48 protein-coding genes (2 of these 48 running past the window's edge) are annotated in these 57671 nt (G+C 70.3%); 24 read left to right on the top strand and 24 right to left on the bottom strand.

Annotation, left to right across the window (positions count from 1 at the left end; all coding sequences use genetic code 11):
* Both ACFXK0_RS09645 and ACFXK0_RS09650 read left to right on the top strand, forming a co-directional pair.
* Nucleotides 1–285, top strand: partial view of a methyltransferase gene (locus tag ACFXK0_RS09645; protein ID WP_379409578.1) — the 3' portion only. 834 nt of this gene lie to the left of the window's left edge; only the last 285 of its 1119 coding nucleotides appear in the window; its start codon lies beyond the left edge, outside the window; the stop codon is at nucleotides 283–285.
* Nucleotides 286–375: 90 nt separating this feature from the next.
* Nucleotides 376–1056 carry a peptidylprolyl isomerase gene (locus tag ACFXK0_RS09650; protein ID WP_379409579.1) on the top strand — a complete coding sequence of 227 codons (681 nt, stop codon included), beginning with the start codon at nucleotides 376–378 and terminating at the stop codon, nucleotides 1054–1056.
* Nucleotides 1057–1117: 61 nt separating this feature from the next.
* Here the strand turns inward: ACFXK0_RS09650 and ACFXK0_RS09655 are convergent, their stop codons facing one another.
* A complete protein-coding gene (locus ACFXK0_RS09655) occupies nucleotides 1118–1255 on the bottom strand; it encodes a hypothetical protein (protein WP_379409580.1) in 138 nt (45 codons plus the stop codon).
* Between the two features lie 104 nt (nucleotides 1256–1359).
* Nucleotides 1360–3120, bottom strand: a complete 1761-nt coding sequence (gene arc / locus ACFXK0_RS09660; RefSeq protein ID WP_379409581.1) for a proteasome ATPase — start codon at nucleotides 3118–3120, stop codon at nucleotides 1360–1362.
* 192 nt (nucleotides 3121–3312) lie between these two features.
* On the opposite strand from arc, the gene ACFXK0_RS09665 reads away from it, so the two are divergent.
* Complete coding sequence (locus ACFXK0_RS09665; protein ID WP_379409582.1) at nucleotides 3313–3843, top strand: hypothetical protein; 531 nt, start codon at nucleotides 3313–3315, stop codon at nucleotides 3841–3843.
* A 139-nt stretch (nucleotides 3844–3982) separates the two neighbouring features.
* On the top strand, nucleotides 3983–5317 hold the full coding sequence (locus ACFXK0_RS09670) for an acyltransferase family protein (RefSeq protein WP_379409583.1): 1335 nt from the start codon (nucleotides 3983–3985) through the stop codon (nucleotides 5315–5317).
* Here ACFXK0_RS09670 and ACFXK0_RS09675 read toward each other — a convergent pair.
* Entirely contained in the window at nucleotides 5280–6113 is an 834-nt protein-coding gene (locus ACFXK0_RS09675) for a tRNA (adenine-N1)-methyltransferase (RefSeq protein ID WP_379409584.1), read from the bottom strand. The two genes, ACFXK0_RS09670 and ACFXK0_RS09675, sit on opposite strands and share 38 nt — an antisense overlap.
* Before the next feature lie 133 nt (nucleotides 6114–6246).
* On the opposite strand from ACFXK0_RS09675, the gene ACFXK0_RS09680 reads away from it, so the two are divergent.
* Complete coding sequence (locus ACFXK0_RS09680) at nucleotides 6247–7164, top strand: RecB family exonuclease (RefSeq protein ID WP_379409585.1); 918 nt, start codon at nucleotides 6247–6249, stop codon at nucleotides 7162–7164.
* A gap of 17 nt (nucleotides 7165–7181) precedes the next feature.
* Here the strand turns inward: ACFXK0_RS09680 and hisG are convergent, their stop codons facing one another.
* The 8 genes from hisG to metH all read right to left on the bottom strand — a co-directional run bounded on the left by hisG (nucleotide 7182) and on the right by metH (nucleotide 18422).
* Complete coding sequence (gene hisG, locus ACFXK0_RS09685; protein WP_379409586.1) at nucleotides 7182–8033, bottom strand: ATP phosphoribosyltransferase; 852 nt, start codon at nucleotides 8031–8033, stop codon at nucleotides 7182–7184.
* 56 nt (nucleotides 8034–8089) lie between these two features.
* Nucleotides 8090–8353 (bottom strand): phosphoribosyl-ATP diphosphatase, encoded by a 264-nt coding sequence (locus ACFXK0_RS09690; RefSeq protein WP_278264520.1) that lies wholly within the window; start codon nucleotides 8351–8353, stop codon nucleotides 8090–8092.
* 80 nt (nucleotides 8354–8433) lie between these two features.
* Nucleotides 8434–10254, bottom strand: coding sequence for a choline/carnitine O-acyltransferase (locus ACFXK0_RS09695; RefSeq protein ID WP_379409587.1), 1821 nt, complete (start codon nucleotides 10252–10254; stop codon nucleotides 8434–8436).
* 9 nt (nucleotides 10255–10263) lie between these two features.
* Nucleotides 10264–11079: a class I SAM-dependent methyltransferase gene (locus ACFXK0_RS09700; protein ID WP_379409588.1), complete on the bottom strand. Its 816-nt coding sequence runs from the start codon at nucleotides 11077–11079 to the stop codon at nucleotides 10264–10266.
* Between the two features lie 12 nt (nucleotides 11080–11091).
* Nucleotides 11092–11955 (bottom strand): arpA protein, encoded by an 864-nt coding sequence (locus ACFXK0_RS09705; RefSeq protein WP_379409589.1) that lies wholly within the window; start codon nucleotides 11953–11955, stop codon nucleotides 11092–11094.
* 177 nt (nucleotides 11956–12132) lie between these two features.
* A complete protein-coding gene (locus ACFXK0_RS09710; RefSeq protein ID WP_379409590.1) occupies nucleotides 12133–12804 on the bottom strand; it encodes an HAD family hydrolase in 672 nt (223 codons plus the stop codon).
* Between the two features lie 80 nt (nucleotides 12805–12884).
* Complete coding sequence (locus ACFXK0_RS09715) at nucleotides 12885–14675, bottom strand: protein kinase (RefSeq protein ID WP_379409591.1); 1791 nt, start codon at nucleotides 14673–14675, stop codon at nucleotides 12885–12887.
* 150 nt (nucleotides 14676–14825) lie between these two features.
* A complete protein-coding gene (gene metH / locus ACFXK0_RS09720) occupies nucleotides 14826–18422 on the bottom strand; it encodes a methionine synthase (protein ID WP_379409592.1) in 3597 nt (1198 codons plus the stop codon).
* A 140-nt stretch (nucleotides 18423–18562) separates the two neighbouring features.
* On the opposite strand from metH, the gene ACFXK0_RS09725 reads away from it, so the two are divergent.
* Nucleotides 18563–19447, top strand: a complete 885-nt coding sequence (locus ACFXK0_RS09725) for a PAC2 family protein (protein ID WP_379409593.1) — start codon at nucleotides 18563–18565, stop codon at nucleotides 19445–19447.
* 96 nt (nucleotides 19448–19543) lie between these two features.
* On the opposite strand, the gene ACFXK0_RS09730 is transcribed toward ACFXK0_RS09725, so the two are convergent.
* Nucleotides 19544–19849 carry a hypothetical protein gene (locus ACFXK0_RS09730; protein ID WP_379409594.1) on the bottom strand — a complete coding sequence of 102 codons (306 nt, stop codon included), beginning with the start codon at nucleotides 19847–19849 and terminating at the stop codon, nucleotides 19544–19546.
* Between the two features lie 333 nt (nucleotides 19850–20182).
* On the opposite strand from ACFXK0_RS09730, the gene ACFXK0_RS09735 reads away from it, so the two are divergent.
* The 5 genes from ACFXK0_RS09735 (at nucleotide 20183) to ACFXK0_RS09755 (ending at nucleotide 29707) form a co-directional block, all read left to right on the top strand.
* Nucleotides 20183–21322, top strand: coding sequence for an XRE family transcriptional regulator (locus ACFXK0_RS09735; protein ID WP_379409595.1), 1140 nt, complete (start codon nucleotides 20183–20185; stop codon nucleotides 21320–21322).
* 131 nt (nucleotides 21323–21453) lie between these two features.
* Complete coding sequence (locus tag ACFXK0_RS09740; RefSeq protein WP_379409820.1) at nucleotides 21454–22959, top strand: TIGR02677 family protein; 1506 nt, start codon at nucleotides 21454–21456, stop codon at nucleotides 22957–22959.
* Nucleotides 22960–23041: 82 nt separating this feature from the next.
* Entirely contained in the window at nucleotides 23042–24415 is a 1374-nt protein-coding gene (locus ACFXK0_RS09745; RefSeq protein ID WP_379409596.1) for a TIGR02678 family protein, read from the top strand.
* A 4-nt stretch (nucleotides 24416–24419) separates the two neighbouring features.
* Complete coding sequence (locus ACFXK0_RS09750) at nucleotides 24420–28802, top strand: SbcC/MukB-like Walker B domain-containing protein (RefSeq protein WP_379409597.1); 4383 nt, start codon at nucleotides 24420–24422, stop codon at nucleotides 28800–28802.
* Between the two features lie 155 nt (nucleotides 28803–28957).
* The gene (locus ACFXK0_RS09755; protein ID WP_379409598.1) at nucleotides 28958–29707 is read left to right on the top strand and encodes a hypothetical protein; all 750 of its coding nucleotides are present in this window, start codon (nucleotides 28958–28960) and stop codon (nucleotides 29705–29707) included.
* Nucleotides 29708–29976: 269 nt separating this feature from the next.
* On the opposite strand, the gene ACFXK0_RS09760 is transcribed toward ACFXK0_RS09755, so the two are convergent.
* Nucleotides 29977–30939, bottom strand: coding sequence for a helix-turn-helix transcriptional regulator (locus ACFXK0_RS09760; RefSeq protein WP_379409599.1), 963 nt, complete (start codon nucleotides 30937–30939; stop codon nucleotides 29977–29979).
* 83 nt (nucleotides 30940–31022) lie between these two features.
* On the opposite strand from ACFXK0_RS09760, the gene ACFXK0_RS09765 reads away from it, so the two are divergent.
* The gene (locus ACFXK0_RS09765; protein ID WP_379409600.1) at nucleotides 31023–32159 is read left to right on the top strand and encodes an epoxide hydrolase family protein; all 1137 of its coding nucleotides are present in this window, start codon (nucleotides 31023–31025) and stop codon (nucleotides 32157–32159) included.
* 17 nt (nucleotides 32160–32176) lie between these two features.
* Here the strand turns inward: ACFXK0_RS09765 and ACFXK0_RS09770 are convergent, their stop codons facing one another.
* The 3 genes from ACFXK0_RS09770 to ACFXK0_RS09780 all read right to left on the bottom strand — a co-directional run bounded on the left by ACFXK0_RS09770 (nucleotide 32177) and on the right by ACFXK0_RS09780 (nucleotide 36009).
* Entirely contained in the window at nucleotides 32177–32692 is a 516-nt protein-coding gene (locus ACFXK0_RS09770; protein WP_379409602.1) for a M15 family metallopeptidase, read from the bottom strand.
* A gap of 122 nt (nucleotides 32693–32814) precedes the next feature.
* Nucleotides 32815–34200 carry an AarF/UbiB family protein gene (locus tag ACFXK0_RS09775; RefSeq protein ID WP_379409603.1) on the bottom strand — a complete coding sequence of 462 codons (1386 nt, stop codon included), beginning with the start codon at nucleotides 34198–34200 and terminating at the stop codon, nucleotides 32815–32817.
* A 132-nt stretch (nucleotides 34201–34332) separates the two neighbouring features.
* Complete coding sequence (locus ACFXK0_RS09780) at nucleotides 34333–36009, bottom strand: fumarate hydratase (RefSeq protein ID WP_379409604.1); 1677 nt, start codon at nucleotides 36007–36009, stop codon at nucleotides 34333–34335.
* 259 nt (nucleotides 36010–36268) lie between these two features.
* Here ACFXK0_RS09780 and ACFXK0_RS09785 point away from each other — a divergent pair, with 259 nt between their 5' ends.
* Nucleotides 36269–36787 carry a MarR family winged helix-turn-helix transcriptional regulator gene (locus ACFXK0_RS09785; RefSeq protein WP_379409605.1) on the top strand — a complete coding sequence of 173 codons (519 nt, stop codon included), beginning with the start codon at nucleotides 36269–36271 and terminating at the stop codon, nucleotides 36785–36787.
* Here the strand turns inward: ACFXK0_RS09785 and ACFXK0_RS09790 are convergent.
* From ACFXK0_RS09790 to mftE, 3 genes are all read right to left on the bottom strand, one after another.
* On the bottom strand, nucleotides 36784–37248 hold the full coding sequence (locus tag ACFXK0_RS09790) for a hypothetical protein (protein ID WP_379409606.1): 465 nt from the start codon (nucleotides 37246–37248) through the stop codon (nucleotides 36784–36786). The genes ACFXK0_RS09785 and ACFXK0_RS09790 overlap by 4 nt on opposite strands.
* Before the next feature lie 197 nt (nucleotides 37249–37445).
* Nucleotides 37446–38633 carry a pre-mycofactocin synthase MftD gene (mftD, locus tag ACFXK0_RS09795; RefSeq protein WP_379409607.1) on the bottom strand — a complete coding sequence of 396 codons (1188 nt, stop codon included), beginning with the start codon at nucleotides 38631–38633 and terminating at the stop codon, nucleotides 37446–37448.
* Complete coding sequence (mftE, locus tag ACFXK0_RS09800; RefSeq protein ID WP_379409608.1) at nucleotides 38630–39334, bottom strand: mycofactocin biosynthesis peptidyl-dipeptidase MftE; 705 nt, start codon at nucleotides 39332–39334, stop codon at nucleotides 38630–38632. Before mftE ends, mftD begins: the two co-directional genes overlap by 4 nt.
* A gap of 74 nt (nucleotides 39335–39408) precedes the next feature.
* Here mftE and mftR point away from each other — a divergent pair, with 74 nt between their 5' ends.
* The 6 genes from mftR (at nucleotide 39409) to ACFXK0_RS09830 (ending at nucleotide 44806) form a co-directional block, all read left to right on the top strand.
* Nucleotides 39409–40062, top strand: coding sequence for a mycofactocin system transcriptional regulator (gene mftR / locus ACFXK0_RS09805; RefSeq protein ID WP_379409610.1), 654 nt, complete (start codon nucleotides 39409–39411; stop codon nucleotides 40060–40062).
* Between the two features lie 63 nt (nucleotides 40063–40125).
* On the top strand, nucleotides 40126–41031 hold the full coding sequence (locus ACFXK0_RS09810; protein ID WP_379409611.1) for an STAS domain-containing protein: 906 nt from the start codon (nucleotides 40126–40128) through the stop codon (nucleotides 41029–41031).
* Between the two features lie 10 nt (nucleotides 41032–41041).
* A complete protein-coding gene (locus tag ACFXK0_RS09815) occupies nucleotides 41042–41425 on the top strand; it encodes an STAS domain-containing protein (protein ID WP_378554457.1) in 384 nt (127 codons plus the stop codon).
* On the top strand, nucleotides 41415–41828 hold the full coding sequence (locus tag ACFXK0_RS09820) for an ATP-binding protein (RefSeq protein WP_379409821.1): 414 nt from the start codon (nucleotides 41415–41417) through the stop codon (nucleotides 41826–41828). Before ACFXK0_RS09815 ends, ACFXK0_RS09820 begins: the two co-directional genes overlap by 11 nt.
* Nucleotides 41821–42444 (top strand): SpoIIE family protein phosphatase, encoded by a 624-nt coding sequence (locus tag ACFXK0_RS09825; protein ID WP_379409612.1) that lies wholly within the window; start codon nucleotides 41821–41823, stop codon nucleotides 42442–42444. The genes ACFXK0_RS09820 and ACFXK0_RS09825 overlap by 8 nt, the downstream gene beginning before the upstream one ends.
* A 10-nt stretch (nucleotides 42445–42454) precedes the next feature.
* A complete protein-coding gene (locus ACFXK0_RS09830) occupies nucleotides 42455–44806 on the top strand; it encodes a SpoIIE family protein phosphatase (protein WP_379409614.1) in 2352 nt (783 codons plus the stop codon).
* On the opposite strand, the gene ACFXK0_RS09835 is transcribed toward ACFXK0_RS09830, so the two are convergent.
* The gene (locus ACFXK0_RS09835) at nucleotides 44788–46710 is read right to left on the bottom strand and encodes an acyl-CoA dehydrogenase family protein (RefSeq protein ID WP_379409616.1); all 1923 of its coding nucleotides are present in this window, start codon (nucleotides 46708–46710) and stop codon (nucleotides 44788–44790) included. The two genes, ACFXK0_RS09830 and ACFXK0_RS09835, sit on opposite strands and share 19 nt — an antisense overlap.
* A gap of 131 nt (nucleotides 46711–46841) precedes the next feature.
* Between ACFXK0_RS09835 and ACFXK0_RS09840 the strand changes: the two genes are divergently transcribed.
* Nucleotides 46842–47468 (top strand): TetR/AcrR family transcriptional regulator, encoded by a 627-nt coding sequence (locus ACFXK0_RS09840; RefSeq protein WP_379409617.1) that lies wholly within the window; start codon nucleotides 46842–46844, stop codon nucleotides 47466–47468.
* A gap of 14 nt (nucleotides 47469–47482) precedes the next feature.
* Here the strand turns inward: ACFXK0_RS09840 and ACFXK0_RS09845 are convergent, their stop codons facing one another.
* Both ACFXK0_RS09845 and ACFXK0_RS09850 read right to left on the bottom strand, forming a co-directional pair.
* Complete coding sequence (locus ACFXK0_RS09845) at nucleotides 47483–48088, bottom strand: hypothetical protein (RefSeq protein WP_379409618.1); 606 nt, start codon at nucleotides 48086–48088, stop codon at nucleotides 47483–47485.
* 10 nt (nucleotides 48089–48098) lie between these two features.
* Nucleotides 48099–48389 carry a hypothetical protein gene (locus ACFXK0_RS09850; RefSeq protein ID WP_379409620.1) on the bottom strand — a complete coding sequence of 97 codons (291 nt, stop codon included), beginning with the start codon at nucleotides 48387–48389 and terminating at the stop codon, nucleotides 48099–48101.
* Between the two features lie 366 nt (nucleotides 48390–48755).
* Here ACFXK0_RS09850 and hutU point away from each other — a divergent pair, with 366 nt between their 5' ends.
* Nucleotides 48756–50432: a urocanate hydratase gene (hutU, locus tag ACFXK0_RS09855; RefSeq protein WP_379409621.1), complete on the top strand. Its 1677-nt coding sequence runs from the start codon at nucleotides 48756–48758 to the stop codon at nucleotides 50430–50432.
* A gap of 9 nt (nucleotides 50433–50441) precedes the next feature.
* On the opposite strand, the gene ACFXK0_RS09860 is transcribed toward hutU, so the two are convergent.
* Nucleotides 50442–51989, bottom strand: a complete 1548-nt coding sequence (locus ACFXK0_RS09860) for an acyl-CoA carboxylase subunit beta (RefSeq protein ID WP_379409622.1) — start codon at nucleotides 51987–51989, stop codon at nucleotides 50442–50444.
* A 257-nt stretch (nucleotides 51990–52246) separates the two neighbouring features.
* Between ACFXK0_RS09860 and ACFXK0_RS09865 the strand changes: the two genes are divergently transcribed.
* The gene (locus ACFXK0_RS09865; RefSeq protein WP_379409623.1) at nucleotides 52247–53452 is read left to right on the top strand and encodes a glycosyltransferase; all 1206 of its coding nucleotides are present in this window, start codon (nucleotides 52247–52249) and stop codon (nucleotides 53450–53452) included.
* A gap of 24 nt (nucleotides 53453–53476) precedes the next feature.
* Nucleotides 53477–55681: an RNA polymerase recycling motor ATPase HelR gene (gene helR / locus ACFXK0_RS09870; protein ID WP_379409822.1), complete on the top strand. Its 2205-nt coding sequence runs from the start codon at nucleotides 53477–53479 to the stop codon at nucleotides 55679–55681.
* A gap of 25 nt (nucleotides 55682–55706) precedes the next feature.
* On the opposite strand, the gene hutH is transcribed toward helR, so the two are convergent.
* Complete coding sequence (gene hutH, locus ACFXK0_RS09875; RefSeq protein ID WP_379409625.1) at nucleotides 55707–57272, bottom strand: histidine ammonia-lyase; 1566 nt, start codon at nucleotides 57270–57272, stop codon at nucleotides 55707–55709.
* A 176-nt stretch (nucleotides 57273–57448) separates the two neighbouring features.
* Between hutH and hutI the strand changes: the two genes are divergently transcribed.
* A protein-coding gene (gene hutI / locus ACFXK0_RS09880; protein WP_379409627.1) for an imidazolonepropionase crosses the window boundary here: on the top strand, nucleotides 57449–57671 show its 5' portion. The gene runs 953 nt beyond the window's last position; the window shows 223 of its 1176 coding nt (coding positions 1–223); it begins with the start codon at nucleotides 57449–57451; its stop codon lies beyond the right edge, outside the window.

Raw genomic sequence — 57671 nt, forward strand, 5'->3', positions numbered from 1 at the left:
GTCTACGACCGGGATCAGTCGATGCTGACCGAGTTCGCGCACGGCCTGCGCGCACACCTGACACCGAGCGGCGAAGGCTGGCTGGTGCTGTCGGATCTGGCCGAACTGCTCGGTCTGCGCCCGGCCGGCGCACTGCCCGCGCTGTTCGGCGAGGCCGGGCTCGAGGTGCTGGCCCGGCTCACCACCCGCCCCCGGCATCCCCGCGCGGGCGACCGCGACGACCCGCTCGCCGCGGCCCGCACCGCCGAGACGACATCGCTGTGGCGGCTGCGCGCGCGGGCGTGATCCGGCCGTCCCCACCCGTGTGACGCGCGCTACTGGCAGGATGCGCGGTACATCGTCCGGCACCACCGCATTCGAGGAGACACCATCCAGGTGAGCAGTCATCCGCAGCACCGATCCCTCCGCCGCACCGCGTTCGGCCTCGGCGCCGCCGTCGCGACCCTGGTGGCACTCGCCCCGGCCGCCCAGACCGCGCCTGTCCAGCAGACGGTGGTCCCGGGGTGCACCCCTGCCGTCGCGGGTCAGCCCAACGGCAAGCAGTGGCCCGCCGAGCCCGCGCTCGCCATCGACCCGGCGGCCGCCTACACCGCCACGCTCGACACCACCTGCGGCACGGTGACCATCGACCTGGACGCCGCCGCCGCGCCCCGCACCGTGAACTCCTTCGTGTTCCTGGCCGGCGAGGGCTACTTCGACCACACCCGCTGCCACCGCCTCACCACCGAGGGCATCTACGTGCTCCAGTGCGGCGACCCGACCGCCACCGGCATGGGCGGGCCCGGCTACCAGTTCGGTGACGAGAACCTCGCCGGCGCGGTCTACCCGGCGGGCACCGTCGCGATGGCCAACGCGGGCCCCGGGACCAACGGCAGCCAGTTCTTCCTGGTCTACCAGGACACCCAGCTGCCGCCGAACTACACCCCGTTCGGCCGGATCTCCGACGGCTTGGACGTCGTGACCACGATCGCGGACGCCGGCGTGGTGGGCGGTGGCCCGGACGGCACCCCGGTCGCCGAGGTCGTCCTCGACGCGGTGACCACCGCACAGGGCTGACAACGACCGAGGGCCGCGTCTCCCGGATGGGGAGACGCGGCCCTCGTCGTGGCTGGTGGGATCAGCCCGCGCTGATCGAGCTGAACAGGTTCTGGATCGTCTGCAAGATCACTTCGGTCAGGAAATCGGCGGCCGAACCGGTCATGGCAACACTCCTCGGGTACGAGTCCTCATCAGGTGGGAAGAACATGTGAAGCATGTCCTATCCACACTTCGGAGCGCAGCGTTTTCCGGAAAATAAACGAACGAAATGACGAACGGCCGCGTTCCTGTACGGAACGCGGCCGGTCGGGTCGGTGATGGTTACAGGTACTGACCGGTATTGGACTCGGTGTCGATCGCCCGGCTGGCCGAGGCGTTCTTGCCGGTGACCAAGGTACGGATGTAGACGATCCGCTCGCCCTTCTTGCCCGAGATCCGGGCCCAGTCGTCGGGGTTGGTGGTGTTGGGCAGGTCCTCGTTCTCGGCGAACTCGTCGACGATCGAGTCGAACAGGTGCTGGATGCGCAGACCCGGGTTACCCGTGTCGAGCACCGACTTGATCGCGTACTTCTTGGCCCGGTCGACGATGTTCTGGATCATCGCGCCGGAGTTGAAGTCCTTGAAGTACAGGACTTCCTTGTCACCGTTGGCGTAGGTGACCTCCAGGAACCGGTTGTCGTCGCTCTCGGCGTACATCCGGTCGACGACCTTCTCGATCATCGCGTCCACGCAGGCGGCCTTGTCGCCGTCGAACTCGCGCACATCGTCGACGTGCAGGGGCAGCGTCTCGGTGAGGTACTTCGAGAAGATGTCCTGTGCCGACTCCGCGTCCGGCCGCTCGATCTTGATCTTCACGTCCAGGCGGCCGGGCCGCAGGATCGCGGGGTCGATCATGTCCTCGCGGTTGGAGGCGCCGATCACGATGACGTTCTCCAGGCCTTCGACACCGTCGATCTCCGAAAGCAGCTGCGGCACAACGGTGGTCTCCACATCGGAGGACACACCCGAACCTCGGGTGCGGAAGATCGAGTCCATCTCGTCGAAGAACACGATCACCGGCGTGCCCTCGGAGGCCTTCTCACGCGCCCGCTGGAAGATGATCCGGATGTGGCGCTCGGTCTCACCGACGAACTTGTTGAGCAGCTCGGGGCCTTTGATGTTGAGGAAGAAGGACTTGGCCTCCTTGGCGTCCTCACCGCGGGCCTCGGCGATCTTCTTGGCCAGCGAGTTGGCAACGGCCTTGGCGATCAAGGTCTTACCGCAGCCCGGCGGGCCGTAGAGCAGCACACCCTTGGGCGGGCGCAGCGCGTACTCGCGGAACAGATCCTTGTGCAGGAACGGCAGTTCCACCGCGTCGCGGATCTGCTCGATCTGGCGGCCGAGACCACCGATGTCGGTGTAGCCGACGTCGGGGACTTCTTCCAGCACAAGGTCTTCCACCTCGGCCTTGGGCACGCGCTCGAAGGCGAAGCCGGCCTTGGTGTCGACCAGCAGCGAATCACCGGGGCGCAGTTTGCGAATCGGGGAATCGGGGTCGTCCATGTCGTCGTACTCGGCGATCTTGGACAGCGGGCCCGACAGCCACACCACGCGTTCCTCGTCGGCGTGGCCGACCACCAGCGCGCGGCGGCCGTCGTCGAGAATCTCACGCAGCGTGCCGATTTCGCCGATGGCGTCGAAGTTCCCGGCCTCGACCACGGTGAGCGCCTCGTTGAGCCGCACGGTCTGGCCGTATTCGAGGGTGGCGACGTCGATATTGGGCGAGCAGGTCAGGCGCATCTTGCGACCGGAGGTGAAGACGTCGACCGTCTGATCCTCGTAGGTGTGGATGACGATGCCGTAGCCGCTGGGCGGCTGTCCGAGGCGATCGACTTCCTCACGCAGGGCGATCAGCTGCTGACGCGCTTCTTTGAGCGTGTCCATCAACTTGCCGTTGCGGATGGTCAGCGAATCGATCCGTGCTTCCAATTCGCGTGCGCGATCCGGCGAGTCGGCGAGTTGCCTGCGGAGAGCAGCCGCCTCGGCGCGTACCGCCTCGAGCTCTCGCCAGGCCGCCGAATCCGAATTCTCGTTGGGGCTCATGATGCTGCTCCTCCCAGTCCCGGTCTTTCAACGCTACCGGGCGCGGTCCGTTCTCGCTTTCCGACATGGTTTCGTCGTGATCACATCTTGTACGGTGACGACCCTATCCGCCCGCATGTTAGGCTCCCCTAAGACCCCCGTGCGGGGCACTCGAGGAGTGCACTCGCCCATCGAGCCGAAAGGTTGCTGAGCATGCTCCTTCCTACCCGCGCGATCCGTGTCACCGTCGCTACCGCCGCCGCGGCACTCGCCGTGACCGTCGGGCTGACCGGTTGCGGCGACTCCGATGATTCCTCGACGAACGCCACCAGCAGCAGTACCAGTATCGCGGCCGCTCCGTCCAGCGATTCGGCAACTCCGGCCCCGTCCGGCGAGACCGCGGGCGCCCCCAGCGCCGAGACCTTGAAGGCCACCCTGGTCCAGTTCGGCGACCCGGCGGTGTCCACCGACGACAAGTCGAAGCTGATCGTCAACGGCGAGAGCCGCAAGGCCAATATCGACCAGATGAACGGCATGCTCGCCGGCTACACCCTCACCTTCGCCGTCGACAACGTCGTGACCAGCGGAAACACCGCCACCGCCGATGTCACCATCACCTCGCCGCACGGTACGGCCCCCGCCTTCCCGGTCACCTGGGAGCAGGTCGACGGCACCTGGAAGATCTCCGACACCAGCGGCTGCCTGCTGCTCGGCTTCGCCCAGGCGCCCTGCACGCCCGCCTGAGCGTCCCCCGACACCCGGGTCGCCCCGAAATACGGCGACCCGGGTTTTTTGCGCGCTGCGCGCCGCTGAGCACCCGCCCCGCGCGGTCTGAGTAGTTCTGCGCTGTGCGCGCGGGCGGGATTCTGCGATGGTCTGTGCCATGAACGTGTTTCCCGGTGTCGCGACAGTCGCGGCGCACACCCCGCCCGATCGGGACCGGTTCCTGGATCTGGTGCGGTTGTCCTCGCTGCTGGTGGTGATCGCCGGGCACTGCCTGATGCTGACCCTGGTGCTCGACGGTGACCGGGTCGAGTTCGGTAACGTCCTGGCCGATCTCCCGGTCCTCCAGGCGCTGACCTGGGTGTTGCAGGTGCTGCCGCTGTTCTTCTTCGCCGGCGTGGCCGCGGGTGCGCGCGGCCTGGGGCCCGGGACCTCGTGGGGCGCATGGCTGTTCCGGCGGACTCAGCGGCTGGTGCGGCCGCTGGGGTACTTCCTGGTGGTCTCGGCGGTCCTGGTCGCGGTGGCGCAGCGGGTGCTCGCGCCCGGCTGGCATCGGCCGCTGGCGGTCACCAGCGTCCAGCTGCTCTGGTTTCTCGGGGTGTACCTGGTGGTCCTGGCCTGCACACCGGCCCTGGCGGCCCTCGTCACGACCGGTCGCCGGATGTTTGCTGCGGTCGCCGCGCTGGTGCTGCTGGCCGCGGTGATCGACGCGGTCCGCCTCGGCGGCGGCCCCGCCGAGCTCGGTTATGTGAATTTTCTCGTCTGGCTGATCCCGGCGGTGCTCGGCCTGGGCTATCTGCGGGGACTGATCCTCCGGCGCACCGCCGCGGTGCTCGCCGCGGTCGTGCTGGTCCTCGATGCGGTGCTGGTCGCCGTCGGCCCCTACGAGCTGAGCATGGTCACGGTGCCCGGCCAGCGACTGTCGAATCTGGCGCCGCCGTCGCTGCTGCTGGCCGGGCACGCGGTGGTGCTGTGCTGCGCGGCCGTCGCCGCGGCGCCGTGGTTGCGGCGCCTGGCGGCCCGGCCGCGGGTGTGGTGGCTGACGGTGATCGGCAACACCGGCGCGATGACGCTGTACCTGTGGCACATGCCGGTACTGCTCACGGTGCTGGTGCTCGGTCATCTCGCCGGCCTGCACCGCACCCAGCCCGGTCAGCCGGGATTCTGGGTGCTCACCGCGGGACAGCTGCTGCTCACCGTCGCGCTGACGGCGCTGCTGTTCCTGATCCTGCGCGGCCTGGAGAACACCCCGCTGCGCTGGTGGGACGACGCGGTCCGGCCGGTGCGCGGCGGATACTCCGCGGCCACCGTCCTGGCCGTGATCGCGGCGGGCTGCGCACTGTTGCAGGCCACCCGGTTCGGGCTCACCGCCGAAGGCGCGCGCTGGCTGGCCTGCGCCGCCGCCGGACTAGTGGCCGCGCGCCTGCTCACCCGCGCGCGGCCGGCCGGCGCCGCGCTCAGCCCTTCGACGGACGGCGCTGCGGCTTCGGTGTGACCGTGCCCTCGGCCAGGCGCCGCGCGCTCACCAGGAACGCCGTGTGTCCCTGCATGCGGTGTTCGGGCCGCACGGCCAGACCCACCACGTGCCAGCCGCGCACCATCGACTCCCACGAACGCGGCTCGGTCCAGCACTCCTGCTCACGCAGCGCCTCGACCACCTTCGACAGCTGGGTGACGGTGGCGACGTAGACGATCAGCACGCCACCGGGTACCAGTGCCTTCGACACCGCGGGCAGCGCGTCCCACGGCGCCAGCATGTCCAGCACCACCCGGTCGACCTGCGGTCCCTCGTACTGCGCCACATCGGCGACGGTGAGCGACCAGTTCTCCGGCCGTCCACCGAAGAAGGTCTCCACATTGCGCACGGCGTGCTCGGCGTGGTCGTCGCGGATCTCGTAGGAGATCACCTCGCCCTCGGGGCCGACGGCGCGCAGCAGCGAGCAGGTCAGCGCGCCCGAACCGGCGCCCGCCTCGAGCACCCGCGCGCCGGGGAACACGTCGCCCTCGTGCACGATCTGGGCGGCGTCCTTGGGGTAGATCACCGCCGCGCCGCGTGGCATCGACAGCACGTAGTCGACCAGCAGGGGACGCAGCGCGAGATACGGGGTGCCGTTGGTGGACTTCACGACGGTGCCCTCGTCGGTGCCGATGAGGTCGTCGTGCTTGATGCCACCCCGGTGGGTATGGAATTCCTTACCCTCTTCGAGCAGCACCGTGTAGAGGCGCCCCTTGGCATCGGTCAGCTGCACCCGGTCCCCGATGGCGAATGGACCGGTCCGTCTGGCCGTCATGGATCTCCGTTCTTCTTCGAATGAAACCTCCAGCCTGCCAGGCCGGGCGCAGCGCCCACCGCACGGGGTGAGGCGTGGCGCGGCGACCGGATCCGGGCGATCGGTGTCGGTGGGTGCCGATACTGTGCGGTGTATGTCAGTACCGGTGCCCGTGTCCCTCATCGACAGCGCGGCCTGCGACGCCCCCGGCGGCGCGGCCCCGCGGTCGCGCCCGGCGCTGTCGCCTTCGCGGGCAAGCGATTTCAAGCAGTGCCCGCTGAAATACCGGTTACGGGCGATCGATCGGATCCCCGAGCCGCCGTCGCGGGCCGCGGTGCGCGGCACGGTCGTGCACGCGGTGCTCGAGGACCTGTTCGGATTACCTGCGGCGCAACGGCATCCGGAGCGAGCCGCCGAGCTGGTCCCGGCCGCGTGGGAGCGTGTGCGCGGCGAGCGCGACGGGCTCGACCACCTCGTGGCCGAGGGCGGCCCGGAGGCACTGTTCGCGGAGGTGCGCCGGCTGGTCGATGGCTATTACGAACTCGAGGATCCGCGCCGGTTCGAGCCGGAATCGCTCGAGGAGCGGGTCGAGGTCGTGCTCGACGGCGATATCCCGCTGCGCGGGTTCGTCGACCGGATCGATGTGGCGCCCAACGGCCTGCTGCGCGTGGTCGACTACAAGACCGGGCGCTCCCCCGGCCCGCTGCACGAGGCCCGCGCGCTGTTCCAGCTCAAGTTCTACGCGCTGGTGATCCTGCGCACCCGCGGCATCCTGCCCGCCCAGCTGCGCCTGATCTATCTCGCCGACAAGATCCTGCTCACCTACAGCCCCGACCGCGACGAACTCGACCGCTTCGAACGCATTCTCACCGCCCTGTGGCGGGCCGTGCTCGACGCGGGCCGCACCGGCGACTTCCCCCCGCAGCGCAACGCCCTGTGCAAGTTCTGCGAATTCAAGCCGCTGTGCCCGGAGTTCGGCGGCACCCCACCGCCGTATCCGGGCTGGCCACAACAGGATTCGGCACCGGTCGCGCTGGGCGTCCCCGAGGTCAGGCCCGCCGAGGACGTCTGAGATCCGGGTGGATCGGGTCAGAAGGCGCGGCAGGAGCGGATGTCGGTGGCGAGGATGGCCTTGGCGCCCAGATCGGCGAGGCGGTCCATCAGCTCGTTGCCCTGCTTGCGCGGGACCAGGGCGCGCACCGCGACCCAGTCGGGGTCGGTCAGCGGGGAGACGGTGGGCGACTCCAGGCCGGGCGTGATGGCGACGGCGTCGTCGAGCAGCGACTTGGGGCAGTCGTAGTCGAGCATCAGGTACTGCTGGGCGAAGACCACACCCTGGATGCGCGCGATGAGCTGGTTGCGGGCGCGGTCGTCGCGCGGGGAGTCGGTGCGCTCGATCAGCACGCCCTCCGAATCGCACAGCGACGCACCGAAGGCCACCAGGTTGTGCTGACGCAGGGTCCGCCCGGAACCGACCACATCGGCGATGGCGTCGGCGACGCCGAGCTGGATCGAGATCTCGACCGCGCCGTCGAGGCGGATCACCTCGGCCTCGATGCCGACGCGCGCGAGGTCGGCGCGCACCAGGTTCGGGTAGGAGGTGGCGATGCGCTTGCCCGCGAGGTCTTCGACCTTCCAGTCCTCGCCGGCCGGCGCCGCGTAGCGGAAGGTGGAGCGGCCGAAGCCGAGCGCGAGACGCTCGCTGACCGCCGCGCCGGAGTCCAGCGCCAGATCGCGCCCGGTGATGCCGAGGTCGAGCTCACCGGAGCCGACGTAGATGGCGATGTCCTTGGGGCGCAGGAAGAAGAACTCGACCTGGTTGGCCGGATCGAGCACGGTCAGATCGCGGGAATCGGTCCGCTTGCGGTACCCGGCCTCGCTGAGGATGGAGGTGGCGGATTCGGAGAGCGAGCCCTTGTTGGGAACGGCGACGCGCAACATCGGATGGTCCTTTCGGAAGAAGAAGTGGAGGAGGTGTCGACCGGACGGCTCAGCCGTCACAGATGTCGGTACACGTCCTCGAGCTTCAGCCCGCGACCCACCATCATCACCTGGAGCCAGTACAGCAACTGGGAGATCTCCTCGGCGAGGGCTTCGTCGCTCTCGTGCTCGGCGGCCAGCCAGATCTCCCCGGCTTCCTCGAGCACCTTCTTACCCTGGAAATGCACGCCGGCGTCCAGCGCGGCCACGGTGCCCGACCCCTCGGGACGGGTCTGGGCACGCTCGGTCAGCTCGGCGAACAGGGATTCGAAGTTCTTCACGATGAATGATTGTTTCACACCCCCGCGACCCGTTTTCCCGCGCACCGCGACCACCTGGGGCCGCGGTGCGCGGGAACCGGTCAGGAGTCCGCCGCGAGCAGTTCGCGCAGATCCGCGACCGAAGTGCGCAGGTGGTCGGCGAAGGCGTACATCTGGTCGGACACCGACTTCGGGGTGGCCAGGTAGATGTTCCAGCGATCCGGCAGCAGCACGTAGGCGATGCCGATGCAGCGGGGGCTGGTGGAGCCGAAACCGAAGTAGCGGATGTGCACCGACGGCGCCGAGCTGGTGCTCAGGTAGTCGTCGCGCATGATCGTCCAGCCGGGGCTGTCGAACAGCGCGATCTGCTCGTCGGCGACGCCCAGTTCGGCGCCGCGGCGCCGCTGGATCCACTGCAACTCCCACAGGTGCTGCTCGGGTGCCTGGCCTGCCTGGCATTCCTTGGCCCGCCCGACGTGGGCGGTGGCGGCGGTGCGGGCGGCGGCGAGCTTGGTCTCGCGGTCGGCCGCGTCGTCGGCCATGGCGTCGACGAAGGCCACCATCTCCGGGGTGACCACGCGCATCGCCTCGGTGCGGCCGTTGCGGAACTGCCGGGTGGCGATGGACTCGTAGGTGGCCCCGGTCAGGCCCTTGCTTCGCCGGTGCGCGAGCTGGTAGGCCAGCTGGGCGAAGGCGTCGGGCGAGATGGAAAGCTGCTTGGCCGCCGCGGTGCCGAAGTCGTCGAAGGAGACCAGCGAGGTGGCGGTGTCGGCGGCGAAGCGCGCGAAGTCGGCCCCCGCCGCGGCGATATCGGCCCGCGCGGCCGAGTCGAGCACGAATTCGATCGGCTCCACCGGTGGCAGGCCCTGGGCGCGCGCGCCGCTGGTCTCGGCGTGGTCCTGGGCGGTGCGCTCGAGCAGCGCGTCGACGAAAGACAGCACCGTGGTGCCGTCGAGGCCGCAGTGCTCGACATTGATACCGGTCTGGCCGTCGGCGAAGACGATGAACGACACCGACTTGTCGAAGTAGCGGTTGGCGCTGTCACCGTGCAGCAGCTGGTCGGTGGCGTGCAGTTCGTCGCGCGGGGCGAAATCCTCGAGGCACACCGCGAACAGCGCGGTCTCGATCTCGTCGAAGGCGGCGACATTGGCCGGCTCGGTGCGCAGGGTCGCGCGGGTGCGCGCCCATTCCGCGCGCGCCTTGGTGGTGAGGTGTCCCACGGCGGTGTCGGTGGCGGCGGGCTTGGTGCCCGCCTTGATCACCGCGCGCAGCCCGTCGACGACATCGTCGAACGCGTACGGCGCGCCGTCGACTCCGACGACGTCCATCCGGAAGATGTTGCCGCGGTAGAACACCGCGATGTGGCGCGCGGCGGCGGGCCCCGGCTGCTCGGCGCTGTAGGCCTTGCGCACCGTGTCCTGTTCCTCGCCCGGGATCCGGGTCTCACCGAACAGGTACTCGTTCTGCCACATCGACAGCTGCTGCCCGCGCTGGGTCACCGGCGGGATCCGCTCGGCGTCGAGGGCGAGCTTGTAGTCGACAGCGGCGCCGATGAGCGCGGCGGCCCGTTCGGTCTGCCCGGCGACGGTCGAGGCCGCCAGCGGGGTGTCGTCGCGGAACAGGAACACGAAGTTGGCGTTCAGCGCGATCCGGTCGCGACGGCCCAGATACCGCGAGGGCCAGAACTGGTCGAGCCAGCTGCCCACGCCGGGGGTGGCGTCGTACTCGGCCAGCGCGGCGTGCAGGGTTCGCCCGGCCCCACCGGGGCGCAGCAGCTCGGCTACCGCGCCCTCGGTGGTGGCGAATTCCTCGGCGCCGAGCAGTGGCTGACACCACCGCAGGAACCGCGCGCAGCTGTCCTCCAGGGTCGGCAGCGGCACCCGGGGCAGTGTGTCTTCGGCGGCGAACGTGGGTTGGTTCAATCCAGGTCCTCAGGTCTCGATGGGATGCGGGCGGGACAGGAACAGGTTGGCGTAGAGCCAGCCCTCGGCTTCGTGGTCGGTGGTGTCGATTCCCTTGGCCGCCAACGCATCCAGTACCTGCTCGCGTTCCTGGACCGAAGCGAACCGACGCTGCTGGAACATACCCGGACGCTGCTCGCTGCGATAGCCGAGCGCGGCCAGTTCCTCGGCGATGGGACCGAAATCGAACATCCGTAACACGAAGTGCGCCATCCACGGTCGCTTGCGCGGATCGGCTTGGACGACCCTGGACAGGGTCTTCTCGGTGATGTAGCCGACGCATCCGGTGGAGATCACCAGATCGGCGGAGGCGAGCACACGTCGCTGGGCCTCGGTGGGCTCGGTGGCCTCGAGGTCGGCGTGCACGTAGTCGTGCAGGAATCCGGCGGCGTGGGCGTAGGTCAGCGCCGGGCGTGCGGCGTCCATCCCGACGAAGCGTACGTCGGGCATCCGGTCGGCGCGCAACCGCTCCCGGTCCGCGGCGATCAGCCCGATCCGGTCGGTGTCGGCGTGGTCGCGGTAGTGGCCTGCCATCTCCTCGACCGTGGTGCCGGTCCGCAGCAGTGCCGCGTTCACCCCGTAGGAGCAGCCGAGGTCGAGCACCGTCGGAATCCGGTCCGGCCGGGCGGCCCGCAACTGCCGCAACTGTTCCTGGAAGTGCGGTGTGGCCAGTTCCGGAATCCGGTAGTCCAGGTCGTTCATCCGCGCGAAGTACGCACGCGGATCCGGACTTTCGTAGATGTCGTCGAAGGATGCTTTGCCATTGGTGTCCAACGGGACGGACATGGGCGGTTCCTCTCAGTCGAGCAGTCGGTCACCTCGGACGGCGTCGGCCGCGGCGGCCACGTGGTCGGGCAGAACACGGCCGAACAGCTGCCTGGTGCGTTCGACAGTGCCGATCACCCCTGGCCGGTCCGTGTAGGCGAAGATCGCCGAATGTCGTTGGCCCGCACCGGCCACCTCGGTGACGCGGTGCAGGGAGAAGCGGCCCTTGAACAGCTGCAGGTCGCCGGGGCGCAGCTCGAGCGCGCGGACGAACCGCTCGCCGGTGCCGGTGAGCACGGCCCGCACGTCGTCGAGATTCTCCGCGTGCGGGTCGCGAATGTTGGGGCAGTATTCGAAGACACCACCGGATTCGGGGCGCCGGGTGAGCATGCTGACGGTGAATTCGTTGGTGTCGAAATGCCAGGGATGCGACATTCCGGGCTCGACCACGTTGAGGCACAGACCCGCCAGCGGATCGGCGAATTCGTGCAGCTCGCCGAGTTCGAAGCAGTCGGCGACGAAGCGCTGGAACACCGGATCGGTGTAGAGGCGCTGGATCAGCGCGTCGGCGGGGATGCGGTCGCGGGCGACGAAGGCGTTGCCGCGGTCGAGCACGATGCGCGCCGGGTGGTCGGCGGGCAGGTCGGCGTCGAGCGGGATGTTGTAGGCGTTGACCCGTTCGACCTGGTAGTGGGCGTGCGGCGCGATCCGCTCGCCCTCGGCCTGCAACGTCGCCAGCAGTTCGGGGCGGAGGAATTCCCGCAGAACCGTACAGCCGTCCTCGGCCAGTTCGGCCCGGGCGGCATCGATGGCCGCCTGTCTGCCCGGACCGTCGAGGTCGGTCAGCGGATACCGTGCGATATCGACGATTTCGTCAAGCCCCCGCGTGCCTGTCATGTGTCCAGTGTGCGGTAACTTCCGGACTCGCGCCGCCTGTTCGGGAAAATCCGGCCTATTCCGGGCAGATCACAGACAGCCGAATTGTGCTGTGCGACAATCGTTTTGGAACACGTTGCACTATAAACGGCGAATCACGCCGGGGCACCGGCGAATCACATCACGGCGCCGTGAAGGTCAGACACGCGCATCGAGCGCGGCGCACAGATCACGCACCGACAATCCGACCAACGTTTCCCGGAATACCCGCCCCGGCACCTCGGGAACCACGATTTCGCACGGGATCACAATCAGTCCGCACCCCGCGCCCTGGGCGGCGAGCGCACCGGTCACCGAATCCTCGATCGCCACACAGTCGGCCGGATCGACCCCGAGCAGCTCGGCCGCACGCCGGTAGATCGCCGGATCGGGCTTGCCGTGCTCGACCTCGTCGCCACACACCGAGGCGTCGAAGAAATCCCGCCCGAGTGTGTCGAGACCGTACTCGGCGAGTGAACGTTTCGTGTTGGTCACCAGCGCGCAGCGCAGCCCCGCCGCGCGCACCATCGCGAGCGCGTCCTTGGCGCCGGGACGCCACGGAATGGGCCCGAGCATCAGCTCGGTGACCCGCTGTTCGAGGAACTCCCCCGCGGCGGCGAGCACCGGCGGGGTCGCCTCGACGCCGATGCCGTCGAACAGGATGCGCAGCGCGTTCGGGCCGGAGGCGCCGATCAGCGCGTGGCGCACCGCGTCGGTCAGCTCGGTGCCGTGTTCGCGGGCGAGCTCGCGCACCGCGACATCCCACAGCTTCTCCGAGTCGAGCAGCGTGCCGTCCATGTCCCACAGCACCGCGGCCGGTCGCGCGCTCACCTGGTGTCCCCCGCCTCGATCTCGACAGTGTTCGACAGCCGCGGCGGTCGCCGGGCCGCGTTCAGGGTAGCGGGTGCCGATCAGAAGCCCGACCCGGCGATCCGCAGCTCGCCCGCGTCACCGCTGACCTCGATCCACCGGTTCTCCGAGGTCACCGAGCCGTTGGTGAGGTGATAGGTCAGCGAGACCACCGCCCGGTTCGGGCCGCTGGGAGTGATCGAACCGACACTGACCGAGCGCACCGACGACCAGAACGACGAGTACGCGCCGTAGCCGCCGGTCTGGGCCTGGTAGCCCGGGGCCAGCTGCGCCCAGGCGCCGCCGACATTGCCCGGCAGCATGCCGTAGTAGCCGGCGATGAACTGGCCGATCCGATCGGCGCTCGGTGGGCCGAACGGCGTGGTGGTGATGGTCGTGCTGGTCGGCTTCGCCGTGGTGGTCGTGCTGCTCGGCGGCACACTCGACGACGGTCCGGGCGTGCTGGACGCGGCCGGCGCGGTGGCCGAGACGGTCACGGTCTCCTGTTCGGGGACGATGACGACGGTGTTCACCTTGCCGTCGACCACGGTCGTCACGGTGACGGGCGACGGTGTGGCCTGCGCCTGCTGCTCCGGCGCACCGCCGCGGTCGCGGGTGACCACCAGGACCACGAGCATGACGGTGAACGCCGCGACCGCGGCCGCCAGCAACAGAATCGCGCGATTGTTGTTCGCCGCGCCGGGACGGGCGGGCGGCGCGGGGAACGCGGGCGGTCGCCCCGAACCCGCTGCGGCGACGGTGGCCGGTGCCTCGACGCGCGGCGAGCTCTCCACCACCGCGTCGCGCGGACGGACCAGCCCGGGATCACCGGCCGCGGCCTGGCCCACCGGGCTCGGTACCGCGCTGTTGCGGCCGCTGATCGCCGAGCGGGCCGACTTGGCCAGGGCGAGTCCGCTACCCAGCAGGGCGGCCGCACCGGCTTTCGCGCCACCGGACCCCGGGGTGGCGGGCTGGGGCGGCAGTTCCCCCGCAGGCAGCACCCTCGTCGCCGAGGCGCTCGGCACGGCCGGAACCCGGCCCGCCGCAACGTCTTCGAGGGCCGTGCGGGCCTGCGCCATGGTCGGGCGATCGTCGGCGGAGGCGGTCAGCAACCACATCAGCACCGGACCGAGCGGTCCGGCCTGTTTCGGCTCCGGGACGACGCCGCGGGCCACCGCGTGCAGCACCGCCAGGGGGTTGTCGCCCTCGCCGAAGGGCGGCGCGCCTTCGACGGCCGCGTAGAGCGTCGAGCCGAGGGCGAACACGTCGGCGGCCGATTTCGGATTGTCGCCGCGGGCGATCTCGGGCGCCAGGTAGGCGGGGGTGCCCGCGAGGAATCCGGTGGCCGTCACGGTGACGTCGCCGGTGGCGTGCGAGATACCGAAGTCGGTGATCTTGACGGTGCCGTCGTCACCGACGAGCAGATTGGCCGGCTTCACGTCCCGGTGCATGATCCCCGCGTCGTGCGCGGCCGAGAGCGCCGCCGCGGCCTGCGCGCCGATCCCGGCGACCTCGATCGGCGGCAGGGTCGTCCCGCCCGCCAGCTTGACCGCGAGACTGGGCGCGTTCATGTACTCCATGACCAGCCACGGCTGACCGTCCTCCTCGGCGACGTCGAAGACGGTGATGGCGTTGGGATGGTGCAGGCGCGCGGCGATCCGGCCCTCGCGCATCGCGCGCAGCTTGGCCTCCAGTGCCTGGGATCCGGTCAGCCCGGCGCCCAGCAGCACCTGCTTCACCGCGACCGTCCGGCGCAGCCGGACGTCGGTGGCGCGCCACACCACCCCCATCGCGCCGGTGCCGATCGGGTCGGTGAGCCGGTATCGTCCCGCGATCAACCGATCCGATGTCATGGTGTGCCCCTCCTGCTTACCCGCGAGTCGTCCAGCCCTCCGCGCCACAGCGGGGTGAAACTTGTGAAAATCCTACGTGCTGAGCTGGTTTGCTTTGACTCCCGAACAGCGGGGCCCTGGGCCGCAACGGCCGATGGTGACCACTCTCACTCAGGCGTTGAAGTATTTCGCCTCCGGATGCAGCAGCACGAACGCGTCGGTGGACTGCTCGGGATGCAGCTGCAGTTCCTCCGACAGCGTCACCCCGACCCGGCCCGCCTCGAGCAGATCGACCAGTTTGGCGCGGTCCTCCAGCTCCGGGCAGGCGCCGTACCCGAAGGAGTAGCGCGCGCCGCGGTAGCCGAGCTTGAAGTACTCCTGGATGTCGGCCGGGTCGTCGTCGGCGACGGACTGCCCGTCCAGGGTCAGTTCCTCGCGCACCCGCCGGTGCCAGTACTCGGCCAGCGCCTCGGTGAGCTGCACGCCGATGCCGTGCACCTCGAGGTAGTCGCGGTAGCTGTCGCCGGCGAACAAGGCGTTGGCGAAGTCGGCGATCGGCTGCCCCATGGTGACCAGCTGGAACGGCAGCACGTCGACCTGGCCGGTCGCGCGCGCCTGCTCGCGTGAGCGGATGAAGTCGGCGATGCACAGGAACCGGTCGCGCTGCTGCCGCGGGAAGGTGAACCGATACCGTTGCGGCGCATCGGGTTCGGGCTCGGTGAGCACGATGACATCGTCGCCCTCCGACACCGCGGGGAAGTAGCCGTAGACCACCGCGGCATGCTGGAGCACGCCCTCGGTGGCGAGCCGGTCCAGCCAGGCCCGCAGCCGCGGCCTGCCCTCGGACTCCACCAGCTCCTCGTAGGTGGGGCCGTCACCGGCGCGCTGCCCGCGCAGCCCCCACTGCCCGAGGAACAGCGCGCGCTCGTCGAGCAGACCCGAATACTCCTGCAGCGGCAGGCCTTTCACCACGCGGGTGCCCCAGAACGGCGGTGTCGGCACCGGCAGATCGGCGGCGACATCGGAGCGCTCGGGCACCACGACCGGCACCTCGGCGGCCTTGCGCTCGGCGGCGATCCGCTTGGACCGCTCGTGCCGGGCCTTGCGCTCGGCGGCCTTCTGCCGGGCCGCGACGGCCTCGGGGCTGTCCGGATCGAGGCCGCCACCGCGCTTGACGGTCATGATCTCGTCCATCAGCCGCAGCCCCTCGAAGGCGTCGCGGGCGTAGTGCACCTCGCCGTCGTAGACCGCGGTGAGGTCGTTCTCCACATAGGAGCGGGTCAGCGCGGCACCGCCGAGCAGCACCGGGAACTGGTCGGCGACGCCCTTGGTGTTGAGCTCTTCGAGGTTCTCCTTCATCACCACCGTCGACTTCACCAGCAGCCCGGACATGCCGATCACATCGGCCTTCTTGTCCTGGGCGGCGTCGAGGATGGTGGCGATGGGCTGCTTGATCCCGAGGTTGACCACCTCGTAGCCGTTGTTGGACAGGATGATGTCGACGAGGTTCTTGCCGATGTCGTGCACATCGCCCTTGACCGTGGCCAGCACGATCCGGCCCTTGCCGGAGTCGTCGGTGGCCTCCATGTGCGGCTCCAGGTGCGCAACCGCGGTTTTCATCACCTCGGCCGACTGCAGCACGAACGGCAGCTGCATCTGGCCCGAGCCGAACAGCTCACCGACGGTCTTCATGCCCGACAGCAGCGTCTCGTTGATGATCTGCAGCGGCGGTACCGACTGCATCGCCTCGTCCAGGTCGACGTCGAGACCGTTGCGCTCGCCGTCGACGATGCGCCGCTCCAGCCGCTCGAACAGCGGCAGCGCGGCCAGTTCCTCGGCCCGCGAGGCCTTCGACGAGGCGGTGGAGACGCCCTCGAACAGGGCCATCAGTTTCTGCAGCGGGTCGTAGCCCTCGGTGCGGCGGTCGTAGACCAGGTCCAGGGCGGTCTGGCGCTGCTCGTCGGGGATCCGGCTCATCGGCAGGATCTTCGAGGCGTGCACGATCGCCGAATCCAGGCCGGCGTCGACGCATTCGTTCATGAACACCGAGTTCAGCACCTGGCGGGCGGCCGGGTTGAGCCCGAAGGAGATGTTGGACAGACCCAGGGTGGTCTGCACATCGGGGTGCTTGCGCTTGAGCTCGCGGATCGCGTTGATGGTCTCCAGACCGTCGCGGCGCGACTCCTCCTGGCCGGTGCCGAGGGTGAAGGTCAGGGTGTCGACGATGATGTCGGACTCGAGCAGACCCCAGTTGGTGGTGATGTCGGCGATCAGCCGTTCGGCGATGGCGACCTTGTGCTCGGCGGTGCGGGCCTGGCCCTCCTCGTCGATGGTCAGCGCGACGACCGCGGCGCCGTGTTCGGACACCAGCCGCATGATCTGCTGGAAGCGCGAGTCCGGGCCCGCGCCGTCCTCGTAGTTCACCGAGTTGACCGCGCACCGGCCGCCCAGATGCTGCAGACCGGCCAGCAGCACCGGCGGCTCGGTGGAGTCGAGCATGATCGGCAGGGTCGAGGCGGTGGCCAGCCGGGAGGCGAGCTCGTTCATGTCCTGGGTGCCGTCGCGGCCGACGTAGTCGACGCACAGGTCGAGCATGTGCGCGCCGTCGCGGGTCTGGTCCTTGGCGATCTCGAGGCAGCGCTGCCAGTCCTCGGCCAGCATGGCGTCGCGGAAAGCCTTGGAGCCGTTGGCGTTCGTGCGCTCGCCGATCATCAGGATCGAGGCGTCCTGCTCGAACGGGACCGCGGTGTACATGCTCGACACGGAGGGCTCGTGCTCGGGCGCGCGGCGCTGCTCGATCGCGGGCAGCGTGGTCTCCACCTCGCGCACGGCCTCGGCGACCTGGCGGATGTGCTCGGGAGTGGTGCCGCAGCAGCCGCCGACCAGCGCCAGACCGAACTCGGAGACGAAACCGCTGAGCGCGATCGCGAGCTCCTCGGGCGTCAAGGGGTATTCCGCCCCGTTGGCGCCGAGGACCGGCAGACCGGCGTTCGGCATCACCGAGACCGGGATCTGCGAGTGCCGCGACAGGTGCCGCAGGTGCTCGCTCATCTCGTCGGGGCCGGTGGCGCAGTTCAGGCCGATCATGTCGATGCCGAGCGGCTCCAGCGCGGTCAGCGCCGCGCCGATCTCGCTGCCGACCAGCATGGTGCCGGTGGTCTCCACGGTGACGTGGGTGATGATCGGGATCCGGCGGCCAGCCGCGATCATGGCCCGGCGGCTGCCGGTGATCGCGGCCTTGACCTGGAGCAGGTCCTGGCAGGTCTCGACCAGGATGGCGTCGGCGCCACCGTCGAGCATGCCGAGCGCGGCCTCGGTGTAGGCGTCGCGCAGCGAGACGAACGGCGCGTGCCCCAGCGTCGGGAGCTTGGTACCGGGGCCCATCGAACCCAGGACGTAGCGCGGGGCGCCGTCGGCCGAGGGGCCCATCTCGTCGGCGACCTCGCGGGCGATGCGGGTACCGCGCTCGGACAGATCGCGGATCCGGTCGGCGATGTCGTAGTCGGCCAGGTTGGGCAGATTGCAGCCGAAGGTGTTGGTCTCCACCGCGTCGGCGCCCGCCGCGAAGTAGGCGCGGTGGATGTCGGCCAGCACATCGGGACGGGTGTCGTTGAGGATCTCGTTGCATCCCTCGAGGCCACGGAAATCGTCGAGCGTGAGATCCGCGGCCTGCAACATCGTGCCCATCGCACCGTCGCCGATGACGACACGCCGCCGGAGCGTGTCGAGGAGCGTGGTATCGAACCCGGTGGGCAAGGACGCAGACATGTATCCAAGACTAGTGGGCGCCACCGACGCGTAAGACCACTGCGGGTGATTCGAGTGGCCCCGGCCACAGCGCGAGCGCCGAAACACGCAACAGCGCCGGTCACCACAAAACAATTCGCACGAGACACTAGGCTGACCGGGTGGATGCCAGTGAGACCCCCGAGACGGAACTGCCGACGTTGCGCAATCCCGTGCTGGTCGCGGCCTTCGAGGGCTGGAACGATGCCGGTGACGCCGCCAGCGGCGCGGTCGAGCATCTGGAATTGCTCTGGGATGCCGAGCCGCTGGCCGAGCTCGATTCCGAGGACTACTACGACTATCAGGTGAACCGGCCGACAGTGCGCCAGGTGGACGGGGTGACCAGGGAAATCCAGTGGCCCTCGACCATGTTGTCGGTGTGCTCGCCCCCCGGCAGCGATCGCGACGTCGTGCTGTTGCGCGGTATCGAGCCCAATATGCGGTGGCGCAGCTTCTGCAACGACCTGCTCGAGTTCATCGAGCAGCTGGGTGTGGAGACGGTGGTGATCCTCGGCGCGCTGCTGGCCGACACCCCGCACACGCGCCCGGTGCCGGTGACCGGTTCGGCATACAGCCCGGAGGCGGCCGAGCAGTTCAGCCTGGAGCAGACCCGCTACGAGGGACCGACCGGGATCACCGGGGTGCTGCAGGACCAGTGCGTCAAGGCCGGGGTACCCGCGGTCTCGTTCTGGGCCGCGGTCCCGCACTACGTGTCGCAGCCGCCGAATCCGAAGGCGACGATCGCGCTGCTGCACCGGGTCGAGGAGGTCCTCGACATCGAGGTCCCGCTGGGCGAGCTGCCCAAGCAGGCCGAGGAGTGGGAAGCCGCGGTCAACGAGATGACCGTGGGCGACGAGGAGATCAACGAGTACGTGCGCTCGCTCGAGGAGCGCGGCGACGCGGCGATCGATCTCAACGAGACGATGTCGAAGATCGACGGCGATGCCATCGCGGCGGAATTCGAGAAGTATCTGCGCAGGCGTGGCCCCGGCAGTTTCGGTCTGTAGTTCGATCGCCTGCTCCCCCGCTGCCGGGCGCTGCCTGCGCCCGGCCTCGCGGTCGTTACCGATGTGGCGGTTCGGATCCGTCGGTGCCCGCCATGGCTACACCTCCAGAGTGAGCACTTGGGCGGCCGCCTCGTGTGCCAGCTTGGCGATCAGCAGGTCACGCGGAATCGTCTGGCCGGCAAGGTGATCCAGCGACGGCACCACCACGTGGTGCGCGTCGGCGCGCTTGAGTTCCTGCGTGAGCTCGGCGAACGCGGCGCCGTCTCCTGCGGTCGATTCGTGGAAGGTCGCGGCGAAACACATCCCCGCGGTAGCCGCGAGGCTACGTAGCGCATCCTCCAATTGATCGCCCTGGCCCTCGGCCAGATCGTCACGCAAGTATCCATAGATCAACGCTTCCACCCGAACCTCCGTTGGATAGGGATCGCTGTTCTGTTGTCGGATCCCCCCGCGCCGCGCCGGTGCGCGGCGCGGGGGTACTGCGTTGCCCCGCAAGCTCTCCTGCGGAGCGGGCGTCCGGTCTCGGGCCGAGCACCTGCTACCAGCATGCGCAATCGTGGCCCGCGGCAGCAGATGTCAAACCGATGACATCTACATGCCCTATCCGGGACGCCGAACGTTAACTGGTGGAATACTACCGCCGTGACCGCAACTGATGATCGACCCGTCTGGGCTGTCCGGATGCGCTCGGAACGTGACGCGAGGGGGTGGTCGCAAGCCGATGCCGTCCGCGCGATGCGTGCCAAGTCCTCCCACAACCTGCCAACGGACAGTACTCTGCTGCGCAACTGGCGCCGCTGGGAATCCGGAGAATCGCGACCTGACGAGTTCTACGCGCCGATCATCGCGGCCGCGTTCGACACCGTCACGGCCACGTTCTTCCCCAAGGCCCGGCCGAACCGGGATGACGAGCTGTTATCCGCAACGGGTATGGACACTTTGGAGTTCATCGGCCGGCTGCGAATGTCCGATGTCAACAGCGCGACCCTGGAGGCGGTGCGGATCACCGCCGAACGGCTGTGCTGTGAATACGCCTACGCCGATCCGCACGCGCTGCACTCCGAGGGCACCGCGTGGCTGCGCCGGATCACCTCACTGCTCGACGGCAGGCTCACCCTCGGCCAGCATCGGGAGATCCTCGTGCTGGCGGGCTGGGTGGCGTTGCTGGTCGGTTGCGTCGACTACGACCTGGGCCGGCGCGGTGGCGCCGAGGCCACCCGCCGGGCGGCGGAGTCGCTGGGCCGGGAGGCGGGCAATCCCGAGATCATCGGGTGGGCGGCGGAGATGTCGGCCTGGTTCGCCCTGACCCAGGGCAACTTTCGTGGCGCGATCGATGTCTCGGAGAAGGCGATGCCGGGCACCACCTCGATGAGTGTCGGGGTGCAGCTGGCCGCGCAGCGGGCCAAGGGCTGGGCGCGCCTGGGTGACCGGCGCGCGGTGCAGACCGCGCTCGACGAGGGCAGGGCGATCCTGTCGCGGATGGGTCATCCGGCCGATCTGGACAACCATTTCGTCATCGACGCAACGAAATTCGACTTCTACGCGATGGACTGCTGCCGGGTAGCGGGCCAGGACCGGCTCGCCGAACGCTATGCCCACCAGGTGATCAGCGACTCGACCCGCCCCGACGGCAGCGTGCGCAATCCGATGCGGGTGTCGGAGGCGCGGCTGACCCTGGCCGTGGTCGCCGTGCGCGACCGCGATCTGGAGCGGGCCGTGGAGGAGGGCGTCGCGGCGTTCACCCCGGGTCGCAAGTCGCTGCCGTCGCTGGCCTGGATCGCCGGCGAGGCGGCGCGCGAGATCATCGAACGCTTCCCCGGCGATCCGCGCACCCAGACCTTCCTCGAGCAACTGCGCTCACTCAACGTCGGGTGAGCGCGGGGGCGATGGCACGCCGATCCGGGACGGGTCGGGCGGAGCACGGACCGGACACCACTACCCTCTCTACGGTGACCGACTCCGCCGACGGCCTGCCCAGCGCCGTGCCCGCCCTGTGGGACGAACGGCTGCGGTTGTTCTCGTTCGCGACCGCCGAGAAGCGCGCGGACTACCTGCGGGTGCTGCGCGCCTTCGACAGCGCCCGCGCCGCCTATGTGGTGTTGCTGCACGCCGACGACGTCGCCGACTGGATCGCCCGGACCGAGTCCGGCGCCCGGACCGGCGACGTCGCGCCCGCCGGTGTGCCGCTGCCCTCGGCCGAGATCGGCCCGCTGCTCGAGCAGCTGCACCGCTGGGGCGTGCTCGAACGCAGCTACGACGGCACCCGCGCCGCCACCCTGGCCGAGTACCGCAACCGGCACTACGTCTACCAGTTCGCCCAGGCCGGTTTCCAGGCCTACCGGGCGGTGGCCGGGGTGCTGGCGGCCCGGATGGACGAGGCGTCGCTGTCGCGGCTGGTCCTGCCCGAACTGCTCGCCGACCTGCGCACCCTGGCCACGGCCAACCGCGACGGCGACGCCGAACGCGTCTACACCACGCTGCGCAGGCTCGACGCCGCCCTCACCGATCTGGCGGCGCGGGCCGCGCACTTCTACCTCTCGCTGGGCGATCTGGTGCGGACCACCGAGATCACGCCCGAGTCGTTCCTCGCGCACAAGGACGCGCTGCTGGCCCACATGCGCGAGTTCAGCATGGACCTGGCCCGGTTCGCGCCACGGCTGGCGGCCGCGATCGGCGAGGTCGAGCAGACCGGGGTCGACGCGCTGATCCGCCGGGCCGCGAGCTGTGACGAGCGGGTGCTGGTGAGCCCGGCCGAACGCGAAGCGGATTGGCGCGCACGCTGGGCGGGCCTGCGCACCTGGTTCGTCACCGCGGGCGAACCGGGGGAATCGTGCGAGGCCGACCGGCTGCGGGAGGCGACGATGAGCGCGATCGCGGCGGTGCTGTCGCTGCTGCGCCGGGTGACCGAGACGCGCCGCGGCGGGGTCAGCCGGGAGTCGGCGCTGCGGCATCTGGCCGCCTGGTTCGTCGACACCCCGACCACGGCGGGCGCGCACGCGCTCTACGACGCCGTGTTCGGGCTGGGCAGGCCACGGCATCTGGCCCTGGAACATCCCGACGCCGAACTCGTCCCGAACAGCCGATCCTGGTGGGACGCACCACCTTTGGAGATCTCACGGACCCTCGCCGAGACCGGTCGCGCACCGGCCGCGGGCGCACCGGCCCGGATCGCGCGCAACGACGCGAGCGTGCGGCGGCTGCGCGAGGCCCAGCTGGCCGCGCAGCGGGACCGGGCGATGGCCGCGGCGTCGCTGGCGGGGGGCAATGTGCACGAACGGGTGCTCGATCAGCGCGAGACCGAGGTGCTGTTGCGGCTGCTCGACGCGGCCTCCACGGCGTGGGTACCGGTGAGCGGGCGGGTCGACGGGACCACCGGATCCGACAACGGCGTCACCTTGACGGTGCGTCCGTGCGACGGGTCGACGGTGATCCGCACCGCCGCCGGGCTGCTGCACCTGAACAACCGGCGACTCGAGGTGCGCGCCACGGTGAAACGAGGTGCGGCCCGATGAATGCCCGCTACCGGCCCGAAGCGCGTGCCCTCGTGCGACGGTCGGCGAGTCATCAGCGCGCCCTGCGACGAGGTGTGGCCCGATGAGACAGCAGCGCCGGATCGATGCGCTCGCCCTGGACAGCTATCAGCGTGCCGCGCGGGTGATGCTGGCCAATCACCTGGTGACCCGGGTCCATCCGGACCGGATCGCCTTGCCGCTGGTGCGCCGCTGGGCCACCGAGCTGCGCGAGGACCTGGCCGAGCTGTTCGGCTACCGGCTCGAGGTCACCGAGACCACGGCCCGGCTGTATCCCGTGCACGACCGGCTCGACGACGCGCGTCCGGCGCGCAGCGTCAACGACCGGGTCTTCGATCGCCGCCGCTACGCCTATCTCGCGCTGGCGCTGGCGGCGCTGGGGCGCGCCGGTGATCAGATCACGCTGTCCGAGCTGGCCGAGCACGTGGCCGATTACGCGAGCCGTATCGACGGACTGGACCTGTCGACCGAGCGCGCCGCCGACCGGGACGCCTTCGTCGACGCGATCGGCTGGCTCGGCGCGCGCGGCGCCCTGACCCTGGCCGACGGTGACGCGGGCGGCTGGGCCAGCGACCCCGAAGCCGGTGAGGCTCTCTACGACATCGACCGCCCGGTGGTGTTCGCGCTGTTCCGGCCACCGCGCGCACTGCAACACCTGCACAGTGTGCGCGGGCTGCTCGCCGACGACACCGAACAGGCACCGGCCGATCAGGCCCGCCGGGTGCGCCGCGCCCTGGTGGAGCGCCCGGTCGTCTACTTCGACGATCTCGCCCCCGCCGAGCGCGCGCTGCTCGGTCAGGACCGGGTGGTCAGCGAGGTGGAGTACTGCACCGGCCTGCGCGCCGAGCGCCGCGCCGAGGGGGTGGCGCTGATCGACACCTCCGGCCGGCTCTCCGACACCCGGTTCCCCGGCACCGGCACCCTCGCCCAGGTGGCGCTGCTGCTGATCGGGGAGATCGCCGACACGGTTCTCGACATCGACAATCCGGTGTCGCGCCGACCGGCACCCGGCACCGATGCCGAGGATCTGCTCGCCCAGCTCGACGCGGCCATCCCGGAGTCGAGCGTCTTCGCGCCCCTCGCCGAGGACATCGAAACAGTCACCACCACAACGGAATACCCGGCCGAGGACACCGAACCGGTGAGCTATCCGTTCCTGGCTCACACCTGGGTCGCCGGCACGGTCACCGCGCTCACCGACCGCTACGGCGCGACCTTCGCCGCGCAGTGGCAGGCCGATACCGGGGCGCTCACCACCGAGGTGCTGGCGCTGCTCACCAAGCTGCGGCTGCTCCGGCCGGTCCCCGACGGGGTACTCGTGCTGCCCGCGCTGGCCCGGTACCGGGGCGCGGTGGTCACCGTGCGGGTGCGCAAGACCGAGGAATTGTTCGTCACCGCCGCCGAGACCAGCGGCGGCACCCGAGTGGGAGGGAACTGAGCAGATGGCGCTCATTCACGGCGGAGTGCGTTTCGTCCCGACCCGCGCGGGCATCGTCAACCTGTGGGACTACCGCGACCAGGAGTTCTGCTTCGCCGACGGCCGCCTGGTGCTGCGCGGCCCCAACGGCTCGGGCAAGACCAAGGCCCTCGAGGTGCTGTTCCCGTTCGTGCTGGACGGGCGGATCGAACCGCGCCGGTTGAACCCGTTCGCCGGTGAAGAGCGCACGATGAAGTCGAATCTGCTCTACCGCAAGCAGGAATCGGCGTACTCGTATGTGTGGATGGAGTTCGCGCGCGGCGGCTGGGACGATCCCGAAGTCGTCACCGTCGGCATCGGCATGCGCGCCACCCGCTCCTCGGACAAGGTGACCCGCTGGTATTTCGTCGCCGACGGGCGCGCCGGGGTCGACTTCTCGCTGATCGGCCCCGACGACCGGCCGCTGACCCGCAAACAACTGGCCGAGCAGATCGGCGGCGACGCCATTGTCGACCGGCCGGTGGAGTACCGCGCCGCCATCGACGCGCGCATGTTCGGGCTCGGTGTGCAGCGCTACGACCAGCTGATCAATCTGATCCTCACCCTGCGCCGCCCGCAGCTGGCCAAGAACCTCGATCCACGCGGGCTCTCGCAGGCGCTCACCGACGGTCTGCGACCGCTCGACGAACAGCTGATTCTCGACGCGGCCCGCTCGTTCAGCGATATGGAGGAGGTGGGGCGCACGCTCGACGGCCTGGTCCAGGCCGATACCGCGACCCGCCGGTTCGTCGAGGTGTACCGCAAGTATCTCGCGGTCCAGGCGAAGACCGATGTCGATCAGGTCCGTACCCGCCTCGACGCGGTCACCAACGCGGCGACCGCCGTCTTCGCGGCCACCGCGCTGCGGACCCGGCGCGAGGGCGACCGAGCCGCCGCCGAGACCCGCGCCGAGGAAGCCGACCGCGCCTATGAGCAGGCCATCGCCGACCGCGAGAACCTGCAACGATCCAGCGCCTACGAGGGCAAACAGCAGCTCGACGACCTCGCCGACGCCGTCCGCCGCCTGGAGACCTCGGCGGCGGTGCACCGCGACAAGGCCGCCGAAGCCGGTCAGACCTTGCAGCGCCGCGCCGAGGAGGCCGAACGCGCCGCCGAGGCGGTCCGCACCGCCGCCGCGGCCCTGGTCCGCGGCGAGGACGCCGTGCGCGCGGCCGCCGAGGAGGCCGGCATCGAATGGGCCGCGCCGGTCACCGACGGCCGTGGCGACCAGTTCACCGCCGCCCTCCGCGGCCACGCCGAGGAACGCGACGCCGACGTCCGCGCCGTCCGCAAGGCGGTGAGCACGTGGGAGACCGCCGCCGCCGAACGCACCCGCGCCGAACGCCTCACCGAACGCGCCGTCGAACTGCGCGAAGCCGCCGCCGCCGAGGTGGCCCACGCCGAGGCCGCGGTGACCCTGGCCCGCACCGAATCCGAAGCGGCCCTGCGGTCCTGGTGGAAGGCCCATGCGGAGGTGTTCGCGGACGTCGGTGAACCCGCGTCCGGCAGCGGGCAAGCCGGTGTCGACGGGCCGTCGGTGGGGACCGCGACTACCGGCGGATCGGCGACAGCCGACGAGGTCACCGCGGTATCTGTCATTCGTGCGGACACTTCCGATCACGCCGCGGTGTCCGCGCCCCGAACACCGCCCAGCGCATCCGGCCTGTTCGCCGCGCTCGGCGCTGCGGTCGCCGCCGCAGGCACCGACGAGTCTCCCTCCGCACCGGAGGTGCTGGCCGAATACTGCGAGCCGCTGCAGGACCGGATCCGTACCCGCCGCCAGGAGGCCCGCTCCCGTGCGAGTGCCGCGGCCGCCCGCCGCGATTCGCTCACTGCCGAACGCGCTCAGATCGCCGCCCAGCACGACGACGCTCCCCCCGCCCACCCCGCCAGAACCGGTGTCCGCGAAGAGCTTCCGGGCGCGCCGCTGTGGCGCCTGGTCCGCTTCGCCGATTCGGTGTCCGCCGCTGACGCTGCCGCTATCGAGGCGGCCTTGCAGTCCAGCGGCCTGCTCGACAGCTGGATCTGCGGACCGGACCTGCCCGACGACGTCACCTCCGAACACTTCCTGCTCCCCCTGCCCGCCGAGCAGCGCCCCACAGGCCGAACCCTCGCCGATGTCCTTGTCGTCGAAGACGATTCACCAGAGCTGGCGATCCCCACCGACATCGTCGCCGCCGTACTGGCCTCTATCACCCTGCGCGATGTCACCACCCACGAGCCCGCCGCCTCCGGCATCGTCATCGGTACCGCGGGCACATTCCGTTCCGGCGTGCTCCTAGGCCGCCACCACAAGCCGCAGGCGGAGTTCCTCGGTGCCACCGCACGGGCGCGCAGGCGCGAGGCGCGGCTGGCCGAGATCGAGGTGGCGATCGCGGCCGCGGGCGCCGAGTACGACGCCGTGCGCGCCGAAGAAGCCGCTGCCACAGCCGAATTGGCGAAGTTGTCCGCCGCGGCGAAGGCACTGCCCCGGCCCGCCGCCGTCACTGCCGCGCTGCGGGCCGTCGCCGAGACCGCGGGTCTGATGCGTTCGCGGGTGGAGGCGGCGGCGCAGGCCGAGCGGGAACTCGATCAGGCGGTCGCCGAGGTCACCGCGCTGGACAAGAAGGTGCGCGCGGCCGCGCAGGCGCACCGGACTCCGCGCGAGGCCCGCGAACTGGACGCGCTGGCCGCCGCCATCCGGCATTTCGAGAACACCGGAACGGGGCTGCTGCGGTTGCGCGCCGAACACGAGCGGGAGCGGGAACGCGAACGCGAGGGCGCCGATCGGCACGACGAGGCGCGGGCGCTGGCCGAGGCCTTCGCCGAGGAGGCCGAGGCCGCCCGCCTCGGATTCACCGAGCAGCAGCGCAAACTCGAGACCCTGCGGGAGGCGCTGGGGGCGAGCGCCGCCGATATCGACCGGGAGCTGGACGCGGCCCGCACCGCCATCGAGGCCGCCAAGGCCGAGCAGCGGGCCGCGCGCAAGGCCGCCAATGCCGCGATCGAGGCGGTCGGCGACGCCGAAGCCGCTTTCCGCACCGCCAACGAGGCACTGGCCACCGCCCTCACCGAGGTGCTGGCCGAGGTCAGGTCGCTGGCCCCGTATGCCCGCCCCGACCTGCTCAGCCTGCTCGGTGCCGGCGTCGAGCACCGCTGGCCGGGCAGCGAGGCCGCCTGGTCGACGCCGGAGCAGCTGCAATACCGCATCGTCGCGGCGGGTCCGGAGACCGATCCGGTGGTGCTGCCCGACGAGGTCGCCGCCCTCTACGCCGACCTCGATGCCGTCACCACCCAGGTGCGCGCCACCGAGGCGGGCCGCAAGTCCACCCGGTCCGCGGTCACCAGCGCGCTGCAGGAGTTCGACGCCGCGCTCACCGCGTCGGGCCGCGACTACCGGCTGCACTGGGACGCCGCCGACGGGCTGACCGTGGTCGCGGTGCACGACGAGAACGGCCAGGCCGCCCTCGCCGATTTCGCCGCCCGCATCGACGCCGCCCGCCGCGACCAGGAGCTGCTGCTCACCGACGCCGAGCGCCGCATTCTCGAGGACGCGCTGCTGACCGGGCTGGCCCAGCAGATCCACGAACGCACCACCGACGCGCGCGAACTCATCTCCCGGATGGGCGCGGAGATGAAGCAGCGGCGCATGTCCTCGGGCAACACCATCGGCGTGCACTGGATTCTCGCCGACGGCCTGTCCGAGGCGGCCAGGGCCATGTGCAAGCTGCTCGATCGCGACACCGCCGCGCTGAGCCAGGACGATCTGGGCGCGGTCCGCGCGCATTTCGCCGCCGAGATCCGCGCCGCCCGCACCGCGCATCCGGAACGCTCCTACCCCGAGATCCTCGCCGCCACGCTCGATTACCGCACCTGGCGGGTGTTCTCGTTCACGCTCATCTCCGGCGACGGCACCGAGGACAAGCTCACCGTCGCCCGGCACAGCGCCCTCTCCGGTGGCGAGCAGTCGGTCTCGCTGCACCTGCCGCTGTTCGCCGCCGCGCACGTGATGCTCGATTCCGCCGACCCGCAGGCACCGCGCCTGCTCGCCCTGGACGAGGCCTTCGCCGGTGTCGACGACAACGGTCGCAGCGAATTGCTGAGCCTGAGTGTGCAATTCGACCTCGACCTGTTCATGACCGGCTACGACCTGTGGATCACCTACGGGCATGTGCCCGGTTGCGCGCACTACGATCTGGCGCACTCGACCGCCGAGAACACGGTGAGCGCGACCCTGCTGGTGTGGGACAGCGGCGAACTGCTCGCCGAGCACGACGGTGGCGACCTCACCACCGCCCTCGGCTCACCGAATCGCCGCCGGGTTCCCAACACCATCGAGGGCGGACTCACCCTGGAGGGGATGCCGGGCGAACCAGCGCCGGTCGGCTGAGACCGACCGGTTGATTCCCGCCGGAATTGTTCCGGCAAATTTCCCGGAATCGGTTGCTCGAAATCCTCGATGCTGCCAGGATTTTGCTCGGCGCCCACCTCGCTGTTCCACCGATCCGGCGACCGATTTCACCTGCCGACCGGGATGTGACCACCATGCAGCTTCCCGTCCCGCTCCGGGACGCCCTCCGGCCGCTCCAGTCGGCCCTGCTCGACGCCGGCGCCGCCCACTTCAGCGGCACCCTGCGGGTGATCGGCGAGCCGGGCGGTGACATCCGTTTCGTCGACGGCCGCGTCGTCGCCGTCACGACCTCCGGGGCGCCGGGCGTCGACGCCCTCGACCGGCACGCCGGCGATCCCCCACTGGACGCGCGGTCATTGCGGACGACAGCCACCGTCGACAGCGCCTTCGCGATCGCGGCGGGCTGGGTCGAGCGCTGCCACCGCATCGCCCCCGGCCCGGATGCCGACGCCGAGGAACCCGGCTACGCAGCGACCTGGCTGCTCGACGAGATCGTGCGCAGACTCACCACCTTCTCCCACTCCGGTTTCTCACCCCACCGAAACCTGTTGGTGCGCACCGTCACCGACGACGGCGACGGCATCACCGCCGACATCCTGAGCCTGGCCGACGGCACCAACACCTGCCGCGATCTGGCCTTCCGGCTCGGCCGCCCGCTCTACCCGATCACGGTCGAGGTCGCCCGCCTGCTCGCCACCGGCCGGCTGGGCGTGCACCACACCGAGGACCCGTCCCAGCCAGGCCCCCTCCCCCTGCGCCGACGCGGCGCCAGCGGCATCAACGACACCCTCCGCCCACGCCCACCACAACCGGCACGACCACTCCGGACCACCCCGGACGAGCACTGGTCCCCGCTCCGGCACAGCGGCGACAAGATCACCTGACCACCACGATCCCGGAACCCGCCCGGCACAATCACCCCGCTGGGCAGCCGTACCCAGCCCTCGGCGAACACCGTCCGCCGCCGACTCGCCCGACGACGTCCCAGCCAGACCTGGACTCGTCACTACTCAACGGTCAACCGGCCCGCGGGGGTGGCGATACGACTGGCAGCGGTCCTACACCCGCGACCAATGGCTCGAACCACTCCCCACCCACCGGGATCTGGTGGCCGCTACTTCTCGGTGTCGATGCCGCCACCAGATCCTGGTGGTCACCGGTCCAGGGCTTCGGCCAGGCGGGTGGCGAGGAGCCGGAGGTGGGTGGTGAGTTCCGGGGAGTCGTCGATCCGGAAGGGGACGCCGAGCGCGATCAGCTGGACGGCGAGCCAGGCGGGGTCGTCGTCGCGGGTACCGATCAGCCGGCAGGCGCTGTCGCCGTCGGGGACGAGGGTGCCCGGTTCGGCACCGAGGCGACCGGCGACGCGGGCGATCGGGGCGTCGATGGCCACTTCGGCCCGGTATTTCGGTGTGCGCCAATCGGTTCGGTAGCCCGCGACATAGTCGGCCGCGTCGGCGGCGGGTAGTTCCCTGGCGACCACGCGGGCGCCGGTGGGTTGCGGGCTGACGATGCGGTCGGCGCGGAAGCTGCGCCAGGCGTCGCGGTCGAGGTCGTAGGCGACGAGATACCAGCGCCCGCGTGCCGCCGCGACGCCGGCCGGTTCGACGTGGCGGCGCGAGGCCACGCCCGCCGCGTCGCGATAACGCAGCCGCAGCCGTTCCCGGTTGGTCACCGCGGCGGCGAGCACGGTCAGGATGTCGGGGTCGACGGTGGGCCCGGTGCCCGCGCGCACCGCCACCGCCGTCCCCACCACCCGCACCCGGCGGCGCAGTTTCGCGGGCAGCACCTGTTCGAGTTTGGTCAGCGCGCGCACCGACGCGTCCTCGATCCCGGCGACGGCCTGGCCCGCCGCGACGCGCAGCCCGACCGCGACGGCCACCGCCTCGTCCTCGTCGAGCACCAGCGGTGGCAGCGCCGACCCGGCGGTGAGCCGATAGCCACCGGTCGCGCCCAGGGCCGCCGCCACCGGATAGCCCAGCTCGCGAAGCCGGTCGATATCGCGGCGGACCGTGCGGTCGGTGACGCCGAGCCGTTCGGCGAGCTCGCTGCCCGGCCATTCACGGGGCAGCTGCAGCAGCGAGAGCAGACGGAGCAAGCGGGCGGCGGTATCGGTCATGCCGGAAATTCTCCTCTGCAACTAGGACCGATTCTGTCCTAGTTGCCTTTTAGCGTGGTGCATACACCGACCGAGGAGTTCGCATGACGACCATTCGCCCCTTCCGTATCGACATCCCGCAGACCGACCTCGACGACCTGCGCGACCGCCTGCGCCGGACCCGCTGGGCGGCGCCACTGCCGGGTGCGGGCTGGGATCGTGGCGTGCCGACCGACTACCTGCGTGAGCTCGCGCGGTACTGGGCCGAGGACTTCGATTGGCGCGCACAGGAATCCGCGCTCAACGAGTTTCCCCAGTTCGTCACCGAGATCGACGGTCTCGACGTGCATTTCCTGCACGTCCGCTCCCCCGAGCCCGATGCGGTGCCGCTGCTGCTCACCCACGGCTGGCCGAACTCGTTCGCCGAATTCACCCGCACCATCGGCCCGCTGACCGATCCGCGCGCCCACGGCCTCGACCCGGCCCTGGCCTTCCACGTCGTGGTGCCGTCGGTCCCCGGCTTCGCCTTCTCGGCCGCGCCGCGCGACACCGGGATGAGCACGGCCCGGGTGGCCCGCATGTGGACGACCCTGATGGACCGCCTCGGCTACCAGCGCTACGGCACCCAGGGCGGTGACCTCGGCGCCTACATCGCGCCGGAGATGGCGCTCGCCGCACCCGAGCACGTGATCGGTGTGCACCTGGACGGCGGGATCGGGATGCCGACCGACGCCGACGTGCCGGCGATGTCGGACGAAGACCGCGCGCAGTGGGCGGAGATGCAGCAGTGGATGACCGGCGGCATCGACCACCACGCCCTGCTGCGCGCCGCCCCGCAGACCTTCGCGCTGGGCTGGAACGATTCCCCGGTGGCCCTGCTGGCCTGGATGATGCAGAAATTCCAGGAGTTCACCCCGATGGCCGAGCGGGCCGAGGACGTGATCGACCGCGACCACCTGCTCACCACTGTCGCGATCTACTGGTTCACCCAGACCACCGGCACCTCGTCCTGGCCGATGTACAACGGCCTGCGCGACGGCGGTTTCGCCTGGCCCACCGGCCAGCACCTGGTCCCGACCGGCGTCTACGGCGGCGGCTCACCCCTGATGCGCAAACTCGCCGACCGCGACAACAAGATCACCCACTGGCCCTCGGGCAACCCCGGCAACCACTTCGTCGCCATGGAGGAACCCACCGCCCACGTCACCGACATCCGCACCTTCTTCGCCACCCTCCGCTGACCCGCAGCGAGCCGGTGTCACCGCATACTGGCGTCGGGCACCCGCGGCGGGCAGGCCGTCCCCGGCGCGGTGACCAGCTCGAAATGCCACCATTCGTTGTCGAAGGTGCGGCACAGGCCCCAGCGGTTGCCGTTGGCTTCCAGCCAGGCGGCGCCGGACTGGGGGCCCACGTCGACGGCGTGGCCCGAGACGTGGGTGGACTCGGCCGGGGGCAGGACCCAGCGGCGGGCCTCGTCGGGGCTGCCGTAGGTCGCCAGGCCGTCCTGCCAGAGCATTTCCTGCTGTTCGGGGGTGCGGTAGCCGGAGGTGATCGACAGCGGGACGCCCTCGGCGTGGGCCTGCTGTTCGGCGAGGGTGTAGGCCAGGGCCAGCGACGGGTCCAGGCCCTCGGTGCCTGCGGCCGACTGGGACTGTTCGCGGGCGTCGGGGCCGGGCTGGGCGGCGGTGAGGCCGGCGCCGAGCGCGGTGACCGCCGCCGCGGCGGTCAGCGTGACCAGGATCCGGTCGGCCGCGCGGCCGAGCACAGTCGTCATGCCGGGAGTGTATCGACCGGGCCGAGGCCCCACTGCGGCGCGGCCCGCATCATCCCGGATCGCCCTGCGCCCACCGGGGAATCGTGCACTGCGAGACGAAAGGTGTTGGGCTCGTGGGGAAGTCACCGTGCGCGGCGCCGCCACCGCTCGAACTCGCGACCGGCCTCGGTGTGCGCTTGCTCGCCGTAGAGCCACTCCCTGGCCAGCAGATGCCAGTTCGCCGTGACCCGCAGCTGGCCGAGGGTGGCGAAGGTGAACAGGTCGGCGCGGCGGGAGAAGATGTGCTCCGGTGGCAGGAACTGGCGGTGCATGCCCTGGAACTCCGAGGAGCGTGGGTCGACGGCGAGCAGTACGGCGCCGGTGGCCAGTTCGGGGGTGATCGTGACCTCTTCGTCGAGCAGATGCCAGCCTGTCACCGCCCAGACATAGGCCTGGCATTCCTCGACCGTGACACCGGCTTCCGGGTCGATGATGCCGCGCTCGACCCAGGCCGCGTAGAGATCCTCCGGGCGGTCCTCGGCGGCGGCGCGCAGGCACGACCGCTCGAAATCGACGTGCACCGGGTCCATCTGGTTGTAGAGCCCGAAATCGACGAAGGCCAGCCGGCCGTCGGCGGCGAGCAGCACATTGCCCGGGTGCGGGTCGCCACAGAATTCGTACTCGGCGAACAGCGTGCCGATGTAGAAGCGGTAGATGAGCTCACCGAACCGGTCGCGGTCGGCGTCGGGCAGGGTTTGCAGGTGCGAGAAGGGTTGGGCGTCGACGAATTCGGTCACCAGCACGTTGTGGGAGCAGTGTGCGCCGATGGCGTCGGGGATCATCACCAGGGGGTGGCCGCGGTAGCGCTGCGCCACCTGATGCTGGGTGCGCGCCTCGCGCAGGTAGTCGAGTTCGCTGCGCAGGTTGTCCGCGATCTCCTCGAGTACGCCGCTGTCGGCCACGCTGGGCAGCACCGACCTGCCCATCTTGCCGAGAAATTCCAGATTGCCGATGTCGGCGTGGACGGCGCGCTCCACCCCCGGATATTTGACCTTGACCGCCACCTCGCGCCCGTCGTGCAGGACCGCGCGGTGCACCTGGCCGATCGAGGCCGCCGCGATCGCCGTCTCGTCGAAATCCCGGAAGACGCGCGCCAGCGGCCCGAGATCGTCCTCGATCACCCGGCGGATCTTCGGGAACGCCACCGAGGGCGCCTGATCCTGGAGCGCCGCGAGCTGGCGGCGGAAATGTTCGCGATGGGTTTCGGGTACGAAGTCCAGATCCAGTACCGAGGCCATCTGGCCCAGCTTCATCGCCGAGCCCTTCATGCTGCCGAGTACCGCGACGATCTGCTGCGCGGTCGTCATCGCCGACCGCTCGGCCAGTACCTGCCGCGCCTCCTCGGTGCGCCCGATCATCGACAGCTTGCGCCCGACCCCACGCACCGCCTGTCCCGCCGCGAGCTGTCCCAGCTTCGCACTGCGCGCGACCCGTCCCCCAGGTACTCCAGGTACTCCGGCGGCGACCATCTCCAACCCCCTCGGACCTCGGGCGATACGTCTCGCGTCACCCTACACGCGCACCACCGCGCCCACGGGCGGACGAACAATCGACCCGGTCCCGCGCAGCAGGCGGGGCCGGGTCGTCGGCGGCAGCGGAAGTTACACGCGTTCCTTGGAACGGGTGCGCACGCGCAGGGCGATGGGCTTGGAGGTTTCGGCGAAGAAGTCGTTGCCCTTGTCGTCGACGACGATGAAGGCGGGGAAGTCCTCGACGTCGATCTTCCAGACCGCTTCCATGCCGAGTTCGGGGTATTCCAGGACCTCGACGTTCTTGATGCAGTCCAGGGCCAGGCGGGCGGCGGGGCCGCCGATGGAGCCGAGGTAGAAGCCGCCGTGTTCGCCGCAGGCCTTGGTGACCTGGGCGGAGCGGTTGCCCTTGGCGAGCATGATCATCGAGCCGCCCGCGGCCTGGAACTGGTCGACGTAGGAGTCCATCCGACCGGCGGTGGTGGGGCCGAAGGAACCGGAGGCGTAGCCCTCGGGGGTCTTGGCCGGACCGGCGTAGTAGACGGCCATGTCCTTGAGGTACTGCGGCATGGGTTCGCCCGCGTCGAGGCGTTCCTTGATCTTGGCGTGCGCGATGTCGCGGGCCACGACCAGCGGGCCGGTGAGCGAAAGCCGGGTCTTCACCGGGTATTTCGAGAGTTCGGCGCGGATCTCGTCCATCGGGCGGTTGAGGTCGATCTGCACCACGTCGCCGCCGAGGATGTCCTCGGTCTGTTCCGGCAGGTACTGGGCCGGTTCGGTTTCCAGCTGCTCGAGGAAGATGCCGTCCTTGGTGATCTTGGCGAGGGCCTGGCGGTCGGCCGAGCAGGACACCGCGATGGCGACCGGGCAGGACGCGCCGTGGCGGGGCAGGCGGACCACGCGCACATCGTGGCAGAAGTACTTGCCGCCGAACTGCGCGCCGATGCCGAACTCGCGGGTGAGCTGGAAGACCTCTTCCTCGAGTTCGAGATCACGGAAGGCGTGGCCGGTGATCGAGCCCTCGGTGGGCAGGTTGTCCAGGTAGTGCGCCGAGGCGTATTTCGCTGTCTTCAAGGCGAATTCGGCGCTGGTGCCGCCGATGACCACGGCGAGGTGGTACGGCGGGCAGGCCGCGGTGCCCAGCGAGCGGATCTTCTCGTCGAGGAACTCGAGCATGCGCTCGGGGTTCAGGACGGCCTTGGTCTCCTGGTACAGGAACGACTTGTTGGCCGAGCCGCCACCCTTGGCCATGAACAGGAACTTGTAGACCGGGTTGTCGGGGGTGCCCTCGGTCGAGTACAGCTCGATCTGCGCGGGCAGGTTGGAGCCGGTGTTCTTCTCGTCCCACATGGTGATCGGGGCGAGCTGGGAGTAACGCAGGTTCAGCCGGTTGTAGGCGTCGTACACGCCGCGGCTGATCCATTCGGCGTCGTCGATGCCGGTGAGCACGCCTTCGCTCTTCTTGCCCATCACGATCGCGGTGCCGGTGTCCTGGCACATCGGCAGCACGCCACCGGCGGAGATGTTGAGGTTCTTGAGCAGGTCGAGCGCGACGAAGCGGTCGTTACCCGAGGACTCCGGGTCGTCGATGATCTTGCGCAGCTGCCGCAGGTGCGCGGGGCGCAGGTAGTGGCTGATGTCGTGGATCGCCGTCTCGGTCAGCAGTCGCAGCGCCTCGGGCTCCACCTGCAGGAAGGTGCGCCCGTTGTGCTCGAACGTGCTGACCCCCTCGGTGGTGAGCAGGCGGTAGGGCGTCTCGTCGGCGCCGATCGGCAGCAGATCGGAATAGCGGAACTCCGGCGCGGTCACGGATCGCACTCCTTCGGGCAGGGCGGGCACCGCACCAGTGCGGAGCACCAGCCAGGGCTGGTCACAAAGCAATCCGCAGCCTATCGAGCACGCGCGAACACCCGCAGGTAAGGCGACCCTTGGTAACCCTCGACCAAAGAATCAGAATAAATGTCGAGGTTGCACGTTCAACACAAACGGTGCTACCCATTCTCCCGGACGGTGGGGGGCGTGCACCGTTCCACCCCGAAGCCTGCACCGGAGAATCTGGAGCTCGATCGTGACGGATCCACAGTGGCTCGATGATGTCGAAATGCGCGCGTGGCTCGGCTATGTGCGGACCCGCGACCTGATCGCCGCGGCGATCGGCCGCGATGCGGGCCGGGCCGCGAACCTGAGCTGGGTCGAGTACTCGGTGCTGGTCTACCTGGCCGACGCACCGGGTCAGCGGCTCACCTTCGCCGATCTGGCCGGCGCGCTCGAGTGGTCGCAGAGCAGGCTCTCGCATCAGATCACCCGCATGCAGAAACGCGGCCTGGTCGCGCGCGAGACCATGCCGCACGATGCGCGGCGCACCGTCGCCAAGCTGACCACCGAGGGCGGTCAGCTGCTCACCACCGCCGCGCCCGCGCATGTGCGCAGCGTGCGCAGGCACATGATCGATGTGCTCGACCGTGGTCAGCTCACCGCACTCGCCGAGATCTACGACGTGCTGGTCGACCATCACCGCGCGGGCGGCGCCACACCCGGCCTACGCCGGCCGGATCCGGATACCGCGAGCGCCGAGACCGCGAGCTAGGAGCCGCTCGACCCGCTGCTGTCCGGGCGCTGTCCCAAGCCGTCGCGCAGGACCTTGCCACCCGTGGTGGGTACCCCGCGGTCGTAGACGCCGCTGCCGGACGGGCGGATGAAACTTCCCGCCGCCAGCACCACAGCGGCGCCGACGGCCGGGTACAGGAAGGTGTCGGTGTGCCGGTACCAAAAAGTTTTGTAGCGGTCGTCGGCGGTGTCGCACTTCGCGTCGGCCACCCGGGTATTCGTCGTGGTGTCGACACACACGCCCACCGCGGTGGGCTGGTCGGCACCGCTGGTGGTGGTCGTCGGCCGGGTGGTGGTGGTCGTCTTCGACGTGGTCACCGCGGGTTTGCTGGTCGTGGTGACCCGCTGCGACGTGGACTCGACCCCGCTGCCGCACCCGGCCGAGACCAGGGCCACCGCCACCACGGCGGGCAGCGTGCAGGTGACGCTGCGCGACTTCATGACTCGGGCACGACGACTCGTACCCGGTGTTCCCCCACTCACGATTCCCCCTCGGGCACTGCGTATTCCGGCCGAACACGATCGGCCACCGACCCTACCGGTATGCCCAGCCCGCGAACGCCGAAACGCCCGCGGAACCCGGAGGCTCCGCGGGCGAACACCGGCCACTGCTGACGCGCGAGATCCTGTCCGGTGCGCTATCGCCGGAAGTCCGCGGGCACACCGAGCGCGCGTTCGAATCCGTCCGGCACGATGATGTCACCGCGGTCGAGGTCGGCGATCGAGGTCTTACGCAGGCCGAGCAGTGCGGAATCGATGCCACCGCGCAGGATGTCGAGCACGTTCTCCACACCGGCCTGCCCGTTGGCGGCCAGGCCCCAGAGGTAGGCGCGGCCGATGAGCACCGCGCGGGCGCCCAGCGCGACGGCCTTGACGACATCGCTGCCGCGCCGGATGCCGCCGTCGAGCAGCACCTCGATCTGCTCGCCCACCGCGTCGGCGAGCACCGGCAGCGCGCGGATGGCGGCCGGGGTGCCGTCGAGGTTGTTGCCGCCGTGGTTGGACACCGAGATGCCGGCCACGCCCGCGTCGACGGCGCGCAGCGCGTCGTCGACCCGCATCACGCCCTTGAGCAGCACCGGGCCGTCCCACTGCGCGCAGATCCAGGCCACGTCGTCCCAGTCGGGGGCGGGGGTCTGCATCCATTCGCCGTAGGCGCCGAAGAAGCCGGGTGCCGCGCCGCCGCCGACCGCCATATTGGGGGCGGTGAGGTCGGGGATGCTGCCCGAGCGCAGGTAGGTCGCCAGCCAGCGTGGCCGCGCCAGGGTCTGCGGCGCGAACTTCATCATGGTGCGCAGGTTCAGCGACTCCGGGATGACCGGGCTGCCCCAGTCGCGGCCGTGCGAGAACGACCAGTCCAGGGTGAGGACGAGCCCGATCGCGCCGGCCTTCTTCGCCCGGTCCATCCGCTCCTGGATCTGGTCCTTGTCGCCGCACCAGTACAGCTGGAAGAACGTGGACGGGTTGGCCGCGATGACCTCCTCGACCGGCTTGCTCGCGAACGAGCTGAGCCCCATGGCGATACCGCGCGCGGCGGCGGCCCTGGCCACGGCGACCTCGCCGTCGGGGTGCACGGCTTGCACACCGGTCGGCGAGATCAGCACCGGCATCGACACCTGCTGACCGAGCACGGTGGTGGACTGATCACGCTCGCCGATCGGGCCGGCGCAGTGCGGGGCGAAGCCGAGTTCGGTGAACGCGGTCTGGTTGTCCTCGATGGTCTGGCCGCGCTCCGAGCCCGCGATCAGCGCGCCGTACACCGATTTCGGCAGGCGCTTGCGGGCGCGACGCTGCGCCTCGGCGACGGTCTCGAACCAGGGATTCATCGACGGAGTCCTTCCTCGTGCACCTGTGGCCACCATCGGCCCAGGTCGTCCAGTAGTGCGGTGGTAGCCAGGGTCAGCAGGGCGTCGCCTTCGGCGGCGTCGGCCCCGGTGGGGTCGCCGAGTATCCCGTTGGGACTCACGGCGCGGACGCCGCCGGCGCGCAGCAGCGGCAGCAGTTCGGGCAGCGGGCGGGTGTCGCCGGGTTCGGCGAGCTCGGCGCGCACGGTGTCGGGGCGCAGGGCGAGCTGGATCGAGGTCTCGGCGCGGCCGGCGTGCGGGTCGCCGCCGTAGCCGGGCGAGAACAGCCGCACGTCGCGGGATTCGGTGCGCAGCAAGGCGACCGCGCGGCGCAGCGCTTCGATATTGCCGCCGTGGCCGTTGACCAGCGCGATGCGGGAGAAGGTGTCGGTCGCCGAGCGGCACAGTTCGACGACGAGCAGTTCCAGCGCGGCCTGCCCGATCGAGAGGGTGCCGGGAAATCCCGCGTGCTCACCGCTGGCGCCGTAGGGCACCGCGGGGGCGACGAGCAGGTCGGCGCGCTCGGCGGCGGCGCGGGCGCACAGCGCGGCGGCGATGTCGCTGTCGGTGGACAGCGGCAGGTGCGGACCGTGCTGCTCGGTCGCGCCGAGCGGGATGAGCAGGATCACTCCCGTGGCGGCGCATTCACCCGCCTCGGGCCATGTGAGGTGGGCCACGAACATGCTCGAAGATTAACGTCAGTCACTGACATAATCAAGACCCCGGGAAGTCCGGCCGCAGTCCCTACTCTGTATCCATGTCCGCCCCGACGCCGCGCACCCATCGCGGCCGCCCCCCGCGCACCACGCGCCGCGAACTCGAAGTGATCGCGATGAGATTGTTCGCCGAGCACGGGTTCGACGAGATCACCGTCGAACGCATCGCCGCCGAGGCCGGCGTCAGCGAACGCACCTTCTTCCGCTACTTCCCGAGCAAGGCCGAGGTGCTCTGGGACCAGTTCGACAACGAGGTCCAGGACCTGCGCGCCGCGTTCGCCGCGGTGCCCGACGACGAGCCGATGATGGCGGCGGTACGCCGGATCGTGGTGGCGGCCAACCGCTATCGCGCCGAGGACATCCCCGAGCTGCGCACCAGGATGCGCCTGCTCTCGGCGGTGCCCGCGCTCTCGGCCGGCGCGGGCGCGCACTACGACGCGTGGGAACGCGCGGTCGGCGAATTCGCCGCCCGACGTCTCGGCACCGGCCCCGACGAGCTGGTCCCGCTCGCCGTCGGGCGCACCACCCTGGCCGCGGCCCGCGCCGCCTACGACGCCTGGATCGATCGCGGTGACGCCGACCTCACCGTCTACCTGGACCGCGCCCTGCGCGCCCTCGAACGCGGGTTTGCTCCCGATGTGCCGGCCGGGGCCGGACAACCCGCAGGTTTGGACCGCACCGGGAACGGGGTATGAGTAGGCTCGGGTCCATGCGCGCCGTGCGTACGGAGAATGTCGTCGAAAGGGGCAGGAGTTTTCATGTCCGAGGTGTCCACGAGTCTTTCGGCGGAATCAGTACCTGCGCGCACTGTTGACAGCCTGCTCCCCCAGCTGGTCGAGCACCTCCGGCAGAACCGCACGGCGCTGCGCGAGGAATGGGCCCGGCGCATCACCGAGGCCCAGCTGCTCACCGCGATGACCCCGGAGGAGATCTTCTCCGAGGCCACCTCGATCTTCGACAACTACGTCGAGGTGCTCGAGACCGGTAGCGTCGAGGCCCTGCAGGCCTACGCCCGCGACCTGTCCGAACGCATCATTCCCCGCGGCGTCGAGACCGACGAGGTGCTCGGCATCGTGCTGTTGCTGCGCGACGTGCTGGCCCGCTCGCTGTTCTCGAAATACCAGTCCAACTTCGAGATGCTCAACCAGGTGCTCGACGCCTACGAGCCCGCCGCCAACCGGATCGCCAACACCGTGGGTGTGTCGTTCGTGCAGGAGCGCGAGCGCGTCATCAGCCGGCAGCAGGAGGCCATCCGCGAGCTGTCCACCCCGGTGCTGCAGGTGCGCGAGCAGCTGCTCATCCTGCCGATCATCGGTGTGCTCGACTCCCAGCGCGCCCGCCAGCTCACCGAGCAGCTGCTGCGCGCCATCCGCGCCAATCGCGCCAAGGTGGTCGTCATCGACATCACCGGTGTGCCCGCGATCGACTCGGTGGTGGCCAACCACCTGGTGCAGACCGTCGACGCGTCGGGCCTGATGGGCGCCAATGTCATCATCACCGGCCTGTCCTCGGAGATCGCGCTGACGCTGGTCACCATCGGCCTGGACCTGTCGAAGATGAACGCGGTCGGCGACCTGCAGGGTGGCATCGAGGAGGCCGAGCGGCTGCTCGGCTACGAGGTCTCCCGGGTGACCGAGCGCCTCGGCGAACGCGACGGGCGCTGATACCTCCGCCATGCCGGTTCCCATCCTCAAACAGGGCACATACCTGATCGCCTCGGTGCAGTCGGCCCTGACCGACGCCGATACCGAGCGGTTGCAGGACGACCTGATGAAACAGGTCAGCCGCTACCGCGCGACCGGCATCATCGTCGACGTGACCGCGATCGACGTCATGGACTCCTTCGCCGCGCGCTCGCTGCGCACCATCGCGCACATGACCCAGCTACGCGGCGCGGAGACGGTCATCGTCGGGCTCCAGCCCGAGGTCGCGTTCGCCATGGTGCAGCTGGGGCTCACCTTCGAGGACATGCATACCGCGCTGGATCTGGAGGAAGGCCTTGCCTGGCTGAACCGGCATCCGCGCAGCCGACGAGACGGTCGTGACAGTGGCCGCTGAGCAGGTTGCGATCGCGGTCAAGGTGTCGGAGGACATCGTGACCGCACGTCAGGCCGGACACGAACTGGCGGCACGACTCGGCTTCACCCTCACCGACCGCACGATGATCTCCACCGCGATCTCCGAGATCGCGCGCAACATCACCAGCTACGCGGGCAGCGGCGAGATCCGCCTGCTCGTCGACCAGCGCGACGGCCGCCGCGCGCTCATCGTCCAGGCCGAGGACCAGGGTCCCGGCATCAGGGACATTCCCCGCGCCCTGGAGGACGGTTACTCCACCGGACGTGGACTCGGTCTCGGCCTGCCCGGTGCGCGCCGCCTGATGGACCGCCTCACCATCGATTCCGCCCCGGGGCGCGGGACGTTGATCGAGATGTGGAAGTGGGTACCCGACGGTGCATGAGGACGGGATCATCGGCCGCACGGAATGGTCGACGGCCGGTCGGGCACTGCCCGGGCAGGACGTCTCCGGTGATCGTGGGGTCGTGCTGGACACCGGTGACGGCGGCGTGCTGTTCGGCGTCCTCGACGGGCTGGGGCACGGCGCCGCCGCCGCCGAGGCGGCCGAGCGCGCCACGGTCATCCTGTCCGACAATCGCGGCGAACCGCTGGACGTGCTGATGGTGCTGTGCCATCGCGCGATGGTCGAGACCCGCGGCGCCGCGGTCTCGCTGGCGCTGATCGGGCCGGGTGATTCGCTGCAGTGGCTCGGTGTGGGCAATGTCGAATCGCGCCTGCTCACGCTGGGCCCGGCGGGTCCGGAGCTGCGCGCGACCATGCTGCTCACCGGCGGCATCGTCGGCTACCGGCTGCCCTCGCATCTGCAGCCGCAAACCCTGCCGATCCGCCCCGGCGACCTGTTGCTGATGGCCACCGACGGGATCGTCCCGGTCGGCGCGGAATCGATGGATCTGGCCCGTCCGGCCGCGGCCATCGCGAACGATCTGCTCGCCCGCGACGCCAAGGACACCGACGACGCACTGGTGCTCGCGGCCCGCTTCCGCGGCGCCTGTCCATGAGAGGTTGCCGATGAGCGCAGGCCTGGCCGCATTTCTCGACGACTATTCGGCAGCACTACGCCGTCATGTCGACGCGCCCGGCCAGGAGGGGCTGTCCGAGGGCTACGACCTGGGCCGGCGCGCGCTGGTCGAGGGCATCAGTTTGCTCGACCTCACCGAGCACCACTTCCGGGCCGTCACCGAATTCGCCGGCGCTCCGGCCGACTCCCGCCGGGCCGAGGTGGCCCTGGAGTTCCTGTTGCAGACGATGGCCGCGCTCGACATCGCCACCCGCGGCTATCTCGACGGCACCCGCCGCTACGAGCAGCAGCGCTCGCGCGCCGAGGATCTGGCCGGGCGCGACGCCTTCCGGACCGCGCTGGTGGAATCGCTGCAGGACGGGTTCTTCGTCGCCGACGCCGACGGCACCATCGTCGAGGTGAACTCGGCCTTCGGGGTGCTCACCGGGTACGGCGCCGGGGAGGTGCCGTTCCGGCTGCCGCATCCGTGGGTGCTGCCGGATCGGGCCGGCTATCCCCAGATCGGTACGGAGGCTTCCCGTTTCGTGATGCCGGTGCGGCACCGGGACGGACGCGAGCGCTGGCTGGCGGTGAGCGCGAGCTCGCTGGTCAAGCAGGAGAACGACGAGCGTATCTTCGTCGGCACGGTGCGCGATGTCACCGCCGAACACGACGCGCAGGCGCGCGATCAGGCGGCCTCGCGCCTGGCCACCGCGGTCGGCGCGGCGACCAGCATGGTGGAGGTGCTCGCCGTCGGCCTCGACGAACTGCGCCGCACGATGGGCGCGCAGACCGCGCTGGTCGCGGTGTGGCCGAGCCGGACCGGGCGTCCCGACGTGTATTCCTGTGGTGCGCCGCCGACCGCCGAACCCGAACTCACCGGGTCGCCGGACGCGTTCACCGCCGCGCCGGTGCGCGAGGGCGCGCGCGGTGAGGTCCCGCTCGACGACGAGATCCGCGCGCTGCTCGACCGGGCCCGCAGGCAGTCCGCGCGCGGGCTGTCGGCCATCACCAGCGAGGACGAGGGCGTGCAGGCGGTCCTCGCCCCGCTCGGGGAGACCGGCGACGCCGCGCTCTGGGTGCGGTTCGGCGCGCCACGGGCGGTCAGTGCCGCCGATTGGGCGCTGTACTCGCTGCTCGTCGGCCATCTCAGCGTGGCCTTGCAGCGCGCCCGCAACTTCGACCAGGCGCGCGCGACCTCGCTGACGTTGCAGCGCGCCATGCTCGGCCCGATCGAACTGCCGCCCCGGTTCTCGGTGCACTACGAACCCGCGCTGCCGCCGCTCGAGATCGGCGGCGACTGGTACGACGTGGTGCCGCTGCGCGACGGCACCATCGGCGTGGTGGTCGGCGACTGTGTCGGCCGTGGCCTGTCCGCGGCCGTGGTGATGGGCCAATTGCGTACCGCCGCACGGGCATTGCTGTTGCGCGGGGCCGGTCCCGCGCAGCTGCTGGCCGAACTCGACGCGGTGGCCGCGCGGATTCCGGGCGCCATGTGCACCACGGTGTGCGCGGCGGTACTCGATCCCGGGCGCGGGATGGTCCGCTACTCCAATGCCGGGCACATGCCGCCGGTGCTGGCTCCGCCCGGCGGTCCGGGCCGAATACTCGAGGGCGGTCGCGCGGTGCCGCTGGCCACTTTCGACACCCCGCGCAGGCCCGAGGCCACCACCGCGCTGCCGCCGGGGGCGACGCTGGTGCTGTTCACCGACGGCCTGGTCGAGCAGCGCGGCTACGACATCGACGAGGGCTTCGTCAAGATCGCCGACGTGCTCAGCGAGACCGGTGCCGCGCTCCCCCGCGATGTCGCCGACGCCGTGCTGTCGCGGCTGGCGCCGGCGGCCGGCTACGACGACGACGTCGCGATGGTCGTCTACCGGCAGCCGCCCGAGCCCCTGCAGGTCGACATCCCCGCCGCCGCGGCCGAACTCACCGGGCTGCGGCGCAGCCTCTACCGCTGGTTCGCCACCGCCGCGGTCCCGCACGACCTCGCCGCCGATCTGGTCGCCGCCGCCAACGAGGCGTGCAGCAACAGCGTCGAGCACGCCTATCGCGACAGCGAACCCGGCCGGGTCACCCTGACCGCGACCTGCGAGGGCGACCGCGTGGTCCTCGAGGTCACCGATTCCGGGCGCTGGATCCCGACGCCCACCGATCCCGGCGTCCGTGGCCGCGGTGTCGAGATGATGCGGGTGCTCACCGAGGACCTGGAATTCATCCAGGACGAGGACGGCACCCGGGTCCGGATGTGGGTGACGCTGCCGTCGATCACCTTCCCCACCGCCAACCCGCTGCGCGGCACCGTCCGCCGCGACCAGCTCGAGGGGTCACCGGCGCAGCGGCCTCACGGATTCATCCGATAGGCACCCGCCTCGGCGCGCGCCTTCGCCAGCACCCGCTCCACCCTGGCCGCGTCCGCGACCGGCCGGCGGACCAGGTCGATCGCGCGAACCTGTTGTGCGCGGGTGGCATTCGGCTTGCTGTGCAGGGTGAGCGCGTTGCGGGAGAACTCGCGCACGAAGCCGTCGAAGAGCTGGTCGATGATCGCCGGGTCGGTGCCGTCGACTTCCGCCTGCTCCAGAATCAGCTGGGCGTAGGGCACGGCAGTGAACAATTCGCCCAGCGCGAAGAGGAAGTCGACGTCGCGCTGCTGTTCGGCGGTCGGGGTGGCCGCGGCGAGCAGCGCCTGTAGCGCGAGCACCTGGTCGAGGAACACCGCGACATTGGGCACATGCGCGAAGCCGTCGAACACCGGGCGCCAGTCGGCGAACCGGATCCGGCCCAGTCCGCTGCTCGGCCCCTGCCGGAACAGGAATTCGTCGTCGGCGGCGTCGCGGCGGGTGCCGATCGGCCGGTAGGTCGCGCCACCGAACTCGGCCCGCAGTTTCGGCACCAGTTTGCCCATCGTCGGGGTGAGCCGCCTGCTCGACCAGCTCAGCGCGCCGGCGACGGCGCGGACGGTCCCGCTCGGCGCGGTGCCCGCACCGGGGACCAGCGCCAGTGCGGCCAGCCCGGCATCGGCCGGATGGAACATGTAGTTGGCCATGAACTTCAGTGACAGCGCCATGTTCACGTGCACCGTACCCTCGAGGCGCGGCAGGCCGAACAGCCCGAGCATGGCCATCGGGAAGTACATGTCGTTCTCGAAGCCACGGGCGGCGATCACATCGGCGAGGTCCTCGATGACGCGCTGGCCCTGGCGGGTCACCGTCATCTTCTCGATGGCGTTGAACAGCAGGTAGCGCCGATCCTCCGGCGAGGCCGAGCGCAGGTAGTCGATGGCGCGTTCGCTGTAGAGCCGCATGCCGGCCAGGCGGGCGTAGGACTCGGTGACCAGCGTGCGTACCTGCGGGAACTCGGTCACCCGGTGCCCGAACAGGATGCGGTGCTCGGCGTGATCGATGGCCTCGTGGAAGGCGTGTTCGCAGGCGCCGATCGCGCCGAAACCGAGGTTGAACTTGCCGACGTTGACCGTGTTCATCGCCGCGTGGAACGCCGCGGCACCCCGGTGCAGGATGTCTTCCTCGGCGACCGGGTAGTCGTCGAGATCGAAAGCGGCGACATACATCTGGCTGTCGACCACATTGCGGCGCAGCCGGTAGTTCTCGTGCTGGGAGTCGGCGACGAAGAACAGATACCCCTCGTAATCGTCCTCGCCCGGCGCCGTCCGCAGTGCCTGCGCGCTGTCGATGATCGGCTTGTCGGCGCGGCGGCCGAACACCGAGACCATCCTGGCCAGATTGCCGTTGCCGATGTAGTGCTTGGCACCGTGCGCACGGTAGCCACCGGCCGGGTCGGGGTCGAGCACCATGTCGGTGGAGTACACGTCGGCGCCGTGTTCCTTCTCCGAGAGCCCGAAGGCGAAGATCTCCCCCGAGTCCAGGCCTGCGGCGGCTCGGCGGCGGGCCGCAGCGTTGTCGCTCTGCCAGATCGGGCCGAGGCCGAGGATGGTGACCTGCCAGACGTACCAGTAGGACATGCCGTAGAAGCCGAGGATCTTGCTCATCATGGCGATCCGGGCGGTGTCCCAGCGTTTGTCCGGGTCGCCCGCGGCTTCGGCGGCCGGGGTGAGGAAGGTGGCGAACACTCGTTCGCGCTTGACGAAGTCGAGGAACTCCGAGTACCAGATCCGGTCGCGGTCGTCGCGCTTGAGCGCCGCCTTGCCCCTGGCCTCGAACCAGTCGACGGTGGCGCGCAGCAGCCTGCGGGTCGCCGGGTCGAACTCGGCGAAGTCGGCGGTCTTCGGGTTGAACAACGCTTCGGTCATCGTGGACTCCTGATCGCGGGAATCCGGCGCCGACCAGGCACCGGACCACTTCCTACGTCAGCGTATCATTATCCTACAGCTGCGTAGGAAACTCGGCGGCGGCGCGGCGCGGCACTGCTAGAGTCGACACGGTGACCACCGACCCGACCGTGCAGCCGCGCCGCCGCGCCGCCCATCTCGGTCCGGAACGCCGACGGCCGCAGGTGCTCGACGCCGCCCTCGCGATCGCCGTCGACCAGGGCATCGGCGCGGTGACCATGGCCGCGGTGGCCGATCGGATGGCGGTGACCCGCCCGGTCGTCTACGCCTGTTTCGGCGACCGGGTCGAGCTGCTGCGCGAACTCGTCGCCCGCGAGGAACGCCGCATCATCGACGGCGTCCTGGAAGCCACCCCAGCCCGCGCGGTCGACGCGGGCGAAGCGGTCTTCGTCGACGGCTTCCAGGCGCTGCTGCGCGTGGTCGCCGCCAACCCGGACTCCTGGCGCCTGGCCTACGGCAATCCCGATCCCGATGTCGCCACCTCGTTCGGCCACGGCCGTGCCCTGGTGCTGTCGCGCTGCACCGAGTTGCTCCGCCCCACCCTGCGGGCCTGGGGCACCGTCGACGCGGAGACCAAACTCCCTGTCCTGGTGGAACTCTGGATCTCGGCCGGCGAGAGTGCCGTGCGCAGCCTGCTCTCCGGCGCGGGCACCTGGACCCCCGATACGCTCGGCGCCTTCGTTGGCGCGGCGGTCTACCGCGCGCTGCGCGACACCTGACGCCCGCGCGCCCCTCAGCGGGCGGCGGTGCCGGTGCGCAGGACCAGCACGTCCGGGACCGGACGGTCCACGGTGGGAGCCGGCGGCCGGACCGCAGTGGCCGGATGTAGCACGGCGCAACGGCGGGCCAGCACGGCGCCGCAGGTCTGGATCGTGGTGGTGATCAGCGCCTCCGCGAGGGGGAGGTCGTCGTCGCGGTAGGCGTAGACCGAGAAGCGCACGGTGTGCGGTTCGCCGAGCGGGTCGGTCTGCAGGATCGCCTCGGCGGGGCAGCTCGACAGCAGCATGATCGCACCGGCGAAGTCGGCGCACGGGTCACCGGTGGTGAGTTCCCGGCCGCTCGCGATCGCGGCGAAAACCGCACGCAGGCACGGAGGTTCGAGCAGCTCCTGAGTTTCCTGCAGGCGCGCCCAGCGCTGTAGCGCCGGGTGGTCGGCGATGTCGGGCCTGCCCCGCCACCGGCGGTGGCCGCTGTCGAGCAGCCGGGCGGCGGTCAGGTCCCACCGGTGCGTGTCGTCGATCCGGGCGACGATGCGCAGGCGACGGCATTCGTCGGTATCGGGGGAAACGGGGTCGATCAGGGGTGCGGCGGGCAGAGCCGCGTAGCGGTGGGTCTGCATGGGGGTACTCCTAGCGTGCTAGCGAATCGGACGAGTGCGATGCCGCGGTCGAACCACGCCGCCACGCCAGCCGGAACGCCCACATCGAGGCCGCCACCGAACCACACACCACCACGGCGATCACCGCGTACACCGACCACCCCGACCAGCCGAGGCCGCCGTAGCGGGCGATCAGCGCCGAGGCGGCGATCGGGCCCGCGGTCGCGAGGACGGGGATCAGCAGAATCAAGCCGAGAGTCACCAGCGTGGAGGGCGTCATCGTCGATTTCGCCGCGGCGTAGTGCCGAGTCACTGTAGCCATTTCCGCCCTCTCCGTTACCCGTATGGGATCCAGCGAACTGATGGGGACTAAACGTACATCCGGAATCGGGCGCACAGCGGAGTTCGTCACGAAAGAGTGATAACCCGAAACGGCGGTTCTGCGTAACACCGAATAAAGCTCCAGGTCAGTACTCCATTTCGCATTTGCGGAAGGTTTGCCCGAGCTGAATCATATTCAGATCGGATAACAATTCCGAGCACCGGCGCGAGCGCGTCGCACAAGATACCCGCACGATCGCGGCAAGTCGATAATCCACCTGATCAGATCAGCTCGTATATACATGACCAACCCACCATCCCGGGTGATCGTGACCCGGCACACCACTGCCTTGCGAGGAGCGCTCCCATGACCGACGCCACCGCCTCCCAGCCCGGCCCCCGGCCGGTCTCCGCCCCGCGCGGGTCGCAGCTGCGCACGCGGGGCTGGCAGCAGGAGGGCGCGCTGCGGATGCTGATGAACAACCTCGACCCCGAGGTCGCCGAACGGCCCGACGACCTGGTCGTCTACGGCGGGACCGGGCGCGCGGCGCGCAGCTGGGCCGCCTACGACGCGATCGTGCGCACGCTCGAGACCCTCGAATCGGATGAGACGCTGCTGGTGCAGTCGGGCAAGCCGGTCGGGGTGTTCCGCACCAACGAGTGGGCGCCGCGGGTGCTGCTGGCCAACTCGAATCTGGTCGGCGACTGGGCCAACTGGGCGGAGTTCCGCAAGCTCGAGCAGCTGGGGCTGATGATGTACGGCCAGATGACGGCAGGCTCGTGGATCTACATCGGCAGCCAGGGCATCCTGCAGGGCACCTACGAGACCTTCGGCGCGGTGGCGCGCAAGCGTTTCGGCGGCACCCTGGCAGGCACCATCACCCTCACCGCCGGGGTCGGCGGCATGGGTGGCGCGCAGCCACTGGCCATCACCATGAACGAGGGTGTCGCGCTGTGTGTCGACTGCGATCCGGCGCGCATCGACCGGCGGATCGCGCACGGCTACCTCGACACCAGGGCCGAATCCCTGGAGCAGGCACTGGATCTCGCGATCGCGGCACGCGAGCAGCGGCGGGCGCTGTCGATCGGGGTGGTCGGCAACGCGGCCGAGGTGTTCCCGCGCCTGCTGGCCATGGACGCGCCGATCGATATCGTCACCGACCAGACCTCGGCCCACGATCCGCTGTCCTATCTGCCGCTCGGGGTGGCGCTCGAGGACTGGCACACCCTGGCCGAGAAGGATCCGGCGTGGTTCACCACCGAGGCGCAGGCGTCGATGGCCGTGCACGTGGCGGCGATGGTCGGGTTCCTGGACCGGGGCGCCGAGGTGTTCGACTACGGCAACTCGATTCGCGACGAGGCGCGCAAGGGCGGCTACGACCGCGCCTTCGCGTTCCCCGGTTTCGTACCCGCCTACATCCGCCCACTGTTCGAGGAGGGTATGGGCCCGTTCCGCTGGGCCGCGCTCTCGGGCGACCCGGTCGATATCGCCGCCACCGACCGGGCGATCCTGGAACTGTTCGGCGACAACGAGCATCTGCGGCGCTGGATCACCCTGGCCGGGGAGAAGGTCCGTTTCGAGGGCCTGCCCGCGCGCATCTGCTGGCTCGGCTACGGCGACCGGCACCGGGCAGGGCTGAAGTTCAACGAGATGGTCGCCACGGGCGAACTGTCCGCGCCGCTGGCCATCGGCCGCGACCACCTCGACGCCGGCTCGGTCGCCTCGCCCTACCGCGAAACCGAGGCCATGGCCGACGGTTCCGACGCCGTCGCCGACTGGCCCCTGCTCAATGCCCTGCTCAACACCGCCTCCGGCGCCTCGTGGGTGTCGATCCATCACGGCGGCGGTGTCGGCATGGGCCGCTCGATCCACGCCGGTCAGGTCTGTATCGCCGACGGCACCGAACTCGCCGCCCGCAAACTCGAACGCGTCCTCACCAACGACCCCGGCATGGGCGTGATCCGCCACGTCGACGCCGGCTACCCGCACGCCGCCGAGGTCGCCCGCACACACGGTGTGCGAATCCCTCTGTGGGAGAAATGACCCGGCGCTCTACAACGGCATGAGGCGGTGCTTGCGTGGTCCGTGGTGAACGTTCTTGTCCCGGAGCAGGTGCAGGGCTTTGCGGATCTCGCGGCGGGTGGCCGAGGGTTCGATGACGGCGTCGATGTAGCCGCGTTCGGCGGCGATCCAGGGGGTGGCGATGGTGGCGTTGTAGAAGTCGACCAGCTGCGCGCGCAGCGCGGGCCGGTCGGCTTCGGGGGTGGCGTCGAGGAGGCGGCGCTGGGTGAGGCCGACGGCCGCTTCGGCGCCCATCACCGCGATGCGCGCGGTGGGCCAGGCGAGGTTGACGTCACCGCCGAGCTGTTTGCAGCCCATCACCGCGTAGCCGCCGCCGTAGGCCTTGCGGGTCACCACGGTGACGATCGGCACCGTCGCCTCGACCACGGCATAGAAGAACCGGCCGCCGCGTTTGATGACGCCGATCTTCTCCTCTTCCACTCCGGGCAGCACGCCGGGAGTGTCGACGACGAAGACCAGCGGCAGACCGAACGCGTCGCACAACCGGATGAAATGGGCGGCCTTGTCGGAGGCGCGCGCGTCGATGGCGCCGCTGGCGACCAGCGGCTGATTGGCGACCACGCCGACGGCGCGGCCGTCGACGCGGGCGAAGCCGGTGATCAGATTGCGGGCGGCGTTCTCGCCCATCTCGTGGAACTCGCCGTCGTCGAAGATGCGCAGCAGCACCTCGTACATGTCGTAACCGGCCCGGTCGGAGTCGGGGACGAGGGCGTCGAGTTCGCGATCGGAGCCGGTGAGTTCGGGTTCCAGGCCCGGATTGACGATCGGCGGCTGTTCGAAGCAGCTCGACGGCATGTAGCCCAGATAGCTTCTGGCCCAGGCGAACGCGGCCGCCTCGTCGCGCGCGACATGGTGGATGTTGCCGCGTTCGGCCTGGTTGAAGGCGCCGCCGAGTTCCTCGAGGGTGACGTCCTCGCCGGTGGTCTCGCGGATGATCTCAGGCCCGGTGACGAACATGTACGCCGATTCGGTCGCGATCAGCACATCGGTGTTGATCGGTGAGTACACCGCACCGGCCGCGCATTTGCCCAGCATCAGCGACACCTGCGGGACCACCCCCGACAGCCGCAGCTGCTTGCGGCTCATCGCCGCGTACCAGGCCAGCGAGGTCACCGCGTCCTGCACGCGCGCGCCACCGGAATCGTTGATCGCGACGAACGGGCAGCCGATGTCGGCGGCGGCGTCCATCGCGGCGGAGACCTTGCGCCCGAACATCTCTCCGACCGACCCGCCGAAAACGGTTTGGTCGTGGGCGATCACGACCACCGGCCTGCCCTCGACGGTCCCCCGCCCGGTGACGACTCCGTCACCGTAGAGCGCGTTCGGCATGGCGGGTTGCCGGACCAGGGCGCCGATTTCGAGAAAACTTCCGGGATCGAGCAGCATGTCGATGCGCTCGCGTGGCCCGGGAATGCCCTTGGCCGCTCGTTTGGCCACCCCGGCCGCTCCCGACGGCTCCCGGGCGGCGCTCAGGTTCTGGTGCAGCAGTTCGAGTTTCGCGGCTGTCGTGGTGTCCACGGGTGCATCCTTCCGACTCGTACGCGGCGTGCATGTGCCAGCGACCCTAGCCCGGTGGGGCACGGCGGTGGCAGGCGACGCGACGACGTCGACGGCGGGATTTCCCGGAGAATGCCGGATACGGCGAAGGTGGAAGAGGAGTGCACCCTTCTTCCCATTTCAATATATAGCGCATACCGGGGCTTGCGGCAAGGCCCCGGTGATGCTGCACAATCGTGCGCTCAGGCCGGAACCGGGCTGAGGTGGAGGAGCTGAGCATGCGAGTGGTGTTGTCGACTTTCGGGTCGCGGGGCGATGTGGAACCCCTGGTCGGGCTCGCGCTGCCGCTGCGCGAGCGGGGCGCCGAGGTGGTGGTGTGCGCGCCGCCGGACGAGGATTTCGCGGCGCTGCTGGCCGATGCCGGGGTGGCGATGGTGCCGGTGGGACCGTCGGCGCGCGAGCTCACCAGGGCTGCGCCGGCCACGGTGTCGCTGCCGGAGCGGGCCGGGCAGATCATCGCCGCGCAGTTCGCGGCGATGAGCGAGGTCACCCAGGGTGCCGATCTGCTGGTGGCGACCGGGGCGATGCCCGCGGCGGCGGGTGCGCTGTCGGTGGCCGAGAAGTACGGGGTGCGGTCGGTGTCGGTGACCTTCCAGCAGCTCACCCTGCCGTCGCGGCAGCGCGGACCGCTGGCGTACCGGGGTAAGCCGTTCCCGCCGGAGATCACCGATATCGCGCAGTTGTGGGAGCTCGATGCCCGCAGTATCGACGAGCTGTTCGGTGCGGCGCTGAACACCAACCGGGCCGCGGCGGGGCTGGCGCCGGTCGACGGTGTGCGCGACTATGTCGTCGGCAAGCAGCCGTGGCTGGCCACCGATCCGGTGCTGGATCCGTGGACGGGGCTGCCCGAGCTCGATGTGGTGCAGACCGGGTCGTGGATCCGGCCCGACACCCGGCCGCTGCCGCCGGAGCTGACAGCGTTCCTCGCAGCGGGCGCGCCGCCGGTCTATGTGGGGTTCGGCAGCATGGCACTGCACGGCTCGACCGATGTCGCGCAGGTGGCGCTCGCGGCCGTGCGGGCGCACGGCAGGCGGGTGGTGCTGGCGCGCGGCTGGGCGGAGCTGGGCGCGGCCGACGATCGCGACGACTGCTTCGTCGTCGGCGAGGTCAACCAGCAGGAACTGTTCACCCGAGTCGCGGCCGTGGTCCACCACGGCGGCCAGGGCACCACGACGACGGCGACCATGGCGGGCGCGCCGCAGGTGGTGGTGCCGCAGCTGGCCGATCAGCCGTACTGGGCGGGCCGGGTGGCCGCGCTCGGGATCGGTGCGGCGCACGACGGCGCGACACCGACGACGGAGTCGCTGACCGCCGCGCTCGCCGTCGCCCTGTCCCCCGCGACGGCGGACCGGGCACGCGAGGTGGCCGCGCAGGTCCGCACCGACGGTGTCGCGGTGGCCGCGGACCGCCTGCTGGCCGGTTGAACCGGCCCGTCCCCGATCCCTTCGATACGTCAGGAGCACATGTCAACGCACGAGTACGACCAGGAACTCCGATCCGAGCGGCAGTATGTCGACGGGCTCTACGCGCGCCTCGACACCGAACGCGCCCGGGTGCGGGGCCGTTACCGCACCGCCTTGCGGGACAAGAGCGGTTCGCCGATGGAGCGCGAGTTCGAGGTTCGCGCACTGGCCAAGGAGGCGAAGCGGCTTGATATCGCCGACAACGGGCTGTGCTTCGGCCGGCTCGACGCCGTCTCCGGCGAGCACTCCTACATCGGCCGGATCGGCCTGTTCGACGAGGCGAACGATTTCGAGCCACTGCTGCTCGACTGGCGGGCGCCGGCCGCGCGACCGTTCTATGTCGCCACCGCGGCGAACCCGGAGCACATGCGCAGACGCCGCCAGTTCCACTCCAGGGGCAGGCACCTCGTCGGCTTCACCGACGAAGTACTGGGCAGGCCCGACACCGAGGACCGGGGCGACGCGGCCCTGCTGGCGGCCGTCGACGCGCCGCGCGGGCCGGGGATGCGGGACATCGTCGCCACGATCCAGGCCGAGCAGGACGAGATCATCCGGCTCGAGCACCCCGGCGTCCTGGTGATCGAGGGTGGTCCCGGCACCGGCAAGACGGTGGTGGCGCTGCACCGGGTGGCGTATCTGCTCTACACCCAGCGCGAACGGATGGAACGTCAGGGCGTGCTGGTCGTCGGGCCCAATCCGGCGTTCCTGCAACACATCTCGCAGGTACTGCCGTCGCTGGGCGAGACGAACGTGGTGTTCACGACCACCGGCGGGCTGCTGCCCGGACTGCGCGTCACCGCCGAGGACTCCCCCGAGGCCGCCCGGCACAAGGGGTCGACGGCGATCCTGGCGGTGCTCGCGGCGGCGATCGCGGACCGGCAGCGGCTGCCCGCGGAGCCGATCCTGATCGAGCTGGCCGACGTGACCGTCCGGATCGATGCGGCGATCACGGAGTGGGCCAGGGACGAGGCGCGCGCCGGCGGACGGCCGCACAACGAGGCCCGCGCCACCTTCCTCGAGGTACTCACCTGGGCGCTCACCGAGCGGGCGATCGGGCGGATCGGTGCGGGCTGGCTGAGCCGGTCCGACAAGCAGACCTGGGAACAGATCCGCGCCGATCTGCGCGCCGAACTGGCCGGCACCCCCACGTTCACCGCCGCCGTCGACGAACTGTGGCCGATCCTGACGCCGGAAACCCTGCTGTCCCAGCTGTATTCCTCGCCGCAACGGTTGCGCGCGGCCGGCGCGGACGCCGCGCTGGCACGCGCGGACGGCACGGCGTGGACGGTCTCGGACGTGCCGTTGCTCGACGAACTCGTCGACCTGCTCGGCCCGGACCAGCCGATCGACCGGACCGCCGAGAAGGAGGCGAAGGAACAGGCCGCCTACGCCACGGCGGTGCTGGAGAACATGGTCGACCGCGCGGACATGATGGACGACGAGGACCACCTCTTCGCCCAGGACATGCTCTTCGGCGAGGACCTGGCCGAACGTTTCCTCGAACGCGACACCAGGGAACTCGCCGAACGCGCCGCCGCGGACCGGGACTGGACCTACCGTCACATCGTGGTCGACGAGGCGCAAGAGCTCTCGGCGATGGACTGGCGGGTGCTCATGCGCCGCTGCCCCGGCAAGTCGTTCACCATCGTGGGCGATCTGGCCCAGCGTCGCTCCGCCGCGGGCGCCACCTCGTGGAAGACCATGCTCGACCCGTACGTCCCGGACCGCTGGGTGTACCGGCCGCTGTCGGTGAACTACCGCACCCCGGCCGAGATCATGGCGGTCGCGGCGGCGGTACTGGGCGACTTCGCGCCCGAGATCCGGCCACCGGAATCGGTGCGCGCCTGCGGTGTCGCACCGTGGTCGCGCAAGGTCACTGCCGACGAATTACCCTCGGCCATCGAGGAATTCGTGCGCACGGAGGCTGATCGGGAAGGCACCAGCGTGGTGATCGGACCGCCGGGTGTCCCGGGAACGATTCCCGCCTCGGCCACGAAGGGCCTCGAATACGACGCGGTCCTGCTCGTCGACCCGGAGCGGATCATCACCGACGGCCCACGCGGCGCGGCCGAACTCTACGTCGCGCTGACCCGTGCCACCCAGCGCCTCGGCGTCCTGCACGAGGGCCCGCTGCCGCCGGTCCTGCACGGCCTCACCGAGATCGGCCCGGCCACCGGACTCCGCCCGTAACGGTGCGGCTGGGCCGTATCGGTGGTCAGGCCAGCGGGCCGGTCACCGATTCCGCGGCGGACACCAGCGCGCCCGACGCTGCCAGCTCGACGGCCGCCTCGATTTCGGGGGCGAGGTGGCGGTCGGGGCCGGGGCCGGGGACCCGGGTGCGCAGGGCGGCGACCACGGCGGCGGTGGCGGGGGCCGGGGTGAGTGGGGCGCGCAGATCCAGGCCGCGGGCCGCGGTCAGTGCCTCGATGGCCAGGACGCGGGTGAGGCCGTCGAGGCTGCGGCGGAGTTTGCGCGCGGCCGACCAGCCCATCGAGACGTGGTCCTCCTGCATGGCCGAGGACGGGATCGAGTCGGCGGAGGCGGGCGCGGCGAGGCGTTTGAGTTCGGAGACGAGCGCGGCCTGGGTGTATTGGGCGATCATGTGACCGCTGTCGACGCCGGGGTCGTCGGCCAGGAACGGCGGCAGGCCGTGGTTGCGGGCCTTGTCCAGGAAGCGGTCGGTGCGGCGTTCACTCATGCTCGCCAGATCGGCGGCCACGATGGCCAGGAAGTCCAGCACATAGGCGAGCGGGGCGCCGTGGAAGTTGCCGTTGGATTCGACGCGGCCGTCCAGGGTGACCACGGGATTGTCCACGGCACTGGCCAATTCGTAGCCGGCGACCCGCTCGGCGTGGGCGAGGGTGTCGCGGGCGCCGCCGGCGACCTGGGGTGCGCAGCGCAGCGAGTACGCGTCCTGCACGACGGTGCAGTCGGGGGTGGCGTGGCTGGCGACGATGGCCGAATCGGCCAGCAGCCGGGACATATTGGCGGCGGCGACCGTCTGGCCGGGCTGCGGGCGCAGCGCCTGCAGATCGGCGGCGAAAACCTTGTCGGTGCCGAGCAGGCCCTCCACGCTCATGGCGGCGGTGACATCGGCCAGCCGGAGCAGATCGCGCAGGTCGCGACACGCCAGCACCAGCATGCCGAGCATGCCGTCGGTGCCGTTGATCAGCGCGAGACCCTCCTTCTCCGCCAGCTCGACCGGCGCGATGCCGGCCGCGGCCAGTGCGTCGGCCGCGGGCAGCAGGGTGCCGTCGGCGTCGCGCACGGTGCCCTCGCCCATGACCGCGAGCGCCACGTGCGCCAGCGGCGCGAGATCACCGGAGCAGCCGAGGCTGCCGTATTCGTAGACGACCGGGGTGATCCCGGCGTTCAGCAGCGCCGCGTAGGTCTCGGCGACGACGGGCCGCACCCCGGTCCGGCCGGTGGCCAGCGTGGACAGGCGCAGCAGCATGAGCGCGCGGACCACCTCCCGCTCGACCTCGGCGCCGGAGCCCGCCGCGTGCGAACGCACCAGGCTGCGCTGCAACTGGGTGCGCAGTTCCGGTGGGATGTGGCGCACGGCGAGCGCGCCGAATCCGGTCGAGACCCCGTACACCGGTTTCGGGTCGGCGGCCAGTGCCTCGATCCGCGCCCGGCTCACGCCGATCACACGCAACGCCTCCGCCGCGAGCCGCACGCCGGCGCCCGCGCGGGCCACCCGCACCACCTCCTCGGGCGTGACCGGCCCGGTACCGACGACGACCGCCGCACCGGCGTTCCCCGCTGCGATGCTCACCATGGTTCTCCCATCAGAAATAAGGTCGCGAAGGTGGCGGGCCGTGAGTCCCCCGCGTCAGCACAGCGGCAGGCTTGTTCACAAGCAACCTCCCGGATTCGACGAGGAGCGGAGGCTATACAGGCATATACATACCGGAAGTGACTCGGCGCACACACCCGCAGCCAGGAGGAACGCCCGTGCCCACCACCGTGCTGAGCAATATCGGCACCCTCGTGACCAACGATCCCACGCTCGGCGACGGCCCGCTCGGTCTGCGTCGGCGGGCCGCGATCGCCTTCACCGACGGCCGGGTGAGCTGGGTCGGTGACAGTGCCACGGCCCCCGCCGCCGATATCGGCATCGACCTCGGCGGGCGGGCGGTGCTGCCGGGATTCGTGGAATCGCACGCGCATCTGGTGT

It is taken from the genome of Nocardia sp. NPDC059177 (genome assembly GCF_042755165.1).
In the GTDB taxonomy this organism is placed as follows: Bacteria; Actinomycetota; Actinomycetes; order Mycobacteriales; family Mycobacteriaceae; genus Nocardia.

What these genes read in the sequence shown, in the direction of transcription:
- ACFXK0_RS09655 (WP_379409580.1), bottom strand. Translation starts at nt 1,255, where the DNA reads ATGCTTCACATGTTCTTCCCACCTGATGAGGACTCGTACCCGAGGAGT.
- arc (WP_379409581.1), bottom strand. Translation starts at nt 3,120, where the DNA reads ATGAGCCCCAACGAGAATTCGGATTCGGCGGCCTGGCGAGAGCTCGAG.
- ACFXK0_RS09665 (WP_379409582.1), top strand. Translation starts at nt 3,313, where the DNA reads ATGCTCCTTCCTACCCGCGCGATCCGTGTCACCGTCGCTACCGCCGCC.
- ACFXK0_RS09670 (WP_379409583.1), top strand. Translation starts at nt 3,983, where the DNA reads ATGAACGTGTTTCCCGGTGTCGCGACAGTCGCGGCGCACACCCCGCCC.
- ACFXK0_RS09675 (WP_379409584.1), bottom strand. Translation starts at nt 6,113, where the DNA reads ATGACGGCCAGACGGACCGGTCCATTCGCCATCGGGGACCGGGTGCAG.
- ACFXK0_RS09680 (WP_379409585.1), top strand. Translation starts at nt 6,247, where the DNA reads ATGTCAGTACCGGTGCCCGTGTCCCTCATCGACAGCGCGGCCTGCGAC.
- hisG (WP_379409586.1), bottom strand. Translation starts at nt 8,033, where the DNA reads ATGTTGCGCGTCGCCGTTCCCAACAAGGGCTCGCTCTCCGAATCCGCC.
- ACFXK0_RS09700 (WP_379409588.1), bottom strand. Translation starts at nt 11,079, where the DNA reads ATGTCCGTCCCGTTGGACACCAATGGCAAAGCATCCTTCGACGACATC.
- ACFXK0_RS09705 (WP_379409589.1), bottom strand. Translation starts at nt 11,955, where the DNA reads ATGACAGGCACGCGGGGGCTTGACGAAATCGTCGATATCGCACGGTAT.
- ACFXK0_RS09715 (WP_379409591.1), bottom strand. Translation starts at nt 14,675, where the DNA reads ATGACATCGGATCGGTTGATCGCGGGACGATACCGGCTCACCGACCCG.
- metH (WP_379409592.1), bottom strand. Translation starts at nt 18,422, where the DNA reads ATGTCTGCGTCCTTGCCCACCGGGTTCGATACCACGCTCCTCGACACG.
- ACFXK0_RS09735 (WP_379409595.1), top strand. Translation starts at nt 20,183, where the DNA reads ATGCGTGCCAAGTCCTCCCACAACCTGCCAACGGACAGTACTCTGCTG.
- ACFXK0_RS09745 (WP_379409596.1), top strand. Translation starts at nt 23,042, where the DNA reads ATGAGACAGCAGCGCCGGATCGATGCGCTCGCCCTGGACAGCTATCAG.
- ACFXK0_RS09750 (WP_379409597.1), top strand. Translation starts at nt 24,420, where the DNA reads ATGGCGCTCATTCACGGCGGAGTGCGTTTCGTCCCGACCCGCGCGGGC.
- ACFXK0_RS09755 (WP_379409598.1), top strand. Translation starts at nt 28,958, where the DNA reads ATGCAGCTTCCCGTCCCGCTCCGGGACGCCCTCCGGCCGCTCCAGTCG.
- ACFXK0_RS09760 (WP_379409599.1), bottom strand. Translation starts at nt 30,939, where the DNA reads ATGACCGATACCGCCGCCCGCTTGCTCCGTCTGCTCTCGCTGCTGCAG.
- ACFXK0_RS09765 (WP_379409600.1), top strand. Translation starts at nt 31,023, where the DNA reads ATGACGACCATTCGCCCCTTCCGTATCGACATCCCGCAGACCGACCTC.
- ACFXK0_RS09770 (WP_379409602.1), bottom strand. Translation starts at nt 32,692, where the DNA reads ATGACGACTGTGCTCGGCCGCGCGGCCGACCGGATCCTGGTCACGCTG.
- ACFXK0_RS09775 (WP_379409603.1), bottom strand. Translation starts at nt 34,200, where the DNA reads ATGGTCGCCGCCGGAGTACCTGGAGTACCTGGGGGACGGGTCGCGCGC.
- ACFXK0_RS09790 (WP_379409606.1), bottom strand. Translation starts at nt 37,248, where the DNA reads ATGAAGTCGCGCAGCGTCACCTGCACGCTGCCCGCCGTGGTGGCGGTG.
- mftD (WP_379409607.1), bottom strand. Translation starts at nt 38,633, where the DNA reads ATGAATCCCTGGTTCGAGACCGTCGCCGAGGCGCAGCGTCGCGCCCGC.
- mftE (WP_379409608.1), bottom strand. Translation starts at nt 39,334, where the DNA reads ATGTTCGTGGCCCACCTCACATGGCCCGAGGCGGGTGAATGCGCCGCC.
- mftR (WP_379409610.1), top strand. Translation starts at nt 39,409, where the DNA reads ATGTCCGCCCCGACGCCGCGCACCCATCGCGGCCGCCCCCCGCGCACC.
- ACFXK0_RS09810 (WP_379409611.1), top strand. Translation starts at nt 40,126, where the DNA reads ATGTCCGAGGTGTCCACGAGTCTTTCGGCGGAATCAGTACCTGCGCGC.
- ACFXK0_RS09815 (WP_378554457.1), top strand. Translation starts at nt 41,042, where the DNA reads ATGCCGGTTCCCATCCTCAAACAGGGCACATACCTGATCGCCTCGGTG.
- ACFXK0_RS09830 (WP_379409614.1), top strand. Translation starts at nt 42,455, where the DNA reads ATGAGCGCAGGCCTGGCCGCATTTCTCGACGACTATTCGGCAGCACTA.
- ACFXK0_RS09835 (WP_379409616.1), bottom strand. Translation starts at nt 46,710, where the DNA reads ATGACCGAAGCGTTGTTCAACCCGAAGACCGCCGACTTCGCCGAGTTC.
- ACFXK0_RS09845 (WP_379409618.1), bottom strand. Translation starts at nt 48,088, where the DNA reads ATGCAGACCCACCGCTACGCGGCTCTGCCCGCCGCACCCCTGATCGAC.
- ACFXK0_RS09850 (WP_379409620.1), bottom strand. Translation starts at nt 48,389, where the DNA reads ATGGCTACAGTGACTCGGCACTACGCCGCGGCGAAATCGACGATGACG.
- hutU (WP_379409621.1), top strand. Translation starts at nt 48,756, where the DNA reads ATGACCGACGCCACCGCCTCCCAGCCCGGCCCCCGGCCGGTCTCCGCC.
- ACFXK0_RS09865 (WP_379409623.1), top strand. Translation starts at nt 52,247, where the DNA reads ATGCGAGTGGTGTTGTCGACTTTCGGGTCGCGGGGCGATGTGGAACCC.
- hutH (WP_379409625.1), bottom strand. Translation starts at nt 57,272, where the DNA reads ATGGTGAGCATCGCAGCGGGGAACGCCGGTGCGGCGGTCGTCGTCGGT.